Source organism: Limnovirga soli (genome assembly GCF_013106755.1).
GTDB classification, from domain to species: Bacteria; Bacteroidota; Bacteroidia; order Chitinophagales; family Chitinophagaceae; genus Limnovirga; species Limnovirga soli.
Map to the genome: position 1 here is coordinate 115,344 of NZ_WHPF01000008.1, position 57,671 is coordinate 173,014.

Here is a 57,671-nt window from a genome sequence, read left to right on the forward strand (position 1 = left end):
AGGGTTCGTCAACTGTAATTTCAGTACAGCCTGCGGCAACCAATGCTTCCAGCTCTTTACTTATAATAGGCAATAATGCTTCGGTAATGGCATAGCGGTCTTTATAAGTAGCATTGGGCAATAGCCTGCCACTTAAAGTAAATGGCCCGGGAACACTGGCTTTTAAAACCGGACCTTGCGGTGCCAGTTTTTGCAAACGCTGAAATTCTTTTACTACCCCTAAGCCATTTGGCGCTGTAAGCGTATCGATAATATTGTGTTTGCCGCGTTGATCGTGGGCGGCGGGGCCAAAACGCCTGGTTTCGGTTTCGTTGGCCTGTATGCCGTTGATATAGCCGTAAAAAGACAAGTTGAAATCGAACCTTGTTTGTTCTCCATCTGTTATCACATCCAGTCCGCTTGATACCTGATCGTGGATGGCTGTAATAACGGCATCTTCTATCATTTCTTCAATGTCTGCAGCACCAAACTGTTGCAGGTGTTGGGTGGCAAATTCAAGCCAGCCGGGAAAGGGGTAACTGCCTACTACTGTTGTACGGATAGGAAATGGTTGCATGGATTGCGTTTTTAGTTTTGAAAATTAAGGTTTTATGCTGGCTTTTTGCTTGAATGTCAGCAGCTTATTTTAAAATACTTTTTGCTGCTTTGCTGAATAATGTGCTGAACGTTGCAGTGTGCGACGCAAGAGAAGCCGACGATTTAACTTTTGCCGGGCCAATAAAAAAAGGCGGGAATAGAAGGAATAAATATCTGTGTTTAACGCACTATATGTGTTAACTTTAATAGGCGCTAGCACAGCAGCAATTAAATTATTTTGTTGTTGTACCTGTATAGCATTTTACCCTGATTAAACCTTGGCCATTATGAAAAGCCAGATCTTAATATTGCTTTTGTGTATGCAAATTTTTGCATTGCATAGTTTTTGCCAGGCACCACTACAATTTAAACATATTACCACTGCCGAAGGGCTATCGCAGGGGCATGTAAGCGCTATAGTGAAAGATTATAAGGGCTTTATGTGGTTTGGTACAGATGGAGGGCTAAATAAATATGATGGATATACTTTTACCATTTTTAAACATGATCCATTAAAACCAAATTCTATTGCAGATAATATGGTGTTGGATATTTTGGAAGATACTGATAGTACTTTATGGGTGGCCACTGCAAACGGATTGGATAAGTTTAACAGAAGCAATAATAGTTTTACGCATTACCTGTATGGTAATTCGATTTTTATAAACGATATTTTTGAAGATCACCAAAAGCAATTATGGATTGCCACTAAAGGCGGCTTGTATGTTTTTAATAAAATAACAAATAGATTTACTTTATTTAAACACTATAGCCATGCAGCCAATAGTTTGGCTGATGATTATGTTTACGATATTGCTGAGGATGATACACACCATATGTGGCTTGCCACTATTAATGGATTAAATAAATATGACCCCGTAAAAAAAGCGTTTACCCTATACCATCACAATGCCAATGATAAAAATAGCATAGGATCGAACTGGATAAAAACAGTTTTTAAAGATAGAAAGGGGCGTATATGGATAGGTACACAGGGTAGTGGCGTTTCGATGTTTAATGCTGCTACCAATAATTTTACGCATTACCGTCATTATTCAAATGATAAAAACTCTATAAGTCATAATGATATTTTATGTTTTGGTGAATATGGAAACGGCGATTTATGGATTGGCACAGAAAACGGTGGTATTAATTTTTTTGATGAGCAGCACCAAAAATTTGTTTGTTATAAAAATGATGAATTTGATATTGGTAGTATTAGTAATAATTCTATTTACAGCATTTACCGCGATGATATTGGCAATATGTGGGTAGGAACATGGTCTAACGGAGTAAATTTTTTACCTGTTGTACCAGAAAAATTTGAGAAATATACCCATATAAGCGGGAAGAAAAATAGCTTGAGTAATTCCTCAGTACTTTCTATTGCCTGCGATGCGAGGAATAATTTATGGATTGGAACAGATGGAGGAGGTTTAAACAATATTGATTTTGTTAGCGGGCTGATAAGGCGTTTTACATTTAAACCGGGGAAAGAGAATGCTGTTAATGCAGACTATGTGCTTTCTGTTGTAAATATAGATGATCAGCGGCTGGGTTTAGGGTATCAGAGAGAAGGCATGGATATACTAAACACCCAAACCCGCAAAGTGGAAGCACATGTGCCTTTGTATAGCGATAAAAGCAGTGGCCAGGAATATTCTGCCAATACATTGTATAAGGACAGGAATGGAAAAATATGGATTGGCTCATGGGGCGGCGGACTTTATTGTTATGATACAAAAACAAAGCAATTGGCATGTTTTAAAAATAACACTAAGGATAAAACCTCCCTTATCAATGATTTTATTAATTGCATTTTGCAGGATAATGATGGAAATTATTGGATAGGAACCGATGTAGGGATGGATAAACTGGATGTTGATAAACAGGTGTTTATACATTATCTGCAGTCACCACAGCAGAAGGGCAGTATCAGCAATAACCTGGTGCAAAATATTTTTCAGGATACCAAAGGTCGTTTATGGATTGCTACCGGTGGCGGGCTGAACCTGTATGATTATGCTACCAATACCTTCAAAGCATTTACAGAAGCAAATGGATTGCCGGATGATATGATTGAGAGTATACTGCAGGACCAAAATGGCAATTTATGGATAAGTACAGATAATGGTATAGCTGAATTTAATCCGGAAACATCTGCTATTATAACAACATATGGCCTTGCCGATGGTTTGCAGGGCAATGAATTTAAAATGGCATCTTCTTACAGGAATGTAGATGGTGAAATGTTTTTTGGCGGTCCAAACGGATTAAATGTTTTTCACCCTGATAAAATGCCCTTTAATAATCATGTGCCTTCTGTTTATATTACCAAATTGCTTCTATATAATAAAGCAGTTGAAATTGGTGATAATGATCAAATTCTTACAAAAGATATATCAGAAACAAAAGAAATTATAGTAAGCCATTTATTAATGGATATAAGCTTTGAGTTTGCGGCACTTAATTATATTTCTCCTGAAAAAAATCAGTATGCGTATAGGTTGGAAGGCTTTGATGACAATTGGAATAATGTTGGTACCAAACGTTCTGCCACCTATACCAATCTTGATCCCGGAACTTATACATTTACGGTTAAGGGCACCAATAATGATGGTGTTTGGAATGAAAAAGGTGCTTCCATTAAAGTGATTGTTACGCCTCCCTTCTGGCAAACATGGTGGTTTATACTTCTGGCTATAGCATGGATCTGTTTATTAATTTTTGCGTTTTACCGGTTTAGAGTAAATGTAATAGAGCACCAGAAAGTACAGCTGGAACAAAAAATAAAAGAGCAAACAGCACAGCTTATTTTTCTAAATGATAATGAAAGAAAAGCAAGGCTGGAAGCAGAAAAAGCCACTCTGGAATCAGAGCGGGCAAGGCAGGAAGCCGATCTGGCAAATATTGAATTGGTTGCCAAAAATAAAGAGTTGGAACAATTTGCTTATGTGGTTTCACACGATTTACAGGAGCCCTTACGCACTACTACCAGTTTTATTCAACTACTGGAAAAACATTTTCACGGGCAAACTGATGAAACCACTTCCCGGTATCTTTATTTTATCAGAGATGCTGCCGATAGGATGAAAGTGCTGATTAAAGACCTGCTCGAGTTTTCACGAATTGGGGCCAATGCATTGCTTGGAAAAATAGATTGCAATGCCATATTGCACAATGTTTTGGTGGATATTGATGTAGCCGTAAAAGAAGCCAATGCTCAAATACATGCCGATACATTACCCGTATTATATGGCTATGCCACCGAAATAAAACTATTGCTGCAAAACCTGATTGTAAATGCGATTAAATTTAGCCGTAAAGATGTAGAACCCCGTATATACATCACGGTTGCCGAGCAAACTGATACATGGCTGTTTACAGTAAAAGACAATGGCATAGGCATAGACAATAAATTTTACGACAAAATCTTTGTTATTTTTCAGCGCCTGCATTCAAAAGGAGTTTATGAAGGCTCCGGAATAGGCCTGTCTCATTGTAAAAAAATTGTGTCTATGCACAAGGGTAAAATTTGGGTTGAGTCAACACCTGGCGAAGGCAGTACTTTTTATTTTACCATTGCCAAAAATCTGGAAGCTGCCAGTAAGTAAATTCTTTTCACCCCTGGGCTGTATAAAATTGCAGCTGTGCTTTATTGGGGCAATACAGCCATTGTTTCCATGACCTTAATAACACAATCAGTAAACCCGTTTAATTCATGCAAATTCGCACCCCACAGTTCCTTATTTGATAATACCTTATTGGCTACGGCTGAAGGTGATTTTTCCTGTTGCCAAACCTCATAAAAATAAGGGGCGGCATCATCCTGTATCAGATAGGGGTTATTGTGTAAATCGCCATAATATTTGCCATCTGTTATTGTTTGGGCTTGCATAAATTTCAGGTAAGCCGCAAAGCCATAAGCCAGGTAATCAGGCACTTTATTGTGGCGGGCATAATACTCCAGTAAAACAGGTATTACCCGCATCTTCATCTTGGCGGTATACTGCATGGTAATATTTATCCATTTATGCTCAATATAGGTATTGCTAAAACGTTCCAATACTTGTTTGCCAAATTTATTGGCCGCCTCTGCCGGTAAACTAAAGGGTATGCCATTGGCAATATCCTGAAGCATTATCTTGCTTATAAATGCAGCAAATGCGCTATCCTGCATGGCTTGTTTAACTGTGGTAAAACCATGTAAAAAAGCTGCACCGCAACTAAGTGTATGGGTGCCGTTTAGTAGCCTTAGTTTAAGTTCCTTATATTGGGTAATATCGGGGCAAATAACTACGCCTTCATGCACGGTTGCAAAAGTTAAAGCTGCCTTTATTTTTTCATCTCCCTCAATAGCCCATAATGCATAGGGCTCGCTCATTATCATCAATTCATCCGTATAACCTAATGTAGTTTCCAACTCGGTATATAATATCTTTTCGGGGCGGCCGGGCACAATACGGTCAACCAAAGAATTACAAAATGTATTCTGCTGTAAAAGCCAATCTATAAAAGCGGCATCCAATGCGTTAAACAGTGCCAGCTCCTCCAATATCAGTTTTAATTTGGTGCCATTATCTGTAATCAGTTCAGTTGGTATAATAATCATGCCGCTGGCAGCACTGCCATTAAAAGCCTTATATCTTTCCAGTAAAAAAGCGAGCAGTTTGCCGGGGAAAGAAACCGGAACCGTATCCACAATTGTTTCTTTTACAAGCTGCAAACCTACTTCCGTGGTATTCGAAATAATCAATTGCATTTCAGGATTATGTGCACAGGCAAGTATGGACTGCCATTCTGTTTTAGCCGATAGCACCCTGCTAATAGAAGCATTTACAATATTCTCTTCCACAATGGCGCCATTATGCAGGCCGCGTATAATATGTGTATACAATCCATCCTGTGTGGCAAATGCATTGGTATCGCCTGTATCAGTAGATTTTACAACTACTATTCTGCCGTTAAAAATTTGTAGGTTATTAGCGGCATTAATAAAAAAATCGGGCAAGCCGCGTAGTAAAACACCGGTGCCAAATTGCAATACTTTTTCCGGAAGTTCAAAAACGGTAGTCAATGGTAATTGAAGGTTGCCTGCAGACAAATGTGGTAAAGCAGCTGTTGAAATTTTCATATTGTAGTTAAATGGGCTAATAAATATTAAAGATAATGCGGTGTGGCTAAATTATAAACAGTTGAGGTATTTATTGCGCTGTTTTGTTATATGCCCAACAGCAATACAGGCGCTGAAGTGTGCGACGCAACTGGGTTTAATAGCATTGATATAGCTGGGCTAATAATTGTTAATACAGTAAAATAAACAAGTATTTGCCCGGCAACCAATTACCTAATCAAGCTTTACTTGCGTCGCACTCTTGTACGGTTAGATTATATATGCAGCTTTTATTGAAGCGGATATATGGATGGCCAAATTTAAATTTTGCCGCACCAACCAAACTTTATCGCCAAAACCTTTGCCATAATTCAACCGATTGCTTATTTTTAATCATGCTACAATCAAGTCAGGTTCCCCAACAATCTCACCGTTTGCAATCCATCGATTTACTAAGGGGATTGATCATGATTATTATGATGCTGGATCATGTACGTGAATTTTTTAGCTACACTCCTTATCAACCAACTGATATTACACAGGCCTCTGTAGCTTTATTTTTTACACGTTGGGTTACACATCTTTGTGCACCAACCTTTGTTTTCCTTTCCGGCATCAGTGTGTTTTTATATTTCAAAAGGGTAGATAGCCTTGCAAAAACAAGTGTGTTTTTGTTAACCCGCGGTATATGGCTAATTGTGGTAGAAATTTTTGTAATTAGTGCCATACTTACGCAAGGGTATCAGCTAACATTGCTCGAAGTAATTTGGGCAATTGGCTGTTCCATGCTACTACTGGCAGGTTTAATTTGGCTGCCCCGATGGCTGCAAATAATTCTCGCCCTTGCTATGATTATGGGGCACGATGCAGTACCGTTTGTTGGAATGATAACAAAAGATAATTTCCTGTTGGCGCTATTACATAATCCTCCATTCTTTATTCCTAGTCCTACAGTGCTTATTGCCTATACTATTGTACCCTGGGTGGGTGTAATGCTGTTGGGCTTTATAATGGGTTCCTGGTTTAATTTGGCGCCGCAACAAAGGGATAAGCAGTTATTAATCACCGGTGCCGCAGCGCTTATACTTTTTGTGGTACTGCGGTTGCTAAATGTGTATGGAGATCCATCTCTCTGGAGCAGTCAGCAGCGTGGGAGCATCTACACTTTTCTTTCTTTTTTAAATGTGTCCAAATCTCCGCCATCCCTTTTATTCCTTTCTGTAACACTTGGTATATCATGTATATTATTGGTGTTGCTAAACAAAATACCCGCAGCTATTAAACAGGTTTTTATTACTTATGGCAGGGTGCCCTTATTCTTCTTTATTGTTCATCTGGCGGTTATCAGTTTCGCCTCCCGTGTGTGGACATACATGGCATATGGCAAGGGAGTTAATCTTTCTTTTGAAGATGCCAAAAATTGGCCAGCCGCCTACGAGCCAAGTTTAATTCGTACTTATTTGCTTTGGTTGCTGCTCATTATTCTGCTCTATTTTCCTTGTAAATGGTATGGTAATTACAAAGCCGGCAGCAAGGCCTGGTGGGTATCTTATCTGTAAAATATTATAGCCAAAAAGTGCACTTTGTATTTAGCCACATGGCTTCTATTCAGCATCCTTGTGTCACTCACTTGTACGGTTGGATTATATAGGCGGCTTTTATCTAAGCGGGTTGTAGCGTTCAGCTTAAATACAAATCTTTAAGTGAAACGCTTCGAAGAAGAAACAATCTTATTGTTCTATATGCACATCCGAAATTTTCGCTTTCTCCATTACGTCAGCATTATGGGAACAAATAAAAATGCCTGCTAATATTTCATCAGGCATATTACTCATTTCATGTTCGCCAACAACAATAAAAGGGTCGCCTTCTTTCTCTGCAATACGCATGGTAAAATGCTTGCCCTTGCGCAGCAATTGTATTATAGCATATTGCTTTAGTTCAGGTGCACGAATTTCATCTTCGGGGTCCCGCATGCTCATGCCCGGTTTAACACGCCACTGCATTACAGTAAGCCCGTCACCATGTGTAACTGCACTTACATGAATGGCGGTATCTGCCAAAGACGCTCTTACCATCCAGCCCATTTTCCGGTGCGCTTCTTTGCCGGTTCCTTCAAATTCAAAATGTGCTGTAAGTGTAAAATCTCCTGTTATTTTTTTATAGGCGTACTGAAACTCATCGCGGGTAAACCATATATTATATCCGCTGCCACTTAACGTATAGGTGTTTGTTTGCTTATCATAAACAGTGGAGCCTTTTATTTTGGGGTTACCTACATCCATTTGGTTTTCGAAAATACCAATGCCAGCTTCTTTCATGGCAGCAGCAGAAAGCAAGCTGATAGCGCAGGCAATAATTAATGTTTTCATCTATCTAATATACCATTTATTATGTTAGTGGCATCAACCAATAGTATGCTGCTATTGGCGCCCATACCAATAGTGAACCATTTACAATTACAAAACTTGTATACCTTTTTTTGGGCCGAACTGTATATGTTTTATGAAGCTTTACTTGCGTCGCACTCTTGTGCTTTCTCCTTGGTAGCAGCTGTTATGACGGAATATTAATGGCAATAAAGTATTGGTATATTCCGGCACCTGAACTTGTTTCTGGGCCAAGGTTCGTGGCTTCATAAACCTTCATGGTCAATAATGTTTAATTTCAGGTTCTCTTGTTTTAGGAGAGGTATTATGCTGTGGCTTGGTATATGATTGCGTTTAGTAAGGTACAAGTACGCAGCGCTGCAATGTCTTGACTGCATATTTACGCCACAATGGGGCACCAGCGAAATCAAATATTGCTGGTTTAGTGTTTTTACCTATTTGTGCCTTATGTAAATAGTAATAAAAACGGAATAGTAAGGGATGTTAACCACCTAAAGTCTAATCTGTTTGGTTTTATTTCATTAGCTTAAAATGTATTCATGCCCGTGTACAATCTTTATCTGCATTACTGTGGCAATACTAATTGCTCTTTGTTTGGTAAGTTCTGCTTTGTCGCCTTCAAATAATCCATCCACAGTTTGGGTAAACAGTTTTATCCATTCCTGAAAATGTTCAGAGTTGAGTGGCGTTTTTTGATGCAGTTGTTTATGGGCAGTCATGGGGTTGCCGGTATAAGTGCCGGTGAAGAAAATGACGTTCTCCCAAAAATCGTACATCACCGGCATATGCTTCTCCCAGTTTACTTTGGCTACATCGTTGAAAATATATCCTATTAACTGGTCTTTTTTTACCTTTTCATAAAACGTGTTGATGAGTAAAATAATATCATCACGGTTTGCAATATCTTTTTTCATCGTTTTATTTTATAAGTAGTAAAGCTGTATCGGTTAATGCTTTTACAGCATGCAATTGATTTGCCTTAAACTGAAACAAGTCATCTTTATGCAAATTGAAATCTATGCCTTCGTGTGTAAATATTATATCGCCTTCTATTATCATTATAAAAGCATCTGTTTTTGAAGTATGCGGCTTTAAGACTTCATCTTTTGCTATTGTTAAAAGTATTACTTCAAAAGGTTCGCTTTTGTATAAGGATTGCTTTTTTATTTTATCGTACTGCTTTAATTCAGCTAAATTTCCTGTGTGCATATTAGACTCCTCTGCCCCTGAACGGGAACTTTTTTATTTATTATAGAAATTGTGGTAACACTAATGATTTTTTGTAACCTGATATTTTTTTCAGAAATTCAGCGGCTGTTAAGAGCTCCATTATTATTTCATCTGTACAATTGTGTGACACAACAAAAGCTTTATAGAAATACTGATGCCTGTACCAAAAAATTTCTATAAATCCTTGCGGTTAAATTTTCCTAGTGACAACAGTAAAGGCACCGCAGCCCATGCCGATAATACAATCCCTGCAATAATTACACCCCACTGGCTACCGAAAAAATCCTGAAATACGGCGCCGGTATAACCTAGCATTACAGACACATCCATTTTTAAAATGATGAGTACACGTGCAAGGTCAATCGGGTTTAATGCGCTTACGCTTATCATGAATTTTTCAATGGGATAGTCGCTGAACTGAAACAAAATAAAGAGCACCAAACCATCGAATAGTACCGAGAAATAAAACCATAATAAGATGGCTACGCCAATACCTTTTGCCTTATCTCTTGTGCACACAGATGCAAGCAATGCAATGGCTACAAAAATGATACTTAGAAGGATGCCCGTTGCTATCATTGTGATGCCCGTTGCAGAAAATTCGAACAGTAAAATAGGTATGCCTGCACCAATAAAAAAAGCAAGCGACATAGAGCCTGCAAGCCCGACAAAAATACTTAGCCATAGTGTTTTTCTTTTGATGGGCTGACTTACCATTAACTCAATAAACTCTGCACTGTTGTAAATATAGATCGTTGAAAAAATAATGGAAACCAATGGAACGATGATTAGCACAATATTGAGTAAACTAAGTAAACCCTTACCGGCAGTATCTTCCAGATTAAAGATGCTGAAGGAAATAATTAGTAAAAAAACAGTATACGACATTACTATCTTGTTGCGCAGTATATCGAGTATTACGTATTTGATGATTTTTTTCATGACTAATTATTTTTCATAACTTGTGCAATTGCTTTTGACAATTTTTGTTCGCCTGTATCGCTACGCAGTTCTTCAAAGCTTTTATGAAAACGTAAACTGCCGTCCTGCATGTACATTACTTCTGTTATCATGTCATCAAGATCGCTGAGTACATGCGAGGTAATTAGTATCAGTTTTCCTTTCTTTTTTTCAGTAGTAATTTTCTCTTTCAGTATTTCTGCAGAAAGTGGATCAAGGCCCGCTGTTGGTTCGTCTAATATCAGCACGTCGGGATTAAAAAGAAAAGCCAGTGAGGCACTTACTTTCTGGCGTGTGCCGCCGGACAAAGTGCTCATGCGTTTGTTCATTAATGCTGGTAAATTAAATTCATTGATCAGGTCTTCATCCAATTGCTGACTCTTGCTTTTACGTATGTCTTTCAACATGTCCAGCACTTGCGCAATGGTCATGTTATCCGGGTATCTTCCTATCTGTGGCATGTAGCCAATGTTTGCACGGTACCGCCAGTCGTGAATAATATTTTTTTCGTTAAAAGTAATAAAGCCGCTACCAGGAACAACCATTCCCAACAGGCATTTAATGAAAGTTGTTTTGCCGCTTCCGTTGGGGCCGATCAATGCAATGCATTGCGATTTATTACAAGCCGCAGAAACATTATCCAGCACTTTCATTTTTCCAAATTTTTTTGAAACATTGCTTGCGATGATCATAATGGAAATGGTTTCATGTGTGGAAATTTATCTTGAAGATCAACGGGTATCATACTGGGAAACACTTTTTCCGATTTATCCATCAGTGTTACAATCATACTTCTGAATAAGATAGCCGTTGCCGGGTTTTTATCAATGATCATTGAATACAAACTTACAGGTCGGTAAGGCACATCGCCCTTACCATCTCGGTTTAAATCGTAGCCTTCATATTTATCCCAGTAATTATTATTGAACAGGTTTAACACGAGTTCGCTATTGGTAGAAATGTCAAAAGTATTGCCGGAAAAATTGTTATAAAGTACCGTATTATCATCACAACTGCCTTGCATTTTTATGGCCCACCCATTGTTCTGAAAAATATTTTTCTCCATAACAATCCGGCTGCTGCCTTCCATATAAATACCGCTGGTATTGCGTATAAAACGGTTGCCCCTAATATAACTGTCGCTGATGTCTTTCATCAGCAATCCAAAAGCAGCATCGCCCCAGCTCTCTTCAAAAATATTGTTGTACATCTTCATACCATGTGTGTACATCACAGCCACACCGGCGCCATTATGACTGAATATATTACTGATATATGCATTGTTATGCGAGAACATAAAATGCAAACCATAACGGATATTGTTCTCACTGATATTTCTCCAGATAATTGAGTTGGTAACAAACTCAAAATAAATTCCATCGCGGTGACCGCTAACTTTGTTGGCTATTATCCGCATGCTGTCACTCTTCCAGCAATGAATACCATTACCGTTTTGCAGTTCGGCGTTACCCGCAGCATGTATTTGATTATTGGCAATGGTACAGTTGGTTCCATACTGCGTATAGATTCCAAAAAAATTATCGTCCAAAATATTATTGCGAATAACAACATCCCTGCTGTTGTAAATTTTAATAGCAGCAAGGTCATCCATGCCGGAGCTTCCTGAATGTTGCAATTTAAATCCATCAACAATTACATAATTTGCTTTAACACTGATGATTTCGTATTTCTTTTCACCATCAAGTCTTGGATGATTGATTCCTTTTAATACAATTGATTTATTTACAGTAATATTTTTTCCAAAATAAATTCCTGCATCAACAAGAATGGTATCGCCATTTTTACTCATGTCAATTGCTTGCTGAATAGAATATATGTTTTGCTGTTTACCAACCTTCCATATTGTTGCAGAAGCCCTGAATGAAAGGCTTAATAACAGTAAACATGTCGTATAAAATATTTTCATAATTTTTTTTGGACCAGGCATTTATATTTTATAAACCGTCCTTTGCGTCGCATTTTTGTACTGATTAAACAATTATGAGGTTCTAACAGTCGCTCACTACAATTAAAAAAGTTCCCTCTTTAGGGGTGGAAGGGCTTAACATCTGCCCATGCTGTTTCTTCGCCTTTATAAACAGCCATCACTTTACTTAAACTATCCTTATTGCCGAATGCTGCAATGTTTCCGTTCATCGGGCTGCGCAAATCTTCGCTCTTTAGCAAAAACATTTCACTGACTTTTTTCAATTCATGCGAACCCGAAAAATCCGTGAGATAAATTTCTTTTATCTCACGGGGTTCAAGTACGTTGGATTTTAAATAGGAAAGTACGCAATGCATATCATCGAACTTGTACAGCTTTCCTTTATCTGTAACAATCTCGGCACCAAACCTTACATCGCTGATCGTCATTTTGCAGAAATCACAATTATCTTTTCCTACCCGTAACGGCTCTGGGTCTGCTTTGCAGGAAGTAAGTAACATACTCATCACAAACGCAGATACTAAAACTGTTGCTGGTTTGTTGTTAATTGCAGTTGATTTTACCTTTTTAAGTTTCTTCGTTTTAATAATTTCAAAAACACTTGTTGAAGTAAGCGATAAAGCAACAACAATAAATATCCACCCGCCAATATCGGGTATAGAGTAAGCACCAAAATTCAGGAGTTGTTTATAACCAATCAATGGTGGCTGATAGGCCATACCCGGAACAACAATAGCTGCTTCAGGATTTAGATCGTGACCATAATTATATTCCCATCTCCAGAAATCAACCATTGCAACTACAGCAAAAGCAATAAACAGAATGGTTAAAACGGTTAATAATTTTTTCCTGTTGAGCAAACCTGTTAAAATGGTTATACACCCAAAGAAACCAATGATATAAGGTAAAATTGTAAACTCAATAAAATCATTGGCATGCAGTGTACGCATCCCTATATAATGGTTAAGCCCGTTGATGATATCTATATTTCCACCAAGCGCATTTGGGTAAATTAATAATACAAGTCCTTCAGGATATTGCGGTGCGGATAATTGTATCTGCCACATTGGAACAAACAATACTGCAAAAAGTGCAAGGCCACACAGTATTACTATTGCCCTTACCCACCCCGTTAAACGGTTGTCTTTCATAATAAAAAATTTAAAAGTGAATTATAACACTGTAAGGTTTTAAAACCTTACAGTGTTACCCTGAACTTCACTTATGATTATTTTTTTGCAGGGGGCAACAGCACGCCGTCAATTACATGCACTATTCCGTTTGATGCTTTTATTGATGCAACGATAGTGGCAGAATTATTAAGCATCACTTTACCGTCTTTAATATTCACGGTAACATTATCTCCATTTACCATGCCGAGTACCTGACCTTCAGTAAATGAAGTTGCATCAAGAGCGGAAAGTGTTACATGGTATTGCAGGATATTTTGAAGGTTTTCTTTTTTATCATCTTTCATTAATCCTTCTACGGTGCCTGCCGGTAATTTATCGAAGGCTGCATTGGTGGGTGCGAATACTGTAAACGGACCTGCATTGGAAAGTGCCGTAACAAGTTCTGCCTGTTTTAAAGCTGCCACTAATGTGGTGTGGTCTTTTGATGACACAGCAACTTTTGCTACATCTTTTTGTGATACATCATCACTTACATTTTCCTGACCGCCTGCCGGTGCTGCTGTTTCGGTGGTGGAATCGCTTTTAGTTTCAGGTGCTGTGTTACAGGAAACCATTGCCGATACAATGATTACTGAAAGTAATTTTATTATTTGTTTCATGTTTGAATAATTTGGTGGTTGAAAAATAATTTTAATGTTGCCCGGTTGTTAAAAGCTGCTCTGCATTATGCTGTATAAGTGTGCGACGCAACAAAAGCTTCATTCATTTTCAACAGCCCAGCCAATAATTATTTCTTTGTATTTCTATTTTGTACCGGTACTGTCTGCTGCCGGTAAATTTTTTCCTGTGCTAAACAATAACTTTGTATTGCTTCCGGCTGGTGAAACCCTTACATAGCCTGACATTTCTTGGTGCAGCGCACTGCAGAAATCGGTGCAGTACATGGGGAACATACCAACACGATCAGGTACCCATTTTAAAGTCTGTGTTTCCCCCGGCATGATTAACAATTCAGCATTTACAGAACCCTTTATGGCGAAGCCATGCGGCACATCCCAATCCTGCTCCAGGTTGGTGATATGGAAATAGACTTCATCGCCGATTTTGATGCCTTCGATATTATCTGGCGCCAGATGAGAGCGGATGGCAGTCATGTTTACATCAACCCTGTTACCGGTGCGCACAACTTTTGTTTGGCCTTCACCTTTAGAAACATAAGGGTTGAAATTATCTTCTATCTTAAATATTTTAACGCTTTTAGTCTTTATAAGATCGGCTGAAACTGCCTGTGCATAGTGTGGTTCACCAATGGTAGGGAAGTCTAGTATAAGTTGCATTTTATCGCCACTGATATCGAACAACTGTGCACTTTGCGCAAGCTCCGGACCTGTTGGCAGGTAGCGGTCTTTGGTAATTTTATTGTATGCGATTACATATTTGGCATTAGGTTTTCTGGAATCCCCGCCAGGAATACACAAGTGCCCGATGGAATAATAAGTAGGTACACGGTCGAGTACTTTAAGGTCTTTGATATTCCATTTTACAATCTCGGATGATACGAAGAAAGAAGTATATGCATTGCCTTTACCATCGAACTCTGTATGCAATGGCCCAAGGCCCGGTTTTTTAACTTCGCCGTATAAGGCTGATTCGTATTTTACAACCGGTATACCACCAAAATTTCCAATGAAATCTTTTGCAGCAATGGCAGCCTGCAATTTAGTATAACTAAACACAGGAATTAAGGCAGCCAGTTTACCTGAACCAACAATGTATTCGCCTGTTGGGTCTACGTCGCAGCCATGCGGGGATTTAGGACAAGGAATAAAATAAGCGATGTCTGGAAAATCTTTTACATCAAGCACCTGCACTTCTGTTTCAATGGTTGATGTAGCGCTGTGTGTTTTTTCGTCGTACACATTGTGCGCATATTTTACTGATTGTTTTTTTGCTTTGCCTTGTGCAAGATATTCTTCTGCTTTTTTCCAGTTTACTGCAAGTATAAAATCTTTGTCTTTTTGTGAAGCATTTACTTCTAGCAATGTATTGGCTTGCTCACTGTTGTAGCAGGAGAAGAACATCCAATCGTGTGAAGGTCCTTTACCGGCATGGCTTAAATCGAAGTTTACTCCGGGGCACAACAATTGAAAAGCAATTTTCATATTGCCTGAGGTTTTATCTACGCTTACAAAACTGATTGTGCCTTTAAAATTTTTCTTGTATGTGTTTATCGGTACATCGCCATTAACATTATCTGGAGGCACGCTGAATCTTGTGCCAGCTACTACATACTCTGTATTCTCTGTAATAAAAGGAGAGGAGTGATTACCCGCACTATTGGGGATTTCTATTATTTCATTAGTGCGGAAAGTTGACAAATCAACCCTTGCGATACGCGGTGTATTATTTCCATTTGCAAAAATCCAGCGGCCATCAATTTCGCCATTGGTTTGTGAAAGTTCTGTGTGGTGCAAATCGTCCCACGGCACAAAACCATGCGAAGTATTCAGCATCGGTTTTGTTTCTTCACTATAGCCCCAGCCTTTTTCCGGGTCAACGGAAAAAACAGGGATCACTCTTAGCAAACGGCCTGATGGCAAGCCATAAACAGACATCTGCCCGCTAAAACCACCCGAAACAAAATTGTAAAATTCATCGTATTTACCCGGTGCTACATAAGCTTTTGCGGCGGCACCAGCATCAACTGCAGAAGCAGCATTTTTTGGTTTACATCCGCCCATACCCAGCAGTACAACCACTGAAACAAGCGCTATGTTTTTTAATTGAATCGCTTTCATATTATATATAATTATTGAGTTTTTAATTTTGAGCCATGCACAAGAATTACTACTTAGCATTCTTGCGACGCACTCTTGTACGAATGCATAAATGGCCGCATTTACCGAAGCGAAAGAATATTTTGTATTGAATATATTTTATCAGCACATCCACACATCTGCATATTATTTCACTCCATCATTCCTGCGCATAAATTCGAGCAGGCTTCTTGCGTCTTCATCGCTTAAGCTTTGATTAGGCATTCGCACCATGCATATTTCAAGCTGTGCTTGTGCCGAAGGGTCTTTGGTAATCATTTCGTCTGTGTTGGTAACAAAGTTCATGATCCAAACAGGCTCATGCCTTGATGTTACACCCAACCAGCCCGGGCCAACTAATTTTTCTGCGGTGAGTTTGTGGCAAGCTGAGCATTTTACATCAAACACTTTATTACCTGCATCGGCCTTTGCGGCATCTAAATGTTCACTAATATCAACTGTAGTGAATTTTCCTTCGCCACGTTTTGGATCGTAAGAAGGATTGCCGTTTTCGGCTTTTTCGGTTTGCTCTTTATTTTCAGAAGATTCACTCCCTTCTTTATTTGAGTTACCAGCACCGCCACCACAGGCAGCGATGAAAAGACTAATAGTGCCAACAAATATCAATTTTTTCATGTTTATTTTTTTTCGAACCCAAAATTGAATAATTAGCCGTTCCATCGTTATGACTCAAATCATATAAATAAAAATTAATTTATTATTTTTATAATGTTTATTATTGTGTTTATCTTATTTTTTTGCTTTACGTAACAATAATCCCACATCATGTTTCATAGGGACCTGCTTATTACCTGGGGTGGAATTTTTAGAAAATATCAAAAAGACCAAACCATCTTTTATGAAGGGGATAAAGCCATGTTTTATTACGAGGTAATTGAGGGCAGCGTGAAAATGGTAAACATCAATGAGGATGGTAAAGAATTTATACAGGGAATATTTAAATGTGGCGAAAGTTTTGGAGAACCGGTATTGCTGATTGATGAGCCTTACCCGGCATGTGCAGTTGCAAATGAAGATTGTGTGCTGATAAGGATAACAAGGGAAAGCTTTGTGCAGTTGCTGAAAGAATATCCTGACATTCATCTCAGTTTTACCCGGATACTGGCCAAGCGGCTGTACAATAAATCCCTTATGTCGAAAGAGATTTCTAGCTACGGCCCCGAGCACAGGATTGAAACCCTTTTACATATACTCAAAAAAAATATCAACCCATTAAATGTTAATAAATTAAAAGTCGATTTATCAAGGCAGCAGATTGCCGATATGACGGGATTACGTGTTGAAACTGTTATACGTTGTATGAAAAAAATGCAGGAGAAAGGAATACTCAATATTGAAAAAGGAAAAGTTTACTACTAGTATTCTACTATTATTCTTTTATTATGATTAAGGTCATAGCGAATATTGAAACAGTCTTCTTGCTTTGTACTATATGAACGATAAAAAACTTTTTTTCAGCAAATGGATAAAAATCTCACTCTCTAATTTTTTAGTTGTTGCACTGGTGGGTGTATTACTGAGATATAAAATAAACTTCCCTCTTCCCTGGGTTAATTATAAATTTCTGTTACATGCACATTCGCATTTCGCATTTGCAGGATGGATTACCCAAATATTAATGTCGCTCATTGTTCAGTTTGTTTATGAACATAACAGCAACGTTGGCCTAACCCGTTACAAAAAAATATTTTGGGGTAATTTTGTCACTGCGTATGGAATGTTGTTTTCTTTTCCTTTCCAGGGATATGGGCTGTTCTCCATCATCTTTTCAACGCTGTCTGTTATCGTTTCGTATATTTTTATTGCATTCGTTTGGAAAGACCTTAAACATATAGCAGATATAGGTTACAGCAAAGCGTGGATTAAAGCATCACTGCTTTTATATGCCATTTCTTCTGTAGGTCCTTTCTCCCTTGCGTATTTAATGGCCAATAAAATTTCCGGGCAGGACTTATATTTCGGATCTGTTTATTTCTTCCTCCATTTTCAATACAATGGATGGTTTTTGTTTGCCTGCTTTGGGTTATTTTTCAACTACCTGCACAGAGCAGGGTTTTTAAATACAGCATTGTACAGCAAAAGGATATTCTATGTGTTATTTATTACCTGTTTCCCGGCTTATTTCTTATCAACCATGTGGATGGATTTACCCATTGCCATTCGCATTATAGCAACTGTAGCGGCTATTGCGCAACTAATCTCTTTGGTTTACATTTTTAAATTGTTTGTCCATACAAAAAAACTACTCAGTAATAACCTCAATACACTTACAAAAAAATTATGGGGCATGGTGCTCATCGCTTTTGTAATTAAGCTGGTGCTTCAATGCCTTTCCACCATTCCATCTTTAAGCCAGTATGCATTTGGTTTCAGGCCGGTAGTAATCGGTTACCTGCATTTATCTTTTCTTGGTATCATCACCTTTTTTATTTTAGGTTATATTCAACAAGTTGTAACACTTAACCGTATTGGAGTATATACTTTTATTGTCGGGGTGCTTATAACAGAAATTACACTAATGCTACAAGGTTTTGAAAACATTGGCTTTAGTGCACTGCCATTTGCAAATTATATACTTTTCATTGCATCAATAGTTATTACTGTTGGGTTAGGCTTTATAGTTATAAAAATCGTTAAGCCACAATTAAATAACCACTTTTCAAAATAGTTACCAATACTCCTTTTGCAATTGCCGTTCATGCAATATGAAAACAATAAATTTTTTATATGCCATACTGTAAAGGTTATAATTATGCTTTACTTGCCTCGCACACTTGTGCGGTTGGATTGTTTATGGTGCTTTACCAAAGCGAAGATTATAGCGAAAGCTGTTGGCGGGGACGCCAACAGCAGCGAAAAAAAATGGGTCAAATGCCTTTATTGGCAATACCATTGTTTGTAGCAGCTTTGGCACGGGTTTCAATTTTATACACTGCATCGTCAATAACCTTTCTGAGGTAGCCATCTCTTGTTTTTTTGTAAGCTTCTTTTAAAATCGGGATTGACTTTAATGTCCCAACAGTGGAAAGGGGCCCACAAATCATTCCTTTCATGTGTGTGCTGGTAATTTTGAATTCGTCTAGCAATATGTCCTCCACTTCAGGGTCATTTGTATTTGCTAGTGCTTTAATTGCTGCATGGCTTTCGTCACCTGTTCCTTCCTTTACAAGTATTTTAATTGGTTCAATATTATAAGTCGAATCTTTTATTACATCTCTAAGTCTCGATAAAATTGAAACTTTTGTTCTTTCATCGTCTTCCTGTTGAACTTTGTCAATTAGAAAGTTAAAAAGGTCTTTGTCATTGGTATTAGCACAAATACACGAAAGGCAGCAATAAATATACTTTCTAAAGTCTGAATATTTCTTATCTGAAAGTAGTTTTAAAAGCTCTGTCTTGTCTTCTTGTGAATTTAGTTTGTCTGATTGTTGATATGCGTACCATGACTCCTTGTCCTCGCTGCAATAACTCAAATCAATTTTTCGCCTTTCTAAGATATGTTCAGAGTATACTTCATTGCTTGCCATTTTTGAGATTAAAAACTTCATACCATTCTTCTCCAAATTAGAAATGAGTTCCTGTTTAGCAACTTCTAATTTCTTCTCAATTGTAAGAAGAATTTTGTCTTGATTTCGTCTAAATATGTTGAACATAGGAGGGTATTAATAAAGTTGCTTACAATTCAAAAATAGCCGAACTAAATACCCTTTCCAAAAAAACTGAGTTATTGATAACCAATGTTTTTATAGTGCGTTTTTTAAAATAGGTGGTGCGTTATTTTTTTACCATTAATATTCGCCTTTTTCCATAAGGCGTCAATGGGTTTTATACTTTTTACCAATGGTGGTTTAGGATGGTACAAGTACCCAACACTGCAAGGGATTGGCGCATAATTGCGGCAGAGTGGGTGGGCGGGCCTTTGGGGTGATCTCTTTAACAATTCTAATCCTCCGCGCTAACTCCATTCACAGAAAGGTATTTATTATAAGTTCCAGGTCACCCTTCGGGAGGCCCGGAACAAGGGGGATAATTCCGTAATTAGTGGTATGTATTTAATATTATATACTAATAGCAAGGTAATTAGTATCTTGCATTTAATATTATATAGTAATATTTAGGTAAGTAGTGTTCCGCATTTAATTTTATATATTAATATCCACGCAAGTAGTATTCCGCATTTAATGCAATACGGTAATTGCTACATAATTAGCATAGTGTATTTAATGCAATACCCATATGGCAATTTTTAATTTTCAACTATAAAAGTCTATACTTGCCATGGCATTAAAAAGCAATTAAAAATTGTAAAATCCTGCCTAATACATTTATAAAATTTATGGCTATTTTTTAAATTAGAATGTACAAATCATTCTAACACTTAAAAAAAAACGTATGTTAACGAAACAATTGCATCCCGATGCCGTAGTATCCGGCGGCACCCCTGCACCTGCCAAACCAATCAAAAAAGCTTACACCCCCATTGCAGATGCTGATTTTCTTACGGTAAGCCAAAAGGTAAGCACCTCCTGGGCAGCTAACCCGGCTATTACGCTTTTATGGATAGCCCAACCCGTATTTAAAACAATGGTAGATGATTACAACGCTGCTTACAGCACCCGCCTAAAGGATGGCAGCGAGCGTCCTTCCCTAACCCAATCAATTGGCCAATTGGAAACACAAATGGATGCTGCTGTAGAACAAGTAAAAGTGTATATACAAAAGAAATTTAAAAAGCAAAATGCAGCGGCGCAATATGCACGTTATGGCATACTGCACCAGGGTAGTGCCTACCGGTTTGCCCGTGATAGAGACAACCGCAAAACCAGTTTACCGTTAATGATAGACGCTATTGCCGCAGATGGTTTTGGTGCAGAAGAATATGGTACTGCTTTTTGGACAACCATGAAAACCAATTACGAAACAGCAGTGGCCACCGCCGGTAATACCGATGGTAAAGTAAGCACAAGCGTATCCAGCAAAAACGAGCAAAAGAAAAATATTACCCAGGTAATGAATGCCCTGCGATTTGTTTTAAAAGGCAACTACCCCAATACCTACAAATCCATTTACCGCGAATGGGGATGGCAAAAAGAAGATTATTAAACACAAAGCCCTGCACACAGCAGGGTTTTTTTTAACCAAACGCTATATCTTTTTTCAGCTTTACTTGCGTGGCACCTTTGTACAGTTGGATTGTTTAAGTGTATTAATTAAGCAAGCGAGATAACTGGTTTGTAATAAATTTATTTGCAAGTAATTTAATTTGTAATGTTAGTAATAAAGTACTAATTTTGTTTTAAATTAATTTATATGAGTACGATAATACAAACTCTGACATTTTTAAGGAATCAGCTTGTCTCGCAGCAAGTAATGATTAATGATTCTATTTCTCGCATAGACTCAATCCTATTTGACGAACTTGAAAATGGTTCACAAGATATTTCAAAAATTACTAAAGTTCCTAAAGTTCGTAATGAGTTTCCAATAGGTACGCACACTAAGCGGGATAAATTGAAACATATTTTAAGAGAATCTGGTGTTCCAATGACTGCTAGAGAAATAAAAGAAAATTTATTATTATATAATGAAGTGCTTCCTAATGTTGATCAAAGCTTAGTTAATCTCGAAAAGGATCGCTTAATAATTTCTTCCAATGAAAATGGGCGAAAGAAATATTCTATAAAATAGTGAATTTCCCCTGCTTCTGGCCTTCCCGCCAACAACCTACGCTTCGATAAAAGCTCAATAAAGTATCCAACCGTACAAGAGTGCGACGCAAGTAAAGCTGCATTATTTGGCTACAGCCGGGCACCCAATATTATTTAATGATAGATAGCCATGGGGTATAAAAAAAGAGGCCATTTTTTAGGTGGCCTCTTTTTGGTGTTAAGATGGTTATGGCTACTCTTTTACCATTTTTAATACAATACGCTCCTTACCATTATTTACGGTAACCAGGTAAACGCCGTTGGTAAGTATATTTACCGGTATGGCTAAACGCTGCGTATTTACGCCTGTTTGTTGCCAGATGGTTTTACCTAAAAGATTGGTTATTGTAATGGCCATATTACTGGTATTGCCGGTTATGTTTAATATGGCTGTGTTTTTTACCGGGTTAGGATAAATTACCGCCGCTAATGGCACCGCATAATTGAGCTGATTGGTGTTTGCAATGGCAGTAACCGCTGCCGCAGTTGTAAACTCAGGCCCCGAAACGATGGTGCTGGCAATAACGGGGTTGGTAGTAACGCAACCTGTTTGTACCCGCCATTGATAGGTGGTAGCAACGGCTAATCCGTTTAGTGTTTTAGTATTGCCCACTTGCTGTATAATGTTCCATGCAGTAGTGCCTTTTTTACGGTATTGCAGTTGATAACCTACTGCACAGGTTACTTTATCCCAGCTAAGCTTTGCACTGGTGCCTGTTATATTGCTTACCGTCAGGTTGGCCGGTGGCGCACAACCCAGGTAAGTAACCGCCACTGTTGGCGATGTTGCACTGCAACCAAATGCATTGCTTACGGTAACAGCATAATTGCCTGCTGCGGTTACAACAATGGTTCGGGTAGTAGCGCCGTTACTCCATATATAACTGGTGTAACCTATGCCAGCATCCAGCGTTACTGTTTTGCCGGGGCAAAGATTGGTTATACTTCCTGTATACGTTATTAGGGGGGTTGGTTTGGCATTTACTGTTACTACAATAGCAGCGGATACTGCTGAACAGCCACCAGCATTGGTTGCGGTAACACTATAATTACCACTTGTTGTTACCATGATAGATGGGGTAGTAGCACCAGTACTCCATAAGTAACTGCTTCCGCCACTTGCCGTAAGTGTTAGATTATTGCCACTGCAAAAAGTGGTAGGCCCGTTTGCTGTAACGGTTAAGTTTGGTTTGGCATTTACGGTAACTACTGTTGGTGCCGATGTTCCGGTAAAGCCAGCAGCATTGGTTGCGGTTACCTTATAATTGCCACTTGTTTTTACCCTAATGCTTTGGGTGGTTGCGCCATTAGACCATTGATAACCGGTATAAGCGGAGGCATAGCCAATACCCACTGCATCAATTTCGTTCCATTCGGGAACTGCAGCAGAATTAAGTGCTATACGTATGGCTGCAACCGGGAATGCAGGCGTGGAAAAGCTGATACGTAGCTTGCGTGCCACAGGTGGCTGTGGGGAAGCTGTTGCCGTATATACTATTTCGAATAAACCGGTATTGGGATTTTTAATGTAAACCGTATCTATGCTTCCTGGTGCATTTGTTTCGTAGATATCTATAAAGTTTATGAGTTTGGCATCTGCATAGCCCAGCTCCAGGTATTCACGGCTATTATCCGGATTTTCTGTTGCCCAGGCTTCGGCAATATCTCCATAATTTGGATATACATTGGGTTGCCCAAGTGCCTTTTGTGCAGACCAGCCATTTGTTGAATACTGGCTGCTATAGCCAAGTACGGTATTGGCAAATTGGGTAGTAGTATCAATTGCCTGTACAGATAGTTGTACTGAATCGCCCTCGCAAAAGCTGGTTGGTCCGCTGGCAATAATAACCGGTGCAGGAATATCATCGTTCTTAATAGTATCCGTTATAAAATTATTGGCACCAATACTATAATCACCACCTGTAACAAGGGCTATAGAAATGGTTTCATCTCCTTCAAAGCTGCTGTCTGCAATTGGGTCAATCTTAAGTATACTTTGTGCACTGCCTTTGGGTATAATGATGGTGCCTTGTATGCCATCAAAACCGCTACTGCTGTTTTGCCCTGCACTATAGGTAACTCCATAGTCTGTGGTGTAAGCAGCTGTACCGGCTATATTGTAATTTACACTTATGTCGTTTGCAGCAGCCTGACCAAGTGTAAAGAATACATCCATAGTACCGGGGGCATTTTCGTAAACAGACGATGTTGTTGCCGAAATATTAAGCGCATTTGCCCCGGTGCCTGCTGTAAAACTACCTGCTACAAAAAAGGTAGTATCGGTAGATGCTTTTACATTACCATATATATCGCTGATATTTTTCACAATTACACGGAAACTTTCACCGGTAAATGTGGCGATATTTTGCAGCGGAATAATTACCAGCTTATTGCCATAACCACTTATCTGTACCGGGATATTGCTGTTGTTCGACATGCGCTGCATGGATGCAATACCGCTGTTTAGGTTGCTGTTGTCAATATTTTCTGTGTAACTAAACGAGATAGCATCCCCGGTGCTATAGCTGTCATCAGTAGGCGCTGGTTTACCCAGCAGGGCAGGGGCAGTTCGGTCAATGATTCCGGTGGCCCGTTGGCTGTATACCACACCTGATGCACAATTCAACCGCATTCTAATGTTATACAAGCCATCTGCAAGTGCAGAAACATTCCAATTGATGATGCTGCCATTTGTGCCCGTACCCAATTGGCTTTGCGATAGGGAAGGCCCGTTTGTCCAGCTGCTTACGCCCTCTTTTGCATATTCCAAAGTAACCGATTGCAGATTGGCAACTGTATAGCCATTAAACTGCACGGGAACAATATTGTTATCGCTGGCTTTAGCTATCCAGTTGTTTTGCGGACTGGTAAGAACAATATCGCTGCAAGGGCTAATGAAATAGGCCGAGATGAGTTGCGTTTTGCTGATATCGCTGCAAGTGGAAGAAAGTGTAAAGCTTAAGCCCTCATAAGAATACACATTTACAGAACTGTTTTTTCTTACAGTAACTGTTACTGTTACCTGGCTTCCCGAAGCGACGGTGTATTTAATTGGCTGACTTACTACTGTACCCCCAATGCTTACCACCGCACCATTTGGATTACTGGACTGATTGAAACTGAGGTAATAGTCTCTGGTTTCGGTAGTATTGTTATTACCTAGCAACATGGTAAAAATAGCATCCTGATTGGCTGCAACACCCGATACAGAAGGAACTGGTACCAGGAATTGCATATTGTCCCTTGGCAGGGTATTAGCTTCTGCCGGGCAACTGGATTGGCCTGCAACGGTTTCAAATACTGGGCTGCCATACACAGGATCTTTTTTTACGTTTACACTAAAATTATCGCCTGTATTGCTATCATCCAGTATGTAGCCTGTAGTAGTTTCTGTAATGCTTGTATTTGTTACACTTTTACCGGTTTCTGTTTTAAATGCAACCGTTACGCCGCCACTTATACCAGATCCGGCAACTTCCAAACCAAGCTCGGCTGCAACAGATGAATTGATTTCTAAATTGAACTCAACCGTACTGGAGTTGGTATTTGTTTGTGTGCTGGTATAGGAAATGGGGCCTACACTTCCATCAAAGGAGCGGTTAGCTTCAAAAGCTGCTCTGGTTTTATTAAGCGCATTATTGGCCAGCACCTGCTGCCATATGCTGATCTGATTATTATAATTGCTGATTTGCTCGGGTGTATTTCCCGTATTGGCAGCAAATGCCTGCAAAGTTGGGATAACATTATTACGAATATATCCCTCAGAATAAATGTATTGGGTAGCAAAGCCATTATCCGCAATAATGAGCTTTTTATCCTGGGTAACAGCACATCCATCGTATATTACTTCGTTGGCTGTACTATACAGTAGGTTTAAAGCTGCGCCAATATATACATCGCCACTTGCACCAACTCCCGTAGCATCTGTAGCTGTTGAAATGCGATTGGTAATTTTAGTACTTAGTATTGTTTCTGCGTCAGTGGAGTTTTTTGCGGTTACATCTACTGAGCTGTTAATACTGCCCCATACCTTACTTTCAGTTTCTACACCAATACCGGTAAATATGTCGCTGCCAATTTTTACCTGCTCCCATGCTTTTACATCTGTTGCCTGTTGTGTGTATATGCGGAAAGCGGTTTCGCTGGTACTGCTTTGTTCCCAAAAACTACTACTTAAATTACCGGGAGGGTCATGCAATACCATTAAGGGTATTTCGGGTGAAACGGTGGCAAAGCTACCCGGATCTGATTTTACACCCGTTACCACTACATTTTTATTAATCTGTGTTGCCTGCCGACCAAATGCATCGGTAAATTGAAGATTAAATATTTTGTAGTAGGGGCTGATAATATTGGGTAAACCCGCTTTAAGTGTATCTATCACCACTCCATTGGTTACAGCCAATGTAAAAGAATCATTGATATCATCCACCTGAACATTAGTAAAGAGCTGAATACTGTCTGGCTTTACCGGGTTGTATAATACCGGGCAGCCTTTAGATTCAGGGCCCTGGTACACATAAAAGCGCAGGGTTCTAGTTTCATTTTGTGGCCATACCGCAAAATCCAAACTGTTTAATGGGATTGTACAACTAACTGCATTATCCAGCCCCCCTATTACTAATGTGGGAGGGCGTTGATACACCAGGTTAAGCACTTCATTGGCTGTGTCAATATTTCGGGTAAGTGAATCTTGGCTCATTCTGTTATTGAAAAAATCCAGCAGGTCGGGTGAACTTACATCACCTCCTGCTACAGGTGTAAAACCAATTACCTGCACTTTATATTTTCGTGCGGGTAAACGAACAGAATAGAAACCCGTTTGCGGGTCTGTAACAACCTGTTTTTTGAAAACCGAACTCCTGGGTGCCCCGGTATTGGTAAATAATACATCATCAAACTCTAAAGTTGCCGTGCCAATATTATCGTTACAACCTGCACTAAAATAACCGCTGATAATACGGGTAGTAGTATCGGTGAAAACCACGCCGGAAACATTGCTGTTGGCATCTACCAATGTTACGCCAGGTGTAATGCTGTGATTTTTATAAGCAGCACTTATATTGTATATCCCCGCATCTGTTACTGTAAATGCAAAACTGCCATAGCCATAAGGACTGATATAACCAGATTTTGTGGTATACGAAATTGGCTGGGTTATATTAATGCAAGTTAGGCTTACACTATCCATAGCAGCCTGTATGGTATCTACTGCTATTCCATTTGCATTAAGGCAACCAATGCATCCTTTTTGATAAATAGTGCCGGCAATACTGATTACCGTGGTGTCAATAAAATCCTGGTCAATAAAAGAATGAAACTGATCAGTAAAAGTTTTGGCCCTCGATACCGGGTTAAATAAATGCGCAGCCTTGGCTGGCGTGATGGTAAAATTGGTAGCTATGGAAATGCCATTTCCCGTTTCATTAATATCTCCATAGTAAATGCGCGGTATAGTATATTTTCCCTCAAAGTCGGTTACTGCACTATCTTTCCAGCTTTGGGGGCTGCCCGGTAAACTATTTACTTTTTGGGCATATATGGTGATGCCTTGTACAGGTATATTATTTTTGGTAATTACTTTACCCTGTATGCTGCCATTTGGGTTAGGGATAACCGTAATCTTTACTGTATTTGATGTGCTGGTTATATTACAGGCATTGCTTTGCCTGCGATAATAAGTGGTTGTTTTAAGGCTATCCTTATCAAAGCGGTAAGCGAGTGTATTGGTATTATTAATGGCAGTTGACCAGTTGATATTATCAATGCTCTTTTGCCAAGTGTAGATGAGTCCGTTATCAGCAGAAGGTGCCTGCACAATAGCACTGCTATCCTGTATATAATCTGGTGATAATTGTGGCGGGTAAGGTACTGAGTGTGCATTTTTTATTAACCCTGCCAATGGGGTGCATGTATAGGTTACCACTACTTTGCCGTTTGCGCCGTTGCCGGGGAATCTGCCGGTATTGGGGTCTAGATATGCACCCCCACCCCCTCCACCTGGGTAGCCCCCGTTTTCTCCAGTTAGTGGGCCGCATCGATCGTTAAATATAACAAATCCATTGTTAGTGCCCTGCCCACCTTTACCCGTGCCACTACCTCCATTTTCGTTTGCTGAACTATAGGAACCTGTACAAATATAAAAAGGTATTGAGGCACCTCCGTTACCACCTGCCTGATTGGTAAAAGCGGAACCACCACCACCACCATAATTACCAACATTACTAACGTTTGTAGCGTATCCTCCATTACCACCAGCATAAGACTGGGCTACATAAGTGCCCGTGCTGGCTGCGCCACCTGCTCCTGTGCCACTTGTGTACCCTGCGTAAGTAAACCCACCGGCACTACCGCCATTGGCTGTTACATAAGTGCCAAAACTGCTGTTGCCGCCCTTATTACAAGTGGTGCATCCCACTGGGAAGCCTTGCCCAAGTCCGCCATTGCCTACCGTTACAGGTATTACCTGGCCCCCTTTTACTGGTATGCTGGTGCTTTGTACAAATGCACCACCACCGCCAGCAGGTGAGCTGCCAGCGCCACCTGCACCCCATAGTTGTACAGTTACAGAGGTTACACCCGGAGGTACAGTAAAACTACCACTGCTGGTAAATGTAACTGTTGTTTGTGCCAGTAAAGCTCCGCAACACAATAGCAGGTATTGCAGCAGCGCTGTGCGTAGTAAAAGTGTTTTCATAAAATCAATTTTTATTGCGTTAATAGTTATGGCTTGAAGTATTTAAACAAAGCGCTTCTTCCGCATAACTGTATGTATAATCTCATGAAAATAGCTGATAGCAAAAAGGCTTTAAATGCTTTGTGGTGAACTGCAGCTTAATTGTATGTAAACAAGGGTGGTTTGTATGCGAAGAATTATTGTGAGATAAAAACAGGCAAAATAACTTACTGTTTACTGGTTGGTAAAAGCAGCACAATGTTATATCAGTACAAGTGTGCGACGCAACGAAAGCCTCATCTTTATTCTATTGCCGGGTACCAAACGGCTGTTGTTTTTATTAACCAAACAGTAGTGCTGCTATTTAGCAGCGCTTGCGTCGCACTTTTGTACTGCTGGATTATTTATTGGGCTTTTATCGGTGTGAGGATTAATCTAAAGGCTTTTGTAGTGCCAACGAACCCATGTTGTAAAAATAAATTTCATGAAACCAAATGGTTGCGTATATATTTGCAACCGAACGGTTTCGTAAAGTAAATTAAACAAAATGAGACGAGATGTTTTTCAGGCAATTGCCGACCCAACCAGGCGGGCCATTATTACCTTAATTGCATTGCAGGCAATGACACCAAACGCCATTGCAGATAACTTTAATACTACCCGCCAATCTGTGTCGAAACACCTGCGGATACTTACAGAATGCGCCATTGTAAAACAGGAACAACAGGGCCGGGAAATTTATTACTCACTTGAAATTGAAAAAATGAAAGAGATTGATATCTGGTTAAACCAATGTAGAAAAATTTGGGAAACCCGCTTTAATCAACTGGATGAAGTATTATCAACCATTAAAAAAAATAAAAAATGAACAACAGTTTGCTATTTGATTTTACCGTTGACAAAGCAACAAAAACGGTATTTGTAAACAGAGAATTTGCTGCCAATCTTTCACTGGTATGGGATGCATTTACCAAACAGGAAATTCTTGACCAATGGTGGGCGCCCAAGCCCTGGGAGTCTAAAACAAAATTTATGCATTTTGCAGTTGGTGGCCGAAGATTTTATGCCATGGTAAGTCCGGAAGGGCAGGAGCATTGGTCGTTACAGCAATATACTTCCATTAGCCCCATAACAAATTTTAAAATGCTGAATGCTTTTGCAGACAAAGATGAAAACCCTCAATTACCGGGTTCTGAATGGGATTTAAATTTTAGCGAACAAAACGGAATAACAAAAGTTAGTGTTACTATTTATAATGAATCACTTGACCGTATGGAGCAGATGATTGCAATGGGCTTCCAGGGCGGATTTACCATGATTTTGAATTATCTGGAAAAACTGTTGCCAACATTATCTCAACAACCGTAGAGGGGAATTTCTTTGGTAGCATTGCCATTAGCATTTGCTGCTATAAATGCTGCATATGGTGCTAAACGTACAAGATTGCGACGCAAGTAAAGATTGATACTTATTCAATTGCCTGCTACAAAATACTTGTTGTAGTATGTTTACCAGGCAGTATTACTACTATTAGGCAACGCTTGATTTGCACTCATGTGCTGCAGGTTAAAGTGGCGGCAATTTTGGAGGAGTTTATTAAACAGTTTGCATACCGTTTGGCTATCTTAATTTAAAATGCTTAAAAAAGTTTTCTTTATAATTGGCCCCAATAGGTATTTCCAGTTTTTCGGTTTTAATACTTACATCGTCGAACGATAGTATATGATTGATGTTTACTGCATAAGACCGGTGTACACGCAACATGGCAGGAAATTGCAGGTCTTCAATAAAGTTCTTTAATGTAAGCCGCAGCATAAATTTTTGGCTGTTGGTTATCAGGTTTACATAGTTGTTGTCAGACTCTGCATAGATAATATCATCCAACCTTGCTTTTACAAACCTTGACATATGTTTGATGAATATGAACTCATCCATTTTAAGAAAGGTGGCCGTTTCGGTAGGTTTATTATCGGCAATAGTTTTGGTATATTCTATGCTGCCTGTTGGTTTGTTCATAATAGCGGTGGCAAAATTATGCAGGGCCAGTTCTATGGCAATACGCACATTGGCAATATCGTATGGTTTTGTAAGAAAGGCTGCAGGGCGGGTATGTTTAACCCTTTGTATGGTAGCCGCATCTGAAAATGCGGTAAGATAAATTAGCGGTACTTCTCTCAGTTTCATTATTTCGGCAGCGCATTCAATACCATCTTTTTCCCCATAAATGTTAATATCCATCAGCAATACATCCACATGCTGTTGCTGAAACAACAGCAAAGCATCAGTAAAATTATCAACTATGCCTACTACCTGATAGCCATCCTGTTGTAATGCCAGTTTTAAATCAAGGGCTACCACCCGTTCATCTTCAACAATCATTACCTGTATTTTGTATGCCATAGTTTATGCTGCATTTTCTTTTATATATGGGAAAATAAACCGGTAATGCATGCCCTTATTTACACTAATAGTGCATGTGCCATGCAGTTGTTGTGTAAATGCTTCAATAAGGCTTTTACCAAAGCCTTCGCTTTGGTAATTATTGTTAACTATCGGTACGCCGGGGCCATTGTCAGTTATATCTACCACAATATCGGCATTATCCTGGCGCAGGCTTACCTGCAAAAATGGCCTTTGAACATTTTGATAAGCATATTTAAAAGCATTGGTAATTATTTCGTTGGCCATAAGCCCTAATGGTAATACCGTATCTACATCCAGCATTTCTTTGGATATGTCAATTCGCAAATCAAAATCATCGGCATTATACCCATAGGCATTCATTAGCGTTTCTACAAGATCAGTAATATATAATTTAAAGTTTACCTGTGTAAATTCTTCGCCCTGGTAAAGTCGCTGGTGTATTAACGACATAGCCTGCACACGCAGCCTGCTTTCTTTAAGTGCTGTTTGAGATGGTGCATCCTGCTGCCGGTAGCTTTGGAGATTTAAAAGACTGGATACAATTTGCAAATTATTTTTTACACGGTGATGTAGTTCTTTCATCATCCATTTAAGCCTGTTGGCCTGCCCGGCAATAAGTGTTTTTTGTTTTTGAAGGCGCCGGTAAAAAATGCCAAGTGTTAAAACAATAGCAGAAAGCACTATACCCAGTATAACAAAAAGTATGGTAATAGTGCGCTGCCGCTCATTCTCCTGCGTTTCTAATTGAAGTGTACGCGACAATGTATTTTTTTCATTGTCGTTTTTATCTTGTAAGTATAAAGCAAGCTGGTTATTGGCCCTTTCCTTATCGTTTTCAAAAAATGAATCTTTTAATACGGTTTCCTTTTTTAAATATTGATAGGCTTTTGTAAAATTGCCTTTATTGCTGTAATAGTTAGCTATGGTATCGTATATGTTGTTTAGTTTATCCCTGTACCCGTATTTTTCAGCATATTGTGCCAGGTTTTCCAAATTGGCAATGGCTTTTGCATTATTATTCTTTTTTAAATTAATCATCGCTTCAATTAATAAGCCATCAAACATGCCTGCCGAATCCTCAAATTTCCTGTAAATGTTTAGGGCAGAATCCTTACACTCCGTAGCTTTATCCAAATTATTTAGTGCCAGGTAGCAATTTGCCAAACCGGTATATACTTCTGACCTGTAAAATACAACGCCTCGTTTTTTATCAATTACCAGGGCTTTGTTATAATAAATTAATGCACTATCTGTTTGTCCTGTTGCTAAAAAGGAGGCAGCCATATTTTTAAGATTGGGTACCATTTTGCCTTCTTTACCTCTTATTTGATTTAGGTCCAGTGCCTTTTTATAATACCCCATTGCTTTATCGTACTGATTTAATTTAGAGAAGCGTAGTCCGATATTATTAAATAATGTAGCAATTGCTCCGCTATCATTTGTTGCTTCGGCAATACGTAAGCCCTTGAGATGATATTCCAATGAGAATTCTATATATCCCTGCTTGGCATAATAAATTCCCAGGTTATTACACGCATCAATTTCATCATAAGCTAATTTATATTGCTGTGCAAGTGCCAATGCTTTTAAATAAAAATCAACAGCTTTATCGAATTGCTGATTAAATTGATAACAGGTGGCAAGTTTTATGTTAGCTTGTACAATTCCTTTGTGGTAGTTTGCCGCCTCACATTTCTTTAAGTTAGACTTTGCATAAAAAATGGCAGTATCGGGGAATTCTTCACTTAAAGCATTCAGGATATCATTTAAACTCTTAAGCAGCAAAGTGTCTTTTGGTTTGCTGTTTGTTGCCTGCCATATACTATCAGTTTCCTGTATTAGGGCCTGGCTTTTAGCACTTATACATAGTAGTGTTAACAAAAATGTACATAGATATTTATTTATCTGGTATTTGTTTGTTGTTCGTTTCATATTGTGGATTAAGATATGGGTGTAACAATAGTGGCCCCATAATGTTGTAAGTCAAAAATACAAAGCTTTAGGTTGCTCATGTTGAATAACAGTTTTAAAATTGGTAGCGGGGATAATGGTAATATAATTACAGGGCAATTATTATTTGCAGTTTTAAATAGTTCAGTTAGCCAATTTAAAATCTGCGATAAATACTACCCCTGCCTTTTTACAATATCGGGCAGCGAATAGCATGTACACCAAATTTTGCAATAGAATTTTTTTGGGCCTGGCAATATATTGTTAAGGCATCTTTCCTTGCGTCGCACACTTGTACTACAGAATATAAGGCAGCTTTTAACAGCCAATTTAGCAAACTGCAAAATCGGGTATATAATCCGATAAGAATTTGGCGTAAATTAAAAAAGGCTTACTGATTAAGATCAATAAGCCTTTTTGGTCGGGAAGACAGGATTCGAACCTGCGACCCCCTGGTCCCAAACCAGGTGCGCTACCGGCCTGCGCTACTTCCCGTTCCTTTGATGCATTTAACATGCCGTGTTTGTTAAATGCTGCGGTGAGGGCGGGATTCGAACCCGCGGTACAGTTTAACCCGTACGGCAGTTTAGCAAACTACTGATTTCAGCCACTCATCCACCTCACCTCCTGCCCCCTGTTCTTTAGGGGTTGCAAAAATAGGGAGTGCATTTTGAATATCCTAAAAAATTGACCCCGATTGGCAAAAAAATATTGTATTTAAGTATGGTTATTGGCTGTAATGCTTAACTCTATTGCGTTATAGGGGTTTGATTGTTTTTGTTAACAGTATTTATACCTATTAAAAAACCTGCCGGTAATGGCAGGTTTTTTAATATTTTCTATCTGTATTTGTATTTATGCTGTTTTTAAGGATGCCATATAACCCGAACCCTGCAGTGTGCGACGCAAGTAAAGCCCAATTTATAATTAGAGCCGGGCTAATACCATTTTTTTACATAGCAGCGAGTTGTACTTTTTGGGTTAGCTCCATTACATTTTCGCGGAAAAGGCTATCGGTATCCATTAAATCTTTTACAGTTTGGCAACTATGAATAACCGTGGTATGATCGCGGCCGCCAAAATGCTCTCCAATGGTTTTTAGTGAGTTTTTGGTAAAGGCTTTGGCCAGGTACATAGTAATTTGTCTTGCCTGTACTATTTCGCGTTTACGGGTTTTTTGTAACAGTTTATCATAAGGCACATCAAAATATTCGCATACCATTTTTTGTATGGCATCGATGGTAATTTCTTTGCTGCTGGTTTTTACAAAATTGCGCAGTACTTTTTTAGCCAGTTCAAGGTCTATTTCTCTTTTGTTAAGTGATGATTGTGCCAACAGGGAAATAAGTGCACCCTCTAATTCGCGTACATTGGTATTTATATTATATGCCACATATTTAACTACTTCTTTTGGCATATCCAGTCCATCGTTCTTCATTTTACGTTCCAGTATTTCGATACGGGTTTCGTAATCGGGAATTTGCAAATCTGCACTTAAACCCCAGCGAAAACGGCTTAATAATCTTTCCTGCAGTCCATCCAAATCCTTTGGTGGTTTATCAGAAGTTAAAATAAGTTGTTTGCCACTTTGGTGCAGGTGGTTAAATATGGCAAAGAAAGCGTCCTGGCTTTTTTCTGCACGGGCAAAAAATTGTACATCATCAATTATCAGCACATCTATTAATTGATAGAAGTGAATAAAATCGTTAATGGCATTATTGCGGCTATGATCCTGAAACTGGTTGATAAATTTTTCGCTGCTTACATATAATACTACTTTATTGGGATGCAGTCTTTTTACATCGTTACCAATGGCTTGCGCCAGATGTGTTTTACCCAGACCAACACCACCATAAATTACCAAAGGATTAAAAGAGTTGGCTCCGGGCTTTTCGGCAACAGTTTTACCTGCCCTGCGGGCTACACGGTTGCAATCGCCTTCAATAAAAGCATCAAATACATACGCATGATTTAATTGCGGATCTATTTGCATTTTTTTAAGACCCGGAATTACAAACGGGTTTTTAACCGGACTATTGATGATTAATGGGAAATCCATTTCATTATTATTGTACATTTTCATGTTACCAGCCGGTACATCCATAGAACCATTGCGACCATTGTTGCCACTATCTACCATTATGCGGTATTCCAATCTGGCATCTTTACCCAATTCGCGTTTTAATGTTTTTGCTAAAAGATTTACGTAATGCTCTTCCAGGTATTCAAAAAAGAACTGGCTGGGCACTTGTATCATTAAAACATTGCCTTTTATTTCAACTGCTTTAATAGGCTCGAACCAGGTTTTATACGGCTGCCAGTCTACAATATCCTTAATTATTTTCAAACAGTTATTCCATATGGATTCGGCGCTATTAGTCATGACAATCATCGACAATTTTAGGAATTTTAAAAAAAACATACAGGGAAAAAAAGCCCAAAAAAATTTGCTCAGTGGGTGTGAGCAATTTTTTTGGGGCAGGGGCGAATATCAAACTTATAATGTTGAAAAAAAAATTTTTTAGTCTGTAATTTTTTACTTCCAAAACAATTTTCCCACAATTGTCATCTTTTTTTTTTCGGTGGAGTTTTTTTGAAAAAAGCAAGTATTTTTTTTCTCACATGATAATGCTTGATTTACAATGATAATCATGTTTTTTCGAATACATACCTGCCTTAAACAAGGGTGTTTTTAACCATGGGATTAACCGGTATTCATCCAAAAAAATATTTTTTAATTATTTAAAATAAATATCGTTGTTATTTGGATTTTTTTTATTAAATAAGAGCAGTGAAAGTAGATTAAAAACTACCTTATTCTTACCCGAAATCTACACGTTTTTTCTTTCTTAAATCAATTAATTGTAGCTGAAAAGCTTACTGCTATTGAATTTGAATAGCCTATTTAAAATTGGTACTTTCTGTTTGTTTCTATTACTTTTGTCAAAAAACAGCAATATGTCTTTTGAAATAACAGGTAAGTTTATAGCTAAGTATGATATAGTACAGCGTACAGAGTCGTTTAAAACCAGAGAGTTTGTAATTGAGAAAACAGAAGATATAGGCGGCCGTACCATTAATAATTATGTAAAATTTCAATGTACACAGGATAGAACTGCCATGCCCGACAGATTTAATATTGGCGATGAGGTGAAAGTGCTGTTTAATATTAAAGGAACCAAATGGGTGAAAGATGGCCGTGAGAACTATATTACCAACCTGGATGCCTGGCGTATGGAGCATATAAAACTGTCTCAGGAAGATGCCAATATGCCACCGGCATTTATCCCTGATGCACCACCCTCAGAGATTGTAGACGATTTACCATTTTAACGCTTTAATGATTTTTGGGTTAACTCCCCGGCATCATGCAACACCAATTATCTCTTCGTTTATTGCCTGCACAGGCTGCTGATGATAATGCAGTACTTGTCTTGGCTGCGCAACAGCTGGGTATTGGCCTTCCTGCTATTACCGGATTTTATCGTTTGAAACAATCCATTGATGCCCGCAGCAGGCAACAAGTGTGGATAAACCTCACTATCCACATTTTTATAAATGAACCTTTTGAAAACCGCATATGTGAACAACTGCAATTGCGCAATGTGAATAACGCATCAAAAGAAGTGTTAATTATTGGCGCCGGACCAGCAGGTTTATTTGCTGCCTTGCAATTAATTGAGTTGGGAATAAGACCCATTATAATAGAAAGGGGTAAAGATGTACGTTCCCGCCGCAGAGACCTTGCCCAGCTGAATAAAGAAGGTGTGGTAAACCCCGAAAGTAATTATTGTTTTGGCGAAGGTGGCGCCGGCACTTATAGTGATGGTAAATTATATACCCGCAGCAATAAGCGGGGCAGCATTAACCGTATTTTAAATGCCTTTGTACAATTTGGTGCTGAAGAAAAAATATTGTACCAATCTCATCCGCATATTGGTACCAATAAGCTGCCGCATATTATTACTGCCATGCGGGAACAGATTATTGCCTGTGGAGGTAAAGTGCTTTTTGAAAAAAAACTGGTGGATATTACCATCGTTAATAATGCCATTACACAGGTAATTACAGCTGATGGAGATTGTATACCCGCTACTGCGGTAATATTGGCTACAGGCCATTCTGCACGGGATATTTTTACTCTCTTGCATCATAAAAATATTTTAATAGAGTCCAAGCCCTTTGCATTGGGTGTGCGTATAGAGCATCCGCAGGTGTTAATCGATCAACTGCAATATCATTGTAATAACCGTGGCGAATTTTTGCCCCCTGCAGCCTATAGTTTGGTGGAGCAGGTAAATAACCGGGGTGTTTTTAGTTTTTGTATGTGTCCCGGTGGCATTATTGCACCCGCCGCTACCAACCCCGGCGAGTTGGTGGTAAATGGATGGAGCCCCAGTAAACGCAATAATCCCTATGCCAATAGCGGTATGGTGGTACAGGTAGAACAAAAAGACGCATTTGAATACCTTACTAAAACAAATCCTGCCAATAAAAGCCTGCAAGCAGATAATCCTTTATTATTAATGCATTTTCAAGCCGCTGTAGAACAAAATGCTTTTGTTGCGGGCGGAGGTAAACTGGTAGCACCTGCCCAGCGTATGGTAGATTTTTGCACCAACAATCACTCTGCAACGCTGCCTCAATGCAGCTATTTACCCGGTTTGCAATCGGCCGATTTGCGTACTGTACTGCCAGGTTTTATTCACCAGGCATTGCAGGGTGGGTTTAAAGCATTTGGTAAAAAAATGAATGGATATTATACCAACGATGCAACTGTGGTAGCAACAGAAAGCCGCACATCATCGCCGGTACGAATACCAAGAGATGAGGAAGGTTTGCATCATCCCCAAATAAAAAATTTATATCCATGTGCGGAAGGGGCCGGTTATGCCGGTGGTATTGTAAGTGCTGCTATGGATGGTGAAAAAGTGGCCACCATAATTGCAGCAAAATTGGGTAATTAATAGGTGTGGGCCCGGCAGTAAAGCGCATTGCAGCTTTACTTGCGTCGCACACTTGTACGGTAGAATATTTATCGGCTATTTGGCTAACAGCTCATTCATTTTCCAAAAGCACAAAAGTGCGACGTAACGGCTGCCACATTTCTATTCTATAGCCTGGCTACAAAAATTACTTTGTCTTTTTTAAAGCATACAACAAACTATCCTGCACCAAATGATTTTGTTGGTAGGCGGCCAGTTCTTTTTTTAGCGTTAATTTTTGTGCTTTGGTTAAAGTTGCATTGGGTAGTTTATTTAAGTTGGGTTTGCCGGCATCTACCCAGGCGGTGTACCAGAAATCGCTTAACAAGTTTGCAGCGTATATTAATTCATCATTAATAGAAGTGCCCAGCGCATTGGAATAGGCTTTGGCAAAAGCTGTAGTGTAGTATTTTACTTCCTTGCCATTGCGTATTTGTATGCGGTATTTGGTACTATCAGTAAATTGTTTAGTTACCTCTTTTTCTTTGCTAAAAACCAATGGCAGCATGGCATTGGCTTTTTTTACTGCGGCCCAGATTGCCGCTTCTTTATTGCTGATATAGGTTGCCTTATGCGTACTATATAAATTATAATTGCTTATTTCAATTTCGGGCACTACAGATTCCCATAAAGCATGAATGCCTTTTTGATTGGATAATTGTCCGTCGTAATTAATAGTGGTATGTAATGGCACAGTGGCATCTTCTATATAATGCCCAAGATCTGCAGCGTAAAATAAAATGCTATCGGTATTGTGTTGTTTAAATGCATTGGTTAACAACTGTTGCATATGTATTACATAATAAGGTACATAACCGTAGGTAAGCAAAGTATCTTTACTGTACTTTTTTATGGCATCGTTCCAGTTAAGCGGCATATTATTAATTGCATCGTGGCCATACATTTCAATATCAATAAAGTGTTTGGTGGCTTCGGTGCTATCTTCGTTGCGCCGAACATCGGGGCGAACAGAATTGTACTCCAGGTAATCGATATTTTTATATAAAAAGCTGCGTAATGGCTTTGGCTGCTGATAAATAGCTAACTGATGTGCTGTTTTGTGGGCTAAAAATCCCCAACTGCTGCAAATAGTAATAAGCACCAGTGATACAATAAATACAAGCGTTTTCTTACCCGAAAATTTAATTGACATGACGATTGGTTATTTAAAGAGCCGCGAAGGTATTATAAGCTGGATGAACGGCGTAAGAAATTGATACTTTGAAACACTAATATTTATATCTTAACATTTACAAAACAGCACGTGCTGTTTTTATTAAACCTTACCAAAATGGCATTATTAGAACTGCATCACCTGAAAAAGTATTATGCTACGCAAAAGGCCGTAGACGATATTAGCTTTAGTATAGAAAAGGGCACCATATTTGGCTTGCTTGGTCCCAATGGCGCCGGCAAAACCACCTTGTTGCGTATGATTACCGGCATTTTTTTTCCCGATGAAGGGCAAATTAATTTTGATGGTGTCCCTTTTAACCCCCTGAATGATATTATAAAAATAGGCTACATGCCTGAAGAGCGTGGACTATACAAAAAAATGAAAATTGGCGAGCAGGCACTCTATCTGGCCCGTTTAAAAGGATTGGGTAAGGCGGAAGCCATGGAAAAAATAAAATTCTGGTTCAAACGCCTTGAAATGGAAAGCTGGTGGAATAAAAAAGTGGAAGATCTGAGTAAGGGTATGAGCCAGAAACTGCAATTTGTAATTACCGTACTACACGAGCCTAAATTAATCATTCTGGATGAGCCTTTTAGCGGGTTAGACCCATTAAATGCCAACCTGATAAAAGATGAAATTTATGGATTGGCACAACGTGGATGCACTGTTATTTTTAGTACACACCGTATGGAGCAGGTAGAAGAAATATGCGATCATATTGTATTGGTAAACCTGGGTAAAAAAGTATTGGATGGTACGGTACAACAAATAAAGCAGGACTTTAAAGAAAATAAATTCAGCATACAATTAAGTGGTTTGCCCCAACAGGTTAACAGCAATGCATTTGAAGTGATAGATACCCTGGCAAATAAACTTACCGTAAAAATTAATGAGGGCTACCGCAGTAATGATGTATTGCAATATTTTATTCAGCAGAACATCAATATAGAAGCCTATAGCGAAATACTGCCTTCTTTGAACGACATATTTATTAACCTGGTAGAAAGTACACATGCTACCACCCGTTCTTTTCAAAATATAGGATAGGGCCTGGCTTTATCACAAACAATCAAATACCAAATAACCGTTATGAATAAAATATTACTGGTTGCACAAAGAGAATTTTTAACCAGGGTGCAAAAGAAAACATTTTTACTTACTACCATTTTACTGCCATTAATCATCTTTGGCTTTTATGCACTAATCATTTATTTCTCAGTAAATGGTGGAGAAAACGTAAATATTGCTGTTGTAGATAATGCCAATATTTTTAAAGGTAAGCTGGATAACAAAGATGAAGTAAGCTTTAGCTTTTTACCCAACGAAAGTAAGTCTGATCTAATTGCTAAAGTTACTGCCGGTACATACGATGGCTATATTTACCTGCCTCAAAATACCAATGTATTATACAGTGATAGTATTCAAATTGTATCTGCCAAAAAAATAGGTATTATAACCCGTGATCAGATTCAAGACCAAATAAATAATAAGCTGCGTGAAGCACGTTTACTATCCCTTAATATTTCAAAAGCACAGTTGGATAGTGCCCAGGCCGAAAACCGGGTAGGTTTTACCATGTTAAACGGCACTGAAGACTCTGATGCAAAAGTGGGTGCCAGCCTTATTGTAGGCTATATCAGCGGCTTTCTTATCTACATCATATTATTTATTTATGGCACCATGGTAATGCGTGGGGTAATGGAAGAAAAAGTAAGCCGCATTGCCGAGGTAATTGTAAGCAGCGTAAAGCCATTTCAGCTTATGATGGGTAAAATTTTTGGTATTGGCGCGGTAGGTCTTATACAGTTTTTAATTTGGATAGTGCTGGTATTTGGTTTGCAGTTTGCTGTGGCCATGCTGTTCCCCGATATTATGCACCAAATGCAGGGCCAGCCCGTTCAGCCGGCAGGTATGCAGGCGGCGCAGGCCTATCAGGCAGCACAGGATTCGCCTGGTATTATGTCGGGCTTAAGCCAGATTAATTTCCCTATGATTATTGGCTGTTTTATATTTTATTTTTTGGGTGGATATCTGTTATACTCGGCCCTGTTTGCAGCTGTGGGCAGTGCGGTAAACGAAGACCCGCAGGATGCCCAAAGCCTGATGTTGCCCATTACCATGCCTATTATTTTTGCTATTGTAATTATGACCAAAGCCGTGCAAGACCCCTCCAGTGGAATTGCCGTTTTTGGTAGTCTGTTCCCATTAACATCGCCCATTGTAATGATGGCCCGTATTGCGCACGGGGTGCCAGATCCGGTTCCTTACTGGCAGCTCATCACCAGTATGCTTTTATTAATTGGAGGCTTTTTAGCCACCACCTGGCTGGCCGCCAAAATATACCGTACCGGCATATTAATGTATGGCAAAAAAATTACGTGGAAAGAAATGTGGAAATGGGTAATGCGTAAAAGTTAAGAGCGCATTTTTAGCCAAACAGCAAATCTTTAATATAGCATCCGTTGCGTCGCACTCTTGTACTGTATCTATAATGGCAGCTGGTTTTAATAAGCAAAAAGTACTTATTGCACCACACTGTTTGCCGGGTAAAGTACAGAACGTACAAGAGTGCGACGCAACGGATGCTGCTATTTAATCCACTGCCAGGTACACCAATCCATGGCTTTTTAAAGAACTTATATACAAAATGCGGATAAAAAGGTGGCTGCATCTTTTTTCAATTGGGGTAAATGGCAGTTCTTTGCGCCATGTATACCTTATTAAGAAATTTTCTGTTCCTGTTCCCACCAGAGGCGGTGCACTATTTCTCTATGAATATGCTGCGACTGGCTTGTGGTATTGGTTTTATAAAAAAATTAATTACCCGTGCTTTTACATTTGAACATCCAAGTCTGCAAAAAGATTTGTTTGGGTTAACATTTAAAAACCCTGTAGGCCTTGGCGCCGGTTTTGATAAAAATGCCCTGTATTTAAACGAGTTACAGGCATTGGGATTTGGTTTTGTTGAAATTGGTACCGTAACCCCAAAACCACAGGCCGGCAACGATAAGCCCCGTTTATTTCGCCTGACAAAGGATAAGGCACTTATTAACCGCATGGGTTTTAATAACGAAGGCGTAGAAGTGGTTAAAAAGCGTTTAGAAATTTGGAATAGCCTGCACCCGGCCAATAGCAAGCAACGTATGCTGATTGGCGGTAATATTGGGAAAAATAAACTTACCCCCAATGAAGATGCCTGGAAGGATTATGAAATTTGTTTTAAGGGCTTATTTGATTGTGTGGATTATTTTGTTGTTAATGTAAGCAGCCCAAATACGCCCGGTTTACGCGCCTTGCAGGAGAAAGATTCTTTAACCAAAATTCTGTCGCACCTGCAAACCATAAATCATGCTGCTATAAAGCCAAAACCATTGCTGCTTAAAATAGCACCTGATCTTACCACAGAACAATTGGATGATATTATTACCCTGGCACAGGAAGTAAAATTGGATGGTTTAGTGGCCACCAATACCACCATTAGCAGGGCTAACCTGAAAACAGATGCCAATACAGTAGATGCTATTGGGGCCGGCGGACTAAGCGGCAAGCCGGTGCAGCAACAATCAACAGTCGTATTGCAATACCTAACTGAAAGGCTGGGTAGCAATATTCCGGTTATTGCCAGTGGTGGTATTTTTACGGCAACAGATGCCAAAACAAAAATGCAATTGGGTGCCCCATTGGTGCAGGTATGGACGGGCTTTATTTACATAGGGCCAGCTATTGTTAAAAACATTTGCAAAGCCTTGCATAAAGCATAGACAGCTTTTTAATAAGCATTAATGATAATTGATTACAATCAACCAAAACAGAAAGCTAAATAAAAATTATGGAAAATCTTTTTACGGCAGATGCATTAATTAGTTTGTTAACCTTAACCATTCTTGAAATTGTATTGGGTATAGATAATGTAATTTTTGTTTCCATACTGATTGGTCGTTTAAACGAGGCCAAACAAAAATTAAATGCCCGCCGCGTATGGATGTTTGCTGGTATTGTAGTACGTATTGGCTTGCTGATGGGCCTGGGCTGGCTGGTAAATAATGGCAGCAAAGAATTGTTTGGTTTTACCTTTAATAGTGTGCATTACCCTTTTAACCTGCGTAACTGTATCATGTTTGCCGGTGGTATTTTTCTGCTATATAAAACGGTAAAAGAAATTCACGAAAAGCTGGAAGGCGATGAAGCGGTAACTGATTATAAAAAAAGTGCAGGTGCATTTGGCGCCATTGTTTCGCAGATTGTAATTGTAGACATGGTTTTTTCTTTTGACAGTATTATTACAGCTATCGGACTTGCGCAGCATGTAGAAGTAATGATTATTGCTGTTTCTATAGCCATGGTAATTATGTTTTTCTTCTCACAAAATATTGCCAGTTTTATTGACAAACATCCAACACTAAAAATGCTGGCACTTTCCTTTTTATTAATGGTGGGTTTTAGTTTATTTTTCGAAGGACTAGAACCCATACACCATAGCCATATTGACAAAACCTATATTTATGTTGCCATGGCTTTTTCTTTTGGCGTAGAGTTGTTAAACATGCGCATTCGCAAAAAGCAAAAAAATGTGGTTAAGCTGCATGCGCCAAGGCTTACAGAGCAAGCGCAATCCGAAGATGGTGGCGATATGGCGCATTAAACATAATACGCCACACTTATTCAAAAGGATTATTAGCCCTGCAATTGTTGCATATGGCGGCTTTACTTGCGTCGCACACTTCAGGGGTTGGAATGCGGCTCAGCAAATTATTTACCCGCAAAAAAGGGTTACTATTTTGGGCGTGTATTAATCCTGTTCGTCATCTGTAAAAAGGTCATCATCCTCATCATCGTCAGCAAAGGGATTATCCTCGTCTGTAATGTTTAAATATGCTTTAAGCCATTTGGAAAGTTGTATGGCGTACATGTATTTTACATCGCCCCCAATTCCGCAAATGCTAAGCAGGCTATGATAATAAAAAATGTCCTCGGCTTTGTTTTGCTTAATGGCGTATAAAGCTTTAAATATCCAGAAACATTTATAGTGTAATGAATGTAGGTTTTTATGTGCAGGGTAGGCTTCCTGCACCTGCGTTGCCTGTATTAAAAAATTGAATTGAGGCAGTACCGTTTCATGTTTTAGTAAACTGTAAAATGCCAATAACATTTGCCCGGCAGGTAAATATTGGTGCATATTTTCTTCCAGTGCATTTAAGTTCATTAATATAAAGGGTAGGGGTACTGTTTGAAAAAGCAGATAGGTGCTTAATTCGTTTGAAGCGTTTTTCGTGAACAGTTTATAAAAAGATTCTGCCGCTATTGCATTTGGCTCCTGCCTGGCCGATATTTTCTTAAGCGCCTCAAAAACCGCTTCGTCTGCATCATTATTCATGTCTGCCAGCCGTTGGCTTTCTTCTATTTTATTATGAAATATCTTATATTCCTGGGAAGATAAAAGTGCATCAATTTTGGGAATTAAATCGGGTGCTGTTTCTTCCAGTTTCCTTAATAACAATTCAGTTTTTATCATCAGATTGTCTGTAGCACTTCTTGCATTCAATTCCAGTATATCTTCCAGTAATTCAGTTTGATAGGCTTTGAGTATATTAAAATCTATAAAGCCATCTTCTATTTCATTAAAATCTTCTTCATTTAGCTCATCATCATCCATATCCCATTCATCATCTTCCTCCTCCTCTGATTCGTCATAATCATCCATATCTTCTTCAAATGAAAAAGAAAAATTGTCCCTGCCAGCATGCTTTTCCAGTTTGGCTAAAATGGGTTTGTAGTTATAGTCTTCATTTACCAATAAATAGGGGTTGCCTTCTTCATCGCCAACAGCAATATCCATCAGCGGAATACTATCATCGTCGTCTTCCAGTATGTATTTGGCTATTTCAAAATCTTTATGCGGACTAATTTCAAAATGCAAAGCAAAATCGTGGCCTGCATAAATTACGTTATGTGCGGTATTGTAATCGGTTTCTATTAATCCCATTGCCGATACATTGTTCAGCTCCTCCAGCGGGGTATTAAAAATATAATCGCATTCTTTTATGCCCAGACAAAGCAGATCGATAAGAAATACACCGGCGGTAATATTCTCGTTGCTATGCTGGCGCATGACGATAATATTGGCCAGTTTGGCATCGTTCCAATCCTCGTTAATATAACATTTATAAATGGGCAAATTTCTGGCCCTTGTTTGTATATATTTTTCCGGTGACAGTGGTTGTTCTTTCATATAAATAGCAATTTACACATACAAAATATTAACTGCTGATTTTTTTGTTGCCGTACAAGTGTGCGACGCAAGAAAAGCCATATGCATAGATGCAGCCGGGCTCTAAAAATAGCTATACTTTTACTTTTCTTTTCCACCAATAGCGTTGAAACTGAATGGCCGCGGCCACTGAAATAATACCAGTTATAATGCCTGCGCCAACATCAATAGGAAAATGCTGGGCCAGGTAAATTCTGGAATATCCCACACCCAAAGCTGCCAGAAAGCCCACCGTTACCCACCAGTTTTTTTTAAGTAACACACAAAAAAGCAAGTAAAAACTAAATGCAGTAGCCGTATGCCCCGAGGGGAAGCTGGATATGGTATGCATTTCTACGCCGGGCACGGTATGGATAAGGCTAATATCGGCAATGGCTTTTATGGGTCTTGGGGCATTTGGAACTATTATGTATTTACATACTTGTGTAAGCAAGGTTATGACAATAAAACAGCTGATTAATAATGCAATAACATCTTTTCTTTTTAAAACAAAAATTACTATGGCCAATACTATCGGCCACAGAATGGAATCGCCCAAATACGTATAGGCTGCAAAAAAATAATCAGCAAAACTGCCCAGGTTATTATTTAGTAAAAGAAAAAATTGCTCTTTGCCTATTATAAAGTTGAAGGCAATTAAAATTATGGCGGCAATACCGGCAATAATTGCGCCTGCCCTAAAATTTTTAATATTAAGGTCGTACATCATGGTATTGCAATATTACGGTAGTAGGCAATTCAAATATGTCGTGATGCCGTGCAATTTCAGTTAGGGGCAATGTTTTTAGCGAATCCAGAAAATCGGTACGGGTAATAATTATACCACTGCCGGTGCTATCCATCCAATGTTGCAGGGTGGGTATATTAAATGCACGGGGAACATTTTTATCCAGATAAAACCGGTACCCCGGATTGTAAATATTATAACACAAAATATTGGGTTGTTTTTTAACCATATCAATGGTCTTAGATACGGGGTTTTGTCCATACAGGGTAGGGTATAACAGGTGTAAACCAATACCATTAAAGATGCAATAACACACAATAATTATTTTAAACTTGCGCTGCCAGCGTGTTTCAATAAATAGCGATGCAATAAATAACAATGGTGTGGCCAATAGTAATAATGCTACCCAATTTATATGGGCTGCTTCTGCTTCCTGGGCAATGGCAAAATAGCCAGCCACAGGTATGATAAGCGTAACAACAATTAAGATATAAAATGGGTATTTTTTGCCACTAATATCCCTGTTTAGTAGTAATGCTAAATAGTTACCCAATATAATAGCTGCAAAAGGATAACATGGCATGGCATAATTGGGCAATTTAGTTCTGGCAATACTAAAGAATACCAGAAACGCAAGCACCACAATGCTGCTAAACCGAACTAAGTTTTTATTAAATACTTTCCACCTTTTATTTATTACCTCCCCAATAAAACTAATAAAGGGCAACAGGCCTATTACAAAAAACAGCAGGGTAAGTAAGAAAAAACCACCATGCCCTTCCTGAGGATCAGAAAATCGATTCAGGTTATTGTCAATAAAAAAGCCGCGGGTCCATTCGCCATTGGTGGCGCGGTCTACTGCAATATACCAGGGTGCAGCAATGGCCAGCAATAATATGCCTGCAGGTATTAAATGCCAGGTGAAAACAGTACTCCATTTTTTTTGCCAGGCAGCCCAAAGTAAAATGCATAAACCCGGCAAAGCAATAGCTACGGGGCCTTTGGCCAGGGTGGCCAATGCCAGGGCAATAGCGGCAATATACAATTGTGCTATGCTTTTTTCTGTAAGCCAGGTAAAAGCACTAAACAACCCCAGCGTAATAAAAAAAATAAGATAGGGGTCGGGTACCGAGAGGCGAAACTCAAATAAAAAATGGGTACTGCTTACCAATATGGCTGCAGTACAAAATGCTGCAAATGCATTCAGCAGCCTTTTGGTATAATAATAAGTTATTAAAACAGTAAGCAAACCCATAATGGCCGAGAAAAAACGAGCCGCAAATGCCGTAGTGCCAAAAATGCTATAGGCGGCCATCATAAAAAAATAATGCAGGGGCGGTTTATCAGTACGTAGCTCACCGTTAAAAGTGGGTACTATATAATTGTGTTGCTGCATCATTTCACGGGCACATTCTGCATTTTTGGCTTCGTCTAAAATGTAAATGGGTGTTGCCCCCAGCCTAAACAGCAGTAAATAGGCCATTATGGCCATTAAACCCCAGAAATAATATGGTTTATATGTATGGTTATTTAACACAGATTAATTTTTTACAAATCTAATATAAAGGCTTTTAAGTAGGTATAACTCTGTGATAAAGGGCCTTGAATGCGGATATAAGCTTTCATTTTTTATGAACCCGGCAGTAAAACAATAATTGAACATCCCTTGCGTCGCACTCTTGTACGGTTGGATGATATGGCGGCAAAAGCACGTTATGCTGTGTATCAAAACAGTAGTTTAATTTTTTATTATCTTTTATATTTTTTGCCTTTTAAAGTGCCGCCATAAAACCCGAACCCTGAACCGAGCGTGGCAAGTAAAGTTGCCAATAGCAATGCCGCCGGTAACATAATACTGCCTTTAAAAGCAGCTGTATACAACGCTTTGGCCTATTTACTTACTTTTGCATGGCAAATTAATTATATGCGTGAACTTTCAGTTGTGGTAACCGTAATGAACGAGGAGGACAATATTCACCCCCTGGTAGCGGCTATTGATAATGCCTTGCAAGGCATAGATTATGAAGTGGTTTTTGTTGATGATGGCTCTATTGATGCCACCCGTAAAAGAATTAAAGAAGTGGTTAGCGATAGGATTGTGCTGGTAGAACTCCGCAAAAACTATGGTCAAAGTACGGCCATGGCGGCGGGTATTGATTATAGCACCGGAAAGTATATTGCCTTAATTGATGGCGACCTGCAAAACGACCCCACCGATATTCCCATGATGCTGCACAAACTAAAAGAGGAGGATTGGGATGTGGTAGCCGGTAACCGTAAAAACAGAAAAGACGGCATGTTTTTGCGTAAAGTACCCAGTAAAATTGCCAATGCCATTATTAGAAATATGACCAAAGTGTATTTTCAGGATTATGGCTGCACCCTAAAAATATTTAAACGCGAAATAGCCGAAGACCTTGGTTTATATGGTGAGTTGCACCGTTTTATTCCAGTACTGGCCAGTATGCAAGGCGCCAGAATTGTGCAGGTAGATGTAAAACATCATCCACGCCAGTTTGGTAAATCCAAATATGGGCTGGGCCGTACATTCAGGGTAATGAGTGACCTGGTAACCATGGTATTCTTCAGGCGTTATAGCCAAAAGCCGATGCACTTGTTTGGTACAATGGGTTTTGTAAGTTTATTCTTTGGTATACTTATCAACCTGTACATGCTGGTATTAAAAATAATGGGGCAGGATATTTGGGGTAAGCCCTTGCTACTTTTGGGTATGATTTTATTATTGGGCGGCATACAACTTATTACCATCGGTATTTTGGCCGAAGTAAGTATGCGCACCTATTACGAATCGGGTAATAAAAAAACTTATCAGGTTAGAAATGTATTTAAGCAGCCCGTTTTAAATTAAATTCAACAGCCATACATGTCTTCAGTAAGCAAGTTGCCTTCCTGGTTAAAGTTGTTCATAAAACTAATGGTTACCGGCTTGTGCTTATGGTATGTTAGCAATAAAATAGATTGGAGTAAGAGCTGGCAAACCCTGCAAAGGGCTAATATATTTTGGCTGCTGGTGGCTACCATTTTATTTGCTGGTTCTAAAATAGTTGCTGCATGTAGGCTTAACATATATTTTAAAAATATGCAGCTGCAGCTTAGCCAAAAAACTAACCTGCAATTGTATTGGCTGGGTATGTTTTATAATTTGTTTTTGCCGGGGGGTATTGGTGGAGATGCATATAAGGTGATTCTTTTAACCAAAACCCACCATCAGCCCGCAAAATTGCTCACTGCCGCCGTTTTACTCGATCGCATAAGCGGCGTGGCCGGATTGGCTGTTTTGGCAGCGCTGTATTATTATGCGGTGTATAGTGGCGGGCAATATGCTTTGTTACTGGTATTGGCCATACTGCCGTGTATTGGTTTATATTATGTAGTGGTAAATAAATTTTTCCCTTCTTTTATTAAGGGTTTTTGGTCCACCTTCTGGATGGGTTTACTGGTACAGGGTTTACAGGTATTATGTGCATACAGCATCATGCAATCACTGCATTTGTACAATCATTCTTCGCCATATATTCTAATATTTCTGTTGTCCTCTATAGTAGCTATATTGCCATTTACCATTGGTGGTTTAGGCGCCAGGGAAGTAGTTTTTATTTGGGGCAGCACTCAGTTTCTTTTAAACCAGGAAGAAAGTGTTTGTATCAGTCTTTTGTTTTATTTAATTACTGTTTTTATTTCTACCATTGGCGTATTTTGGGTATACAAAGCTCCCATTGCCAATCAGGATAATAACAATAATCCGGCGTGATCCCTGCGATAAATTCAAAACAATTGCAGTCAATAGCCTTTAATCAACACTTCATTTTATTTATTTCATTTTGTGACAATGAGTATTTGTAATCAATAACAATTAAGGCGGTTGCTACAATAAAAAAGCCCCGCTCTAATAAAAGAGCAAGGCTAAAAAAGAAATAAAGATAATTATAAAATACCAGCCAGCTCCAGGCTTCTTTTCTTTAGCTTACGTATTTCTACATCTTCTATAATTGGCTCTGGCATTAGAATTAACGAAATGCCATGTTGTTTCCACCATTTGTTTTGAACCAGTTTTTCAAAATGTATAACACCGGCAAAATAACTTCTGTCCTGCCCGCTATGCCATTCTTCAATCCATTCAAAATCTTCTTTTGGTACTTCAGAAAGCTGGTTAAAACTAATATAGGTTTTTAAATAAAAATCGGTAGATAGTTCTCCTGGTGTATGGTAATACAATTTCTTGTATTCATAATGGTAATCGTAGCGCAATGCCGAAATATCGCTAAGCACTGCCGATGCAGTAGGGAAACTTCCCGCACCCTTGCCATAAAAAAATTGCTTGTCCGAGAATCCACTTTCTATTACCACCCCATTGTATTCATTTTTTACAAAACTTAAATGATCATCCAATGTAACAAACTGTGGTAATACAAAAGCGGCTACCTTACCATTTTGCAGTTTACGTGCCTGTGCCACCAGTTTTATTTCATAACTTTTTTGTTTGGCTACAGCTGCATCGCCGGCCTGTATATTTTGAATGCCGGTAAACAAAATATCATCCGCACTTTTTACAATACCATAAGCATGGTTTAATAATATGGCCCATTTATTTACCGAGTCATAGCCCTCTACATCCAAAGTAGGATTGCTTTCTGCAAAACCCAGCTGTTGTGCCAGCAGTAATGCTTCATTATAAGGCAATTTCTCCTCAAACATTTTGGTAAGTATAAAATTGGTAGAACCATTTACAATGGCTTTAATGCCATGCAGTAAATCGTTATCATAATATTCTTCCAGATTTCTAATTACAGGTATCGATGCGCAGGCTGCTGCTTCGCATAAAAAAGGCAAACCGGTTTCCTTTTGAAATTGCAGTATCTCCGGCAAATGTTCTGCAATCATTTTTTTGCTGGCACTTACTACGGCTTTACCATTTTTAAATGCTGTGCTTACAATATCAAATGCCGCTGCAGAGTCGTCTATTACTTCTACAATTACATTAATTTCCGCATCGTTTAACAGCACATTTTTATCTGTGGTAAACAAGCTGTCTGGTGCATTTCTTTTTTTGCCGGGGTGCTTAATACAAACCCTTCTAATCTCAGCACTTAACGATGGTGTTTGTTGCAATACCTTATACAAACCTTCGCCCACCACACCAAAGCCAAATAAGCCAATCACTAATTTTTTATCAGTACTCATCTCTTTATAATTATTGTTTTTTGCAGTTCTAATTATTAGCCCGGCGGTAAAGCTGTTATCCAGCATCCTTGCGTCGCACACTTGTACGCCTGTATCAAATGGCAGCTTTTAACAGCCGGATTGCGTTATGCAATAAAATCTTTTATCAGGGTTTCTAATGTTTCATATTCCAGTAAAAAGCCATCATGGCCATAATACGAATCTATTACCGCCAGTTTTGCATTGGGTATATATGCCGCCAGCAATTCCTGTTCACTGGTAGGGAATAACATATCCGATGAAATGCTTATTACCAGTGCTTTTGCTTTTATGCTTTGCAAGGCTGCACGCACTGCATCGCGGCCACGGCCAACATTGTGTTTATCCATGGCCTGCGTTAATAAATGATAACTAAAAGCATTAAATCTTCGTGCCAGTTTTTCGCCCTGGTATTGCTGGTAGGTTTCAGCTTTAAATTTTTGCTTATCAATAGTAGCGCCTTCGGTTTCAATGGTAAAACCATGTTGCGATTTATGATAAGCTTCATAATGCCGGTACGAAATCAATGCCAGTGAACGGGCTACTTTCATTCCGTTAATCCCCGCTTCGCGTTGCGACTGTTGCCAGGTGGCATCATTTTCAATACACATTCTTTGTGATGCATTAAAAGCAATACCCCATGGCGAATGCTCTGCATTGGTGGCAATGGGAAAAATGTATTCAAATAAATTGGGTTCCTCAATGGCCCATTCCAGCAATTGCTGCCCGCCCATTGAACCGCCAATTCCAATATGGATTTTTTCTATACCCAGTGCATCTTTTAAATGGCGGTAAGCTTTTACCATATCCCTTGTGGTAAACAACGGAAAATGGTGATAAAATGGTTGTCCGGTAGTACTGTCAATATCCAATGGGCCAATACTGCCATAACAGCTATTGGGCATGTTTACGCAAATAATACAATATTTTTCCGGATCAAAAAGCTTATTGTCGCCAACCAGACCGGGCCACCATTCGGCGGGGTTACTATTACCGGTAAGCGCATGAAAAATCCAAACAACATTGCTCTTGGTTGCATTTAACTGACCTTGAATGGTATAGGCCAAATGTATACCCGGCAAGCTTTTGCCACTTTCGAGATAGAAGGTTGTTGGATATGTGAAAATCTGTGGTTGCAAAATTTATTTTTTATGTTCTGCCATTAAAATCTGGGTCTTGCTGATACGGCAAAAGCAATTCTCCTGTTTTGTACCAGGAGAATTGCTTTTTGTATTTTTTTGTTGCCATAAAACCCGAACCCCGAAGAGTGCGACGCAAGTTCAGCTGATTAAAGATGCCATTGCCTGGCCAACAAAAACAGCTAATTATGCTGCATGTACCTTATCAAAAGCCTGTTGAAAATCTGCTTTTATATCATCAATATGCTCAATACCCACACTTACCCTTATTTGATTGGGCAATACGCCGGCAGCAATTTGTTCTGCTTCGCTTAATTGCTCGTGTGTGGTAGATGCAGGATTAATTACCAGCGTTTTTGCATCGCCCACATTGGCTAAATGACTCGCTAGTTTTAACTCATTAATAAAGGCAGCGGCATTTTCTTTACCACCTTTAATACCAAATTGTAGTACACCGCCAAATCCATTGGTTAAATATTTTTTGGCCAAATCGTGGTAAGGGCTGCTGCTAAGGCCCGGGTACCAAACATACTCTACTGATGGGTGTTGTTCTAACCACTGCGCTAATGCCAGTGCGTTTTGTGCATGTCTTTCTACTCTTAAAGAAAGTGTTTCCAAACCTTGTAATAATAAGAAGGAATTAAATGGGCTTTGTGAAGATCCCAGGTCTCTTAATCCTTCTACCCTTGCACGTATGGCAAATGCTATATTGGGTAAACCCAGTGGGTTGCCTTCGCCAAATACATCCCAAAACTTTAGGCCATGGTAACCTTCTGATGGCTCGGTAAACTGTGGGAATTTACCATTGCCCCAATTATAATTACCTCCATCAACAATAACACCACCAATAGAAGTGCCATGGCCGCCAATCCATTTGGTAGCGCTTTCTACAACAATATTGGCACCTAATGCAAGTGGGCGGCATAAATAACCTCCGGCACCAAAAGTATTATCAACAATAACAGGTAAATCGTGTTTTTTAGCCAATGCAATCAAAGCTTCAAAATCAGGAATATTTAAACGTGGGTTACCGATAGATTCTATATAAATGGCTTTGGTATTGGCATCAATTAATGGCTCAAAACTGGCCACTTCATCACCATTGGCAAAACGTGCTTCAATACCCAGGCGTTTAAATGCTACTTTAAATTGGTTATAAGTACCACCATATAAAAATGAGGTAGAAACAAAATTATCGCCGGCACTTAAAATATTGGTAAGCGCTAAAAATTGTGCAGCCTGCCCCGATGCGGTTGCTACTGCAGCTACGCCACCTTCCAGTGCTGCAATGCGTTGTTCAAATACATCGGTGGTGGGGTTCATAATACGGGTATAAATATTGCCAAATTCACGAAGGCCAAATAAATTGGCAGCATGTTCTGCATTGTTAAACCCATAAGAAGTGGTTTGATAAATAGGCACCGCACGGCTTTTGGTAGTGGGGTCTATTTGCTGACCTGCATGTAACTGAAGTGTTTCAAAATGTAAGCTCATGATAGATTTTTTTTAACTGTTTTAATTATTGTGTAAAAGAAATTTGTGGAGTTGACTATGCTGTTACAGCATAAAATGGTGGCAGGTGTTAACGCCAGCCACAACAGCAATCAGTACCTAATGAGGTAACAGAATTGTATATAAAGATGTTTGCTGGTTGTTTCATTTTTTATTTCCTACAAATTTAATAGACTATTAATGCTTCTTTGCAAATATTTGTTGTGTATAATTGATATTAATTGTTAAATATCGCTGCTTGGTTTTCAATTAAAGCATTGTTTTTTAGTGCTTCAAAACTTTGTTCCAGGTCATTTATCAGGTCCTCTACTTCTTCCAACCCAACAGATAAGCGTATTAAGCTATCGGCAACACCTGCATTTCTGCGTTTTTCGGCTGGTATAGATTTGTGCGTCATATTAGCCGGGTGGCATAAAAGGCTTTTCACACCTCCCAGGCTTTCTGCCAGTTTAAATAATTTGGTATTGGTTACAAAGCTGATGGCGGCAGCTTCGCTATCGTTTTTCAATGTAAAAGATACCACACCGCCAAAACCCTTTGCCTGACGTTTGGCTATATCATGGTTTACATGCGATGGTAAACCGGGATAATACACTTTATCTACGGCAGGATGTTGTTCCAGAAATTCTGCCACTGCCTGAGCATTAATGCCATGTTGTTTTACCCGAAGCGTTAAAGTTTCAATGCCCCTTATTACCAGCCAGCTGTCAAAAGGTGCAAGAATGGCACCGGTGGCATTTTGTATAAATTTTAATTTTTCACCAATGGCTTTGTCTTTGGATACTATCAACCCTGCAATCAGGTCGCTATGGCCGCCAAGGTATTTGGTGGCGGAGTGAACTACAATATCAGCTCCCAGCGTAAGAGGCTTTTGCAGGGCGGGTGATGCAAAAGTATTATCCACGCAAAGTAAACAGCCATGGGCTTTTGCCACTTTTGCAATGGCGGCAATATCAGAAATTTTTAGTGTTGGATTGGTGGGCGTTTCTATCCAGATAAGCTTTGTATTTGGTGTTACGGCATTAAATACATTTTCTACATTAGTGGTATCGGTATAATTAACGCTAATGCCAAACTTTTCGTAAATATGAGTAAACAGACGAAAGGCACCTCCATAAATATCGTCTACAGCCAGTATTTCATCTCCGCTTTTTAGCAGTTTAACTACGGCATCAATGGCGGCTAAACCGCTGCCAAATGCAATACCGGTGCTGCCTTCTTCCAACTGGGCAATAATGGTTTCTAAGGTAGCCCTGGTGGGGTTATTGCTGCGGGCATAATCGTACCCTTTGTTTACGCCGGGTGCATCCTGAATAAACGTACTGGTTTGGTAAATAGGTACTGCTATAGCACCGGTTAACGGATCTGCGGGAATGCTGTGAATAATTTGTGTTGCTGTGCTCATCTTAAATGTTTTTTAGTTTGATGAAATGTTGAATAAACATGTTCCAAAGCACTTATCAGGAGGGCAAATCTTACCGGAATGAGCATAAAAAAAGCTCATCTGGTAAGTCAGATGAGCTTAATATGTTTAGCGATAGCGCCGCAAATAATCAAACTTTTACTCTGACTTATCTCTTCCCGCATGTGCGGGTGGAGTTGGCACCTTCTTACAAGTGAGTGACCTGTAAGGGTTGCCAAGGCTTCATCGGGCCAAATCCCTCTGCCTTTCTTGATAAGTATTTAAAGAACTGGTGCAAAAGTAATAGGAGGATGTTGATACTGCCAAATAATTTTTTAAAATTATTTTTTATGGTTGCTGCCCATTTCGTTTAAACCAATCGCTTTGCGAATTGGCAGTTTGTTCAATTAGTAAGGTAGCGGCAAGTTTTTCCTGCGCATTTTTTAGGGCCCGGCTAATAATGGGGTTTTCAAGTGCTTCATTTTCATTTACACCTGTTTGCTGCAAAATGTGAATTATTTTTTGTCCGCCAAAGTGCGCAAACAAGGGCTCTTCTAATGCGCTGTACACCCTGGCTTCGGTTAATTGCAGCGCGGTATAGCATTCCATTTCTTTTGCCCTTAATGGGTAATGTTCTGCAAACACTACGGTTACATTGCGGGTGTTTGCTATATTGGCCATACGGTACAAAAAAATATGTTGGGTATTTATACCCTGGGCAGTAAAATGAGTTTGCAATTGTTGGCAGGTAGTTTCGAACCAGCAAATAAAAATAGTTGATGGCGAGGCTTTTGCCATTAAAGCAAGCGCATCCCATTTAGCATTGTTATGCATAAATACAATGTCTTTAACTGTACAGGAGTCTTTTTTCTTGTTAAAAAATAGCATGGTGAATGGTTTCAAAAATTGCTTATTAAAGATATCGTTTAAATTTAAAAATGCCTGTTGACAGTATTATTGCCGGCTGGTGTAGATATTTTTTTTATACCGGCAATAGTACCGGTGGCATCGCCGCTTGCGTCGCAATCCTTTCATCGGTTGGGGCAATGGGCGGCAGAAAACTGGTATTGTGGATTTGTACATGCCGCCATATTGCTAGAGTACAAGAGTGCGACGCAAGTAAAGCCTCATATTTGTTTTTTGCCGGGCTCAAAAAAAATGATTTTACTGTGTTTCGCAACCAAACAGTTAGGCATTTGTTCTACTTTTACCATCCGGGAAAAAATTATGGCAAAGAAGAAATTAGCCGAAGCCGCAGTAATGCAGCCGGTAGAACAAATTGAAGTTATTGGCGCAAGGGAGCATAACCTGAAGAACATTGATATTGCTATTCCAAAAAACAGGTTGGTGGTTTTTACGGGTGTAAGCGGCAGCGGCAAATCGTCTCTTGCTTTTGATACTATTTTTAATGAAGGCCAGCGCCGCTATATGGAAAGCTTTAGCGCCTATGCCCGCCAGTTTATGGGCGATATGGAAAGGCCTGATGTAGATAAAATTACAGGCCTTAGTCCGGTAATATCCATAGAACAAAAAACTACCAACAAAAACCCCCGCTCCACCGTAGGCACAGTTACCGAAGTATACGATTTTTTGCGCTTATTATATGCCCGTATTGGAGAGGCTTATAGCTATAATACCGGCAAAAAAATGGTGAAGTTTAGCGAGGAGGAAATTGTAACCAATATTTTTCAGAAATTTCCTGGCCAGCGCATACAATTACTGGCACCTTTGGTGCGTGGCCGAAAAGGACATTACCGTGAATTGTTTGAAGATATTCGTAAAAAAGGGTTTTTAAAAGTAAGGGTAGATGGTGAGGTAAAAGACCTGGTGCCGCGTATGCAGGTTGACCGCTATAAAATTCATGATATTGAGGTTGTGGTAGACCGTTTAAAAGTAGAAGATGAGTTTAAAGTACGCATTAGCCAAAGTGTACAACAAACCCTTAAAATGGGTAAAGACCTTATGTTTTTACTGGTAACACCTATGGCCAGTTTGGCCGAAAGCCGCACCACAAAAAAAACAAAAAAATCCACTGAAGCCGATCAGGAAAATAGCGGTACCAATGATGACCTGCTGGTGCAATACAGCAAACAATTAATGTGTTTGGATACCGGCATTAGTTACGAGGAACCATCGCCCAATGCATTTTCATTTAACTCTCCATATGGTGCTTGCCCCACCTGTAAAGGGCTGGGCTCGGTGTATAGCGTAAGTATGGAAGCGGTGATACCGGATAATACCAAAAGCATTCAGGATGGTGGTATTGCCCCGTTGGGCGAAGAACGCGAAGCATATA

43 protein-coding genes, 2 tRNA genes and 1 riboswitch (2 of these 46 cut by a window edge) are annotated in these 57,671 nt (G+C 39.2%); of the genes, 17 read left to right on the forward strand and 28 right to left on the reverse strand.

Annotation, left to right across the window (positions count from 1 at the left end):
• Nucleotides 1-556, reverse strand: the 5' portion of a protein-coding gene (locus GD597_RS12595) for a cobalamin-independent methionine synthase II family protein (protein WP_171608223.1). 473 nt of this gene lie to the left of the window's left edge; the window shows 556 of its 1,029 coding nt (coding positions 1-556); the start codon lies at nucleotides 554-556; its stop codon lies beyond the left edge, outside the window.
• A 307-nt stretch (nucleotides 557-863) separates the two neighbouring features.
• Between GD597_RS12595 and GD597_RS12600 the strand changes: the two genes are divergently transcribed.
• Nucleotides 864-4,190 carry a ligand-binding sensor domain-containing protein gene (locus tag GD597_RS12600; protein ID WP_171608224.1) on the forward strand — a complete coding sequence of 1,109 codons (3,327 nt, stop codon included), beginning with the start codon at nucleotides 864-866 and terminating at the stop codon, nucleotides 4,188-4,190.
• A gap of 41 nt (nucleotides 4,191-4,231) precedes the next feature.
• On the opposite strand, the gene GD597_RS12605 is transcribed toward GD597_RS12600, so the two are convergent.
• A complete protein-coding gene (locus tag GD597_RS12605; protein WP_171608225.1) occupies nucleotides 4,232-5,710 on the reverse strand; it encodes a tagaturonate reductase in 1,479 nt (492 codons plus the stop codon).
• A gap of 374 nt (nucleotides 5,711-6,084) precedes the next feature.
• Here GD597_RS12605 and GD597_RS12610 point away from each other — a divergent pair, with 374 nt between their 5' ends.
• Entirely contained in the window at nucleotides 6,085-7,248 is a 1,164-nt protein-coding gene (locus GD597_RS12610) for a DUF1624 domain-containing protein (RefSeq protein ID WP_171608226.1), read from the forward strand.
• 171 nt (nucleotides 7,249-7,419) lie between these two features.
• Here GD597_RS12610 and GD597_RS12615 read toward each other — a convergent pair whose 3' ends face one another.
• The 10 genes from GD597_RS12615 to GD597_RS12660 form a co-directional block, all read right to left on the reverse strand.
• Nucleotides 7,420-8,061 carry a hypothetical protein gene (locus GD597_RS12615; protein ID WP_171608227.1) on the reverse strand — a complete coding sequence of 214 codons (642 nt, stop codon included), beginning with the start codon at nucleotides 8,059-8,061 and terminating at the stop codon, nucleotides 7,420-7,422.
• Nucleotides 8,062-8,600: 539 nt separating this feature from the next.
• Nucleotides 8,601-8,993, reverse strand: coding sequence for a group III truncated hemoglobin (locus GD597_RS12620; protein ID WP_171608228.1), 393 nt, complete (start codon nucleotides 8,991-8,993; stop codon nucleotides 8,601-8,603).
• A gap of 4 nt (nucleotides 8,994-8,997) precedes the next feature.
• Nucleotides 8,998-9,288 (reverse strand): cupin domain-containing protein, encoded by a 291-nt coding sequence (locus tag GD597_RS12625; protein WP_171608229.1) that lies wholly within the window; start codon nucleotides 9,286-9,288, stop codon nucleotides 8,998-9,000.
• Between the two features lie 195 nt (nucleotides 9,289-9,483).
• Entirely contained in the window at nucleotides 9,484-10,251 is a 768-nt protein-coding gene (locus GD597_RS12630; RefSeq protein ID WP_171608230.1) for an ABC transporter permease subunit, read from the reverse strand.
• Between the two features lie 2 nt (nucleotides 10,252-10,253).
• Complete coding sequence (locus tag GD597_RS12635; RefSeq protein WP_171608231.1) at nucleotides 10,254-10,961, reverse strand: ABC transporter ATP-binding protein; 708 nt, start codon at nucleotides 10,959-10,961, stop codon at nucleotides 10,254-10,256.
• The gene (gene nosD / locus GD597_RS12640) at nucleotides 10,958-12,196 is read right to left on the reverse strand and encodes a nitrous oxide reductase family maturation protein NosD (RefSeq protein WP_171608232.1); all 1,239 of its coding nucleotides are present in this window, start codon (nucleotides 12,194-12,196) and stop codon (nucleotides 10,958-10,960) included. The genes GD597_RS12635 and nosD overlap by 4 nt, the downstream gene beginning before the upstream one ends.
• A gap of 119 nt (nucleotides 12,197-12,315) precedes the next feature.
• Nucleotides 12,316-13,284: a nitrous oxide reductase accessory protein NosL gene (locus GD597_RS12645; protein ID WP_216368582.1), complete on the reverse strand. Its 969-nt coding sequence runs from the start codon at nucleotides 13,282-13,284 to the stop codon at nucleotides 12,316-12,318.
• A gap of 161 nt (nucleotides 13,285-13,445) precedes the next feature.
• The gene (locus tag GD597_RS12650) at nucleotides 13,446-14,009 is read right to left on the reverse strand and encodes a fasciclin domain-containing protein (protein WP_171608234.1); all 564 of its coding nucleotides are present in this window, start codon (nucleotides 14,007-14,009) and stop codon (nucleotides 13,446-13,448) included.
• A 144-nt stretch (nucleotides 14,010-14,153) separates the two neighbouring features.
• Nucleotides 14,154-16,148 (reverse strand): Sec-dependent nitrous-oxide reductase, encoded by a 1,995-nt coding sequence (gene nosZ / locus GD597_RS12655; RefSeq protein WP_171608235.1) that lies wholly within the window; start codon nucleotides 16,146-16,148, stop codon nucleotides 14,154-14,156.
• A gap of 165 nt (nucleotides 16,149-16,313) precedes the next feature.
• On the reverse strand, nucleotides 16,314-16,802 hold the full coding sequence (locus GD597_RS12660) for a c-type cytochrome (protein ID WP_171608236.1): 489 nt from the start codon (nucleotides 16,800-16,802) through the stop codon (nucleotides 16,314-16,316).
• 150 nt (nucleotides 16,803-16,952) lie between these two features.
• On the opposite strand from GD597_RS12660, the gene GD597_RS12665 reads away from it, so the two are divergent.
• Both GD597_RS12665 and GD597_RS12670 read left to right on the forward strand, forming a co-directional pair.
• Complete coding sequence (locus GD597_RS12665; protein WP_171608237.1) at nucleotides 16,953-17,546, forward strand: Crp/Fnr family transcriptional regulator; 594 nt, start codon at nucleotides 16,953-16,955, stop codon at nucleotides 17,544-17,546.
• A 73-nt stretch (nucleotides 17,547-17,619) separates the two neighbouring features.
• Entirely contained in the window at nucleotides 17,620-18,855 is a 1,236-nt protein-coding gene (locus GD597_RS12670) for a hypothetical protein (protein WP_171608238.1), read from the forward strand.
• A 199-nt stretch (nucleotides 18,856-19,054) separates the two neighbouring features.
• Here GD597_RS12670 and GD597_RS12675 read toward each other — a convergent pair whose 3' ends face one another.
• Nucleotides 19,055-19,840 (reverse strand): HEAT repeat domain-containing protein, encoded by a 786-nt coding sequence (locus tag GD597_RS12675; RefSeq protein ID WP_171608239.1) that lies wholly within the window; start codon nucleotides 19,838-19,840, stop codon nucleotides 19,055-19,057.
• 739 nt (nucleotides 19,841-20,579) lie between these two features.
• On the opposite strand from GD597_RS12675, the gene GD597_RS12680 reads away from it, so the two are divergent.
• Together GD597_RS12680 and GD597_RS12685 are read left to right on the forward strand one after the other, a co-directional pair.
• Nucleotides 20,580-21,290 (forward strand): hypothetical protein, encoded by a 711-nt coding sequence (locus tag GD597_RS12680; protein ID WP_171608240.1) that lies wholly within the window; start codon nucleotides 20,580-20,582, stop codon nucleotides 21,288-21,290.
• Nucleotides 21,291-21,497: 207 nt separating this feature from the next.
• Entirely contained in the window at nucleotides 21,498-21,875 is a 378-nt protein-coding gene (locus GD597_RS12685; protein WP_171608241.1) for a hypothetical protein, read from the forward strand.
• 213 nt (nucleotides 21,876-22,088) lie between these two features.
• On the opposite strand, the gene GD597_RS12690 is transcribed toward GD597_RS12685, so the two are convergent.
• Entirely contained in the window at nucleotides 22,089-28,592 is a 6,504-nt protein-coding gene (locus GD597_RS12690; RefSeq protein ID WP_171608242.1) for a glycine-rich domain-containing protein, read from the reverse strand.
• 526 nt (nucleotides 28,593-29,118) lie between these two features.
• Between GD597_RS12690 and GD597_RS12695 the strand changes: the two genes are divergently transcribed.
• Both GD597_RS12695 and GD597_RS12700 read left to right on the forward strand, forming a co-directional pair.
• Complete coding sequence (locus tag GD597_RS12695; protein ID WP_171608243.1) at nucleotides 29,119-29,439, forward strand: ArsR/SmtB family transcription factor; 321 nt, start codon at nucleotides 29,119-29,121, stop codon at nucleotides 29,437-29,439.
• Nucleotides 29,436-29,939: an SRPBCC family protein gene (locus GD597_RS12700; RefSeq protein WP_171608244.1), complete on the forward strand. Its 504-nt coding sequence runs from the start codon at nucleotides 29,436-29,438 to the stop codon at nucleotides 29,937-29,939. Before GD597_RS12695 ends, GD597_RS12700 begins: the two co-directional genes overlap by 4 nt.
• A gap of 252 nt (nucleotides 29,940-30,191) precedes the next feature.
• On the opposite strand, the gene GD597_RS12705 is transcribed toward GD597_RS12700, so the two are convergent.
• The 5 genes from GD597_RS12705 to dnaA all read right to left on the reverse strand — a co-directional run bounded on the left by GD597_RS12705 (nucleotide 30,192) and on the right by dnaA (nucleotide 35,328).
• Complete coding sequence (locus tag GD597_RS12705) at nucleotides 30,192-30,971, reverse strand: response regulator (protein WP_171608245.1); 780 nt, start codon at nucleotides 30,969-30,971, stop codon at nucleotides 30,192-30,194.
• 3 nt (nucleotides 30,972-30,974) lie between these two features.
• Entirely contained in the window at nucleotides 30,975-32,927 is a 1,953-nt protein-coding gene (locus GD597_RS12710; protein WP_171608246.1) for a tetratricopeptide repeat-containing sensor histidine kinase, read from the reverse strand.
• Between the two features lie 436 nt (nucleotides 32,928-33,363).
• Nucleotides 33,364-33,440: transfer RNA gene (locus GD597_RS12715), tRNA-Pro, on the reverse strand.
• A 41-nt stretch (nucleotides 33,441-33,481) separates the two neighbouring features.
• Nucleotides 33,482-33,570, reverse strand: a tRNA-Ser gene (locus GD597_RS12720).
• A gap of 327 nt (nucleotides 33,571-33,897) precedes the next feature.
• Entirely contained in the window at nucleotides 33,898-35,328 is a 1,431-nt protein-coding gene (gene dnaA / locus GD597_RS12725; protein ID WP_171608247.1) for a chromosomal replication initiator protein DnaA, read from the reverse strand.
• A gap of 575 nt (nucleotides 35,329-35,903) precedes the next feature.
• Here dnaA and GD597_RS12730 point away from each other — a divergent pair.
• Together GD597_RS12730 and GD597_RS12735 are read left to right on the forward strand one after the other, a co-directional pair.
• Nucleotides 35,904-36,278 carry a DUF3127 domain-containing protein gene (locus GD597_RS12730; RefSeq protein WP_171608248.1) on the forward strand — a complete coding sequence of 125 codons (375 nt, stop codon included), beginning with the start codon at nucleotides 35,904-35,906 and terminating at the stop codon, nucleotides 36,276-36,278.
• A 35-nt stretch (nucleotides 36,279-36,313) separates the two neighbouring features.
• On the forward strand, nucleotides 36,314-37,912 hold the full coding sequence (locus GD597_RS12735) for an NAD(P)/FAD-dependent oxidoreductase (protein WP_171608249.1): 1,599 nt from the start codon (nucleotides 36,314-36,316) through the stop codon (nucleotides 37,910-37,912).
• A gap of 166 nt (nucleotides 37,913-38,078) precedes the next feature.
• Here GD597_RS12735 and GD597_RS12740 read toward each other — a convergent pair whose 3' ends face one another.
• Nucleotides 38,079-39,083, reverse strand: a complete 1,005-nt coding sequence (locus GD597_RS12740; RefSeq protein WP_171608250.1) for a zinc dependent phospholipase C family protein — start codon at nucleotides 39,081-39,083, stop codon at nucleotides 38,079-38,081.
• Nucleotides 39,084-39,221: 138 nt separating this feature from the next.
• On the opposite strand from GD597_RS12740, the gene GD597_RS12745 reads away from it, so the two are divergent.
• The 4 genes from GD597_RS12745 to GD597_RS12760 all read left to right on the forward strand — a co-directional run bounded on the left by GD597_RS12745 (nucleotide 39,222) and on the right by GD597_RS12760 (nucleotide 43,749).
• Nucleotides 39,222-40,154: an ABC transporter ATP-binding protein gene (locus GD597_RS12745; RefSeq protein WP_171608251.1), complete on the forward strand. Its 933-nt coding sequence runs from the start codon at nucleotides 39,222-39,224 to the stop codon at nucleotides 40,152-40,154.
• A 42-nt stretch (nucleotides 40,155-40,196) separates the two neighbouring features.
• Nucleotides 40,197-41,525, forward strand: a complete 1,329-nt coding sequence (locus tag GD597_RS12750; RefSeq protein ID WP_171608252.1) for an ABC transporter permease — start codon at nucleotides 40,197-40,199, stop codon at nucleotides 41,523-41,525.
• A 272-nt stretch (nucleotides 41,526-41,797) separates the two neighbouring features.
• Nucleotides 41,798-42,868, forward strand: coding sequence for a quinone-dependent dihydroorotate dehydrogenase (locus tag GD597_RS12755; RefSeq protein WP_235954290.1), 1,071 nt, complete (start codon nucleotides 41,798-41,800; stop codon nucleotides 42,866-42,868).
• 68 nt (nucleotides 42,869-42,936) lie between these two features.
• Nucleotides 42,937-43,749: a TerC family protein gene (locus tag GD597_RS12760; protein ID WP_171608253.1), complete on the forward strand. Its 813-nt coding sequence runs from the start codon at nucleotides 42,937-42,939 to the stop codon at nucleotides 43,747-43,749.
• A 147-nt stretch (nucleotides 43,750-43,896) separates the two neighbouring features.
• Here GD597_RS12760 and GD597_RS12765 read toward each other — a convergent pair whose 3' ends face one another.
• The 3 genes from GD597_RS12765 to GD597_RS12775 form a co-directional block, all read right to left on the reverse strand.
• Nucleotides 43,897-45,336, reverse strand: a complete 1,440-nt coding sequence (locus tag GD597_RS12765) for a hypothetical protein (protein WP_171608254.1) — start codon at nucleotides 45,334-45,336, stop codon at nucleotides 43,897-43,899.
• A gap of 112 nt (nucleotides 45,337-45,448) precedes the next feature.
• Nucleotides 45,449-46,084, reverse strand: a complete 636-nt coding sequence (locus GD597_RS12770) for a phosphatase PAP2 family protein (RefSeq protein WP_171608255.1) — start codon at nucleotides 46,082-46,084, stop codon at nucleotides 45,449-45,451.
• The gene (locus GD597_RS12775) at nucleotides 46,068-47,639 is read right to left on the reverse strand and encodes an ArnT family glycosyltransferase (RefSeq protein WP_171608256.1); all 1,572 of its coding nucleotides are present in this window, start codon (nucleotides 47,637-47,639) and stop codon (nucleotides 46,068-46,070) included. Before GD597_RS12775 ends, GD597_RS12770 begins: the two co-directional genes overlap by 17 nt.
• Nucleotides 47,640-48,026: 387 nt before the next feature.
• Here GD597_RS12775 and GD597_RS12780 point away from each other — a divergent pair, with 387 nt between their 5' ends.
• Both GD597_RS12780 and GD597_RS12785 read left to right on the forward strand, forming a co-directional pair.
• Entirely contained in the window at nucleotides 48,027-48,971 is a 945-nt protein-coding gene (locus GD597_RS12780) for a glycosyltransferase family 2 protein (protein ID WP_171608257.1), read from the forward strand.
• 15 nt (nucleotides 48,972-48,986) lie between these two features.
• Complete coding sequence (locus GD597_RS12785) at nucleotides 48,987-49,874, forward strand: lysylphosphatidylglycerol synthase transmembrane domain-containing protein (protein ID WP_171608258.1); 888 nt, start codon at nucleotides 48,987-48,989, stop codon at nucleotides 49,872-49,874.
• A 173-nt stretch (nucleotides 49,875-50,047) separates the two neighbouring features.
• On the opposite strand, the gene GD597_RS12790 is transcribed toward GD597_RS12785, so the two are convergent.
• The 5 genes from GD597_RS12790 to GD597_RS12810 all read right to left on the reverse strand — a co-directional run bounded on the left by GD597_RS12790 (nucleotide 50,048) and on the right by GD597_RS12810 (nucleotide 56,263).
• A complete protein-coding gene (locus tag GD597_RS12790) occupies nucleotides 50,048-51,304 on the reverse strand; it encodes a homoserine dehydrogenase (protein ID WP_171608259.1) in 1,257 nt (418 codons plus the stop codon).
• Between the two features lie 125 nt (nucleotides 51,305-51,429).
• Nucleotides 51,430-52,461: a homoserine O-acetyltransferase family protein gene (locus GD597_RS12795; protein ID WP_171608260.1), complete on the reverse strand. Its 1,032-nt coding sequence runs from the start codon at nucleotides 52,459-52,461 to the stop codon at nucleotides 51,430-51,432.
• A 186-nt stretch (nucleotides 52,462-52,647) separates the two neighbouring features.
• On the reverse strand, nucleotides 52,648-53,955 hold the full coding sequence (locus GD597_RS12800; RefSeq protein ID WP_171608261.1) for an O-acetylhomoserine aminocarboxypropyltransferase/cysteine synthase family protein: 1,308 nt from the start codon (nucleotides 53,953-53,955) through the stop codon (nucleotides 52,648-52,650).
• A 235-nt stretch (nucleotides 53,956-54,190) separates the two neighbouring features.
• Nucleotides 54,191-55,378: a trans-sulfuration enzyme family protein gene (locus GD597_RS12805; protein ID WP_171608262.1), complete on the reverse strand. Its 1,188-nt coding sequence runs from the start codon at nucleotides 55,376-55,378 to the stop codon at nucleotides 54,191-54,193.
• 163 nt (nucleotides 55,379-55,541) lie between these two features.
• Nucleotides 55,542-55,655, reverse strand: a riboswitch (SAM riboswitch).
• Nucleotides 55,656-55,723: 68 nt separating this feature from the next.
• Nucleotides 55,724-56,263, reverse strand: a complete 540-nt coding sequence (locus GD597_RS12810; protein WP_171608263.1) for a hypothetical protein — start codon at nucleotides 56,261-56,263, stop codon at nucleotides 55,724-55,726.
• A gap of 339 nt (nucleotides 56,264-56,602) precedes the next feature.
• Here GD597_RS12810 and uvrA point away from each other — a divergent pair, with 339 nt between their 5' ends.
• Nucleotides 56,603-57,671 carry the 5' portion of an excinuclease ABC subunit UvrA gene (gene uvrA, locus GD597_RS12815; RefSeq protein WP_235954291.1) on the forward strand. It continues 1,883 nt past the right edge of the window, so 1,069 of the gene's 2,952 nt are visible here — the first part of the coding sequence; its start codon is at nucleotides 56,603-56,605; its stop codon lies off the right edge, out of view.

Excerpts from the sequence above, each read along its gene's own strand:
- GD597_RS12665 (WP_171608237.1), top strand. The coding sequence starts at position 16,953 with ATGTTTCATAGGGACCTGCTTATTACCTGGGGTGGAATTTTTAGAAAA.
- GD597_RS12810 (WP_171608263.1), bottom strand. The coding sequence starts at position 56,263 with ATGCTATTTTTTAACAAGAAAAAAGACTCCTGTACAGTTAAAGACATT.
- GD597_RS12755 (WP_235954290.1), top strand. The coding sequence starts at position 41,798 with ATGGCAGTTCTTTGCGCCATGTATACCTTATTAAGAAATTTTCTGTTC.
- GD597_RS12760 (WP_171608253.1), top strand. The coding sequence starts at position 42,937 with ATGGAAAATCTTTTTACGGCAGATGCATTAATTAGTTTGTTAACCTTA.
- GD597_RS12710 (WP_171608246.1), bottom strand. The coding sequence starts at position 32,927 with ATGAAACGAACAACAAACAAATACCAGATAAATAAATATCTATGTACA.
- GD597_RS12800 (WP_171608261.1), bottom strand. The coding sequence starts at position 53,955 with ATGAGCTTACATTTTGAAACACTTCAGTTACATGCAGGTCAGCAAATA.
- nosD (WP_171608232.1), bottom strand. The coding sequence starts at position 12,196 with ATGAAAATATTTTATACGACATGTTTACTGTTATTAAGCCTTTCATTC.
- GD597_RS12690 (WP_171608242.1), bottom strand. The coding sequence starts at position 28,592 with ATGAAAACACTTTTACTACGCACAGCGCTGCTGCAATACCTGCTATTG.
- nosZ (WP_171608235.1), bottom strand. The coding sequence starts at position 16,148 with ATGAAAGCGATTCAATTAAAAAACATAGCGCTTGTTTCAGTGGTTGTA.
- GD597_RS12780 (WP_171608257.1), top strand. The coding sequence starts at position 48,027 with ATGCGTGAACTTTCAGTTGTGGTAACCGTAATGAACGAGGAGGACAAT.
- GD597_RS12600 (WP_171608224.1), top strand. The coding sequence starts at position 864 with ATGAAAAGCCAGATCTTAATATTGCTTTTGTGTATGCAAATTTTTGCA.
- GD597_RS12730 (WP_171608248.1), top strand. The coding sequence starts at position 35,904 with ATGTCTTTTGAAATAACAGGTAAGTTTATAGCTAAGTATGATATAGTA.
- GD597_RS12645 (WP_216368582.1), bottom strand. The coding sequence starts at position 13,284 with ATGTGGCAGATACAATTATCCGCACCGCAATATCCTGAAGGACTTGTA.
- GD597_RS12765 (WP_171608254.1), bottom strand. The coding sequence starts at position 45,336 with ATGAAAGAACAACCACTGTCACCGGAAAAATATATACAAACAAGGGCC.
- GD597_RS12750 (WP_171608252.1), top strand. The coding sequence starts at position 40,197 with ATGAATAAAATATTACTGGTTGCACAAAGAGAATTTTTAACCAGGGTG.
- GD597_RS12700 (WP_171608244.1), top strand. The coding sequence starts at position 29,436 with ATGAACAACAGTTTGCTATTTGATTTTACCGTTGACAAAGCAACAAAA.
- GD597_RS12670 (WP_171608238.1), top strand. The coding sequence starts at position 17,620 with ATGAACGATAAAAAACTTTTTTTCAGCAAATGGATAAAAATCTCACTC.
- GD597_RS12675 (WP_171608239.1), bottom strand. The coding sequence starts at position 19,840 with ATGTTCAACATATTTAGACGAAATCAAGACAAAATTCTTCTTACAATT.
- GD597_RS12610 (WP_171608226.1), top strand. The coding sequence starts at position 6,085 with ATGCTACAATCAAGTCAGGTTCCCCAACAATCTCACCGTTTGCAATCC.
- GD597_RS12630 (WP_171608230.1), bottom strand. The coding sequence starts at position 10,251 with ATGAAAAAAATCATCAAATACGTAATACTCGATATACTGCGCAACAAG.
- GD597_RS12635 (WP_171608231.1), bottom strand. The coding sequence starts at position 10,961 with ATGATCATCGCAAGCAATGTTTCAAAAAAATTTGGAAAAATGAAAGTG.
- GD597_RS12770 (WP_171608255.1), bottom strand. The coding sequence starts at position 46,084 with ATGATGTACGACCTTAATATTAAAAATTTTAGGGCAGGCGCAATTATT.
- GD597_RS12735 (WP_171608249.1), top strand. The coding sequence starts at position 36,314 with ATGCAACACCAATTATCTCTTCGTTTATTGCCTGCACAGGCTGCTGAT.
- GD597_RS12785 (WP_171608258.1), top strand. The coding sequence starts at position 48,987 with ATGTCTTCAGTAAGCAAGTTGCCTTCCTGGTTAAAGTTGTTCATAAAA.
- GD597_RS12740 (WP_171608250.1), bottom strand. The coding sequence starts at position 39,083 with ATGTCAATTAAATTTTCGGGTAAGAAAACGCTTGTATTTATTGTATCA.
- GD597_RS12605 (WP_171608225.1), bottom strand. The coding sequence starts at position 5,710 with ATGAAAATTTCAACAGCTGCTTTACCACATTTGTCTGCAGGCAACCTT.
- GD597_RS12745 (WP_171608251.1), top strand. The coding sequence starts at position 39,222 with ATGGCATTATTAGAACTGCATCACCTGAAAAAGTATTATGCTACGCAA.
- GD597_RS12680 (WP_171608240.1), top strand. The coding sequence starts at position 20,580 with ATGTTAACGAAACAATTGCATCCCGATGCCGTAGTATCCGGCGGCACC.
- GD597_RS12790 (WP_171608259.1), bottom strand. The coding sequence starts at position 51,304 with ATGAGTACTGATAAAAAATTAGTGATTGGCTTATTTGGCTTTGGTGTG.
- GD597_RS12705 (WP_171608245.1), bottom strand. The coding sequence starts at position 30,971 with ATGGCATACAAAATACAGGTAATGATTGTTGAAGATGAACGGGTGGTA.
- GD597_RS12615 (WP_171608227.1), bottom strand. The coding sequence starts at position 8,061 with ATGAAAACATTAATTATTGCCTGCGCTATCAGCTTGCTTTCTGCTGCT.
- GD597_RS12620 (WP_171608228.1), bottom strand. The coding sequence starts at position 8,993 with ATGAAAAAAGATATTGCAAACCGTGATGATATTATTTTACTCATCAAC.
- GD597_RS12625 (WP_171608229.1), bottom strand. The coding sequence starts at position 9,288 with ATGCACACAGGAAATTTAGCTGAATTAAAGCAGTACGATAAAATAAAA.
- GD597_RS12695 (WP_171608243.1), top strand. The coding sequence starts at position 29,119 with ATGAGACGAGATGTTTTTCAGGCAATTGCCGACCCAACCAGGCGGGCC.
- GD597_RS12660 (WP_171608236.1), bottom strand. The coding sequence starts at position 16,802 with ATGAAAAAATTGATATTTGTTGGCACTATTAGTCTTTTCATCGCTGCC.
- GD597_RS12805 (WP_171608262.1), bottom strand. The coding sequence starts at position 55,378 with ATGAGCACAGCAACACAAATTATTCACAGCATTCCCGCAGATCCGTTA.
- GD597_RS12685 (WP_171608241.1), top strand. The coding sequence starts at position 21,498 with ATGAGTACGATAATACAAACTCTGACATTTTTAAGGAATCAGCTTGTC.
- GD597_RS12650 (WP_171608234.1), bottom strand. The coding sequence starts at position 14,009 with ATGAAACAAATAATAAAATTACTTTCAGTAATCATTGTATCGGCAATG.
- dnaA (WP_171608247.1), bottom strand. The coding sequence starts at position 35,328 with ATGACTAATAGCGCCGAATCCATATGGAATAACTGTTTGAAAATAATT.